Source organism: Paenibacillus plantarum (assembly GCF_013141695.1).
In the GTDB taxonomy this organism is placed as follows: Bacteria; Bacillota; Bacilli; order Paenibacillales; family NBRC-103111; genus Paenibacillus_E; species Paenibacillus_E plantarum.
Map to the genome: position 1 here is coordinate 115,344 of NZ_WHNY01000060.1, position 57,671 is coordinate 173,014.

The window sequence follows — 57,671 nt, forward strand, 5'->3', positions numbered from 1 at the left end:
GGAGATCATTGGGATGGACCAGCTGCGGAAGCACTGCCGAAAACAACGCCTATCTTGTGCCAACCAGGGGATGAAGGAGCGTTTACGGCTGCAGGGTTTACGTCGGTAACGGCCATTCAGGAGTCATTTACACTTCAGGGAGTAACCTTGTTCAGAACAAATGGGCAGCATGGGACAGGGGAGATTGGGAAGTTGATGGGGAAGGTTTCGGGCTTTGTGTTCAAAGCGGAGAACGAGCCGACACTATATCTCGCGGGAGATACGATTTGGTGTGACGATGTACAGCAAGCGTTGGAATCGCATCTGCCAGATTGGACGGTCGTTAATGCAGGCGGTGCACAATTCGAAGTGGGGGATCCCATCACCATGGATGCGAACGATGTGGTAAGCCTATGCCGCTACGCACCATTCACGAAAATCGTCGCCGTGCATATGGATGCGATCAATCACTGTCATGTGACGCGAGCGGACTTGCGGGGGAGATTGGTAGTGGAAGGGTTGTTGGAGCAGGTTGTGATTCCGGAGGATGGGGAGTGGGTGACCAAGTTCCGCAGCTAGAGAAATAAAGTAAAAAGCATACACATCCTAGGATGTGTATGCTTAACGGCGTTAACCAATATTATTTACCAAGTAAAATTTTCGTGTACGGAGAATCGATCGGCAGCATGATGACTGGCTCCCCTTTGAAGGAGACTAAGTAGCTATCCAGTGTACGATAGAAATTGTAGAAGGCAGGGTCCTGCCCGTAAGCGGAGTTGTAGATTTTAGCCGCTTCTTGCTCGCCTTCAGCCACGATCTTCTTCGCATCTGCTTGCGCTTGCGCGATCAACTCGCTTGCCTGTCTGTCGGCTTTGGAGGTGATTTTCTTGGACTCCTCATCGCCCTCGGACAAGTACTTCGCCGCAATCGATTGGCGGTCAGAGATCATCCGTTTGTACACGCTTTGCTTGTTGGAATCCGGCAGATCCGTGCGCTTAATGCGCACATCGACGATTTGGATCCCGTAGTTATCGCGCTCCATTAACTCGGAAACTTCCTTCGTAATCTCGTCGTTCAAGTTACCACGTTGGGTGTTTTCGCTAATGATATCGCTGTAATTGATCTCTGATAATTTTCGTCTAACGGTGTTGTACACTGCGGCATCAATACGCTCTTCCCCACCAGTGATCGATTGAATCGTGCGCAAGAATTGCTGAGCATCATCAATGCGCCATACCGTATAGTTATCAACTTCGATCGGTTTTTTATCTTTAGTCAAAATGGAAGTAGGCTTGCTATCATACACCATCTGATATTTGGGAAGCGTACGAACCGATTCAATGAATGGAATTTTAAAATGAATACCAGGTTCTGTTTGGATACGAACGGCTTCTCCGAATTTGAGAACGACGCGGTATTGGCCTTCTTTGACAATAAAGATGGAAATCAGGAACAAAATGACGACAACGACACCAAGGATGGATCTCATAATCCATTTGCTTTGTAAGGTCATTTCGCAGTCCCTCCAGTCGTACCAGTTGCAGCAGCAGGTGTGCGCAACAGCTCATTAATTGGTAAATATTTGACCGTTTCGCCCGTGCTGTCGCTGATGAAAATTTTGGCATTCGGCAATATTTTTTCTAACGTCTCGATGATAAGCCTGCTCTCTGTAACTGATTTATTATTGGCATACTCCGCATACAGGGCATTAAACTTCGCCACATCCCCCTGCGCATTCAAAATCCGTGATTTCTTCTGAGCTTCGGCATTCTCAAGCAGTGCTTGAGCGTTACCGCGCTCCCTTGGAAGGATATCATTTTCGTATTTCGTCGCTACGTTAATCTTCGTATTTTTCTCTTCACGCGCATTGGTGACATCTTTAAAAGCATTCTGTACATCACCAGCTGGCGGCTCGATATCTTGGAATTTCAAATCGACAATATGAATACCTGTCTGATATTTCGACTGCATCTCAATCAAACGTTCTTTGACCTTGCCTTGAACTTCGGTTTTTCCTTCTGTAATGGCAAAGTCTAACGCTGTAGCGCCAATAACGGAACGAATTGCTGCACTCGCGGAGTTACGTAGGAACAGTTCTGCATTATCAATATTGTACAAGTAGTTCCGCATGTCACTGATATTCCATTCCACCACGGCATCAGCGGATAAAATATTTTCATCCCCCGTAATCATCATCGATTCTTCTTCTACGGTTGTGATTTTACCACCCACTTCACGGAAGCCGATTTGGATCCGTTGTGTCTTTTTGGCAGGAAGTACAATCACCTGTTGAATGGGAAAAGGGAGTTTAAAGTGAAGCCCAGCTTCCTTCTCGGTCGTATATTTACCTAATGTTAAAATAGCCGCTTTCTCATGCTCCTGTACGGTGTAGAAGGTGGAAGAACCGAAAATAAGGGCGAGAACGATAACAAGGCCGATAATGATTTTGGTCATCAAGCCCGGCGGGAGAGAGGAGGGTCTTCGTCGATCTGGTTCTGGCAGTACAAATGGTTCCATGGCAAACACCCCTTAATATAAGATTTACTGATATTCTATACGGGAAGTTTTGGAAATGGTTTCAATAAGGAGACGTAATTCTCAGCAAGCTGAGAAAGACTAGGTCGATTGTAAGATGAATGGAAAATTGTTATTTCCAAGAGTTGGCTGTCATGCTATGATGATTAGTAATTGCATACGAATGAATCCCTAGGGGCGCCGAGAGGCTGAGACAGTGTAGACTGAACCCTTTGAACCTGATCTGGTTTATGCCAGCGGAGGAAAGTGGAACGAGCTTTGGAGCCGATTTTATATCTGCTTATGATGAGGCAACCTACAACCACTTTCCTGAGGAAAGTGGTTTTTTTGTGTTTATTTACTAAGTCCGGATGAGTGGCGCTGCTTAAAGAGAAGTGATATTTCGTGGAGAGGAGTCGAGCCTTGCGTGTTACAGAAAGAACTGCATGTCATATCGGGCGGGAAGCATACCTGGTCCGAGATCGCAAAGATTGCGGCGCAGATTCACCCGTATGTCACAGCGATTCATATTCGCGAGAAAACGAAGTCCTTGGACGAAGTGTTTATCGGCGTTCAGTACTTATTGGAGCAAGGGGTTCCTGCCAAAAGACTGTACGTCAACGGGTTTCCCTCTATCGCTCTAGCCTTGCAAACAGGGGGGCTTCAGCTTCCAGGCTCGACGCCTTCTCTAGTTATTCAGGATGAGTTTTGCCGTGGGATACAGCGCGTCGGAGTCTCTGTGCATCAGGCAGACGAGGCGATGTGGCGTGAAAAGGAAGGCGCCGATTATCTCATGTTCGGTCATATCTTTGCGACCAACTCTAAGCAAGGCGTGCCGCCTAGGGGCCTGGAGCAGTTAAGACAATTAGTTCATCACGTTAATATTCCGGTGATTGCGATAGGCGGGATGACACCTGCAAGGGTAAAGTCCGTTCTGGATGCAGGAGCATCCGGCATCGCAGTGATGAGTGGAATATGGGAAGCAGCGGATCCTCTCAGAGCCGTTCTGGCCTATCATGATGAGCTTCAATAAATAGAGGTGAGCGAAATGTCAGCAGCAAGATCCCATGTCATCATCGTTGGCGGTGGTGTTATCGGTACATCCATCGCGTATTACTTGGCCAAAAGAGGGCAGTCCGTAACGCTGCTAGAACGCAGCCAACTCAGCACCGAAGCCTCGGCTGCGGCAGCAGGCATGCTCGGCGCGCAGTCCGAGATGGAAGACACCGGCGCCCTGTTCCAGTGGGCGCGCCAAAGCCGTGCCATGTTCCCCGAGCTGAGCGGGGAACTGCGAGAACTCACGGGCATCGACATCGGTCTCGTCCGTGAGGGCTTGCTGAACGTCGCGCTCAGCGACGTTCAAGAGGCGGAGCTGCGCGCGCGGGAGAAGCTCCAACGCGCCGCGGGCGAGAAAGCCCAGTGGCTCAGCGCAGCTGAAGCCACGGCCATAGAGCCCGCGCTGAGCGCAGCGACGCGCGGAGCCCTGTACCTGCCCGATGATGGGCAGGTCGATGCTCCGCTGCTGGCGGCGGCATTCGCGCAGGCGGCGCAGGTGCTTGGGGCGAAGGTGCAACCGTTCGCCCAGGTGCAAGGGCTGCTGACCGCGCAGGAGCGCGTCATCGGCGTGCTGACGGCCGCTGGTTCGCTCTACAGCGACCACGTCGTCGTCGCCGCAGGCACGTGGAGCGGTCAGTTGCTTGGGAGCATCGGCATCGATTTGCCGATGTATCCCGTGAAAGGCGAGTGCTTCTCCGTTAGGACGCCGAAGCCGCTCCTGAAGAAGACCCTGTTCTCGCCAGGGTGCTATATCGTTCCAAAAGCCGGCGGACGGCTGGTGGTCGGCGCGACGGTCGTGCCGAACAGCTATGACCGCAAGGTGTCGCTCTCGGGTCTCGCCGAGCTGATGGAGCGAGCGAGGGGGCTGATGCCCACACTTGGCGATGCCGAGTGGGAGAAGGCTTGGTCGGGGCTGCGCCCGCAGACAGCCGACGGGCTGCCCTACATCGGCAAAATGCCGATGGTGGAGGGCTTGTATACAGCGTGTGGTCATTACCGCAACGGGATTCTGCTGAGCCCGATCACCGGGAAGGTGATGGCGGATTGGATTTTGGGCGGAGATGGCGCAGGAAAACAAGGGAATGATGCAAATAGTGCGATAGCCCCTTGGCTGGATGCCTTCAGCCCGGATTTTTCGCCAAAGACCACGCGAGTGAGTCAGCAGGATCAAGACACATTTTCAGCGACAGGAAAGGAATTGATAAGCATTGAAACTGCACATTAATGGTCAGCAGGTTGACGTACCCGATACGATTCGGACCGTTGTGGAGCTGCTTTCGCATTTCGACCTAAGCGACAAAATGCTCGTGGTTGAGCATAACGCAGCCATTTTACATAAAGAGGATCACGCCGGTGCTGAGCTTGCGGAAGGCCACAAAATCGAGATCGTTCATTTCGTTGGAGGAGGATAAAGATATGTTAAAAATCGGTCCATATGAGTTTCGTTCACGTTTGCTGCTAGGTACGGGGAAGTTTCCTGATTTTCAGATTCAAAAACAAGCGGTGGATATTAGTGAATCTCAAATTTTGACGTTTGCGGTTCGTCGGATGAACATTTTTGAGGCGAGTCAGCCGAATTTCTTGTCTATGCTGGACACGTCGAATTTTACGTTGCTGCCGAATACCGCTGGTGCCAAAACAGCCGAAGAAGCCGTCCGCATCGCACGTTTAGCTAAGGCTTCTGGCCTGTGCGACATGATCAAAGTCGAAGTTATTGGGGATGAAATGACGCTGCTGCCCGATCCCGTGGAAACGCTGAAAGCGTCGGAAATGCTGCTGGAGGAAGGTTTTATCGTACTTCCTTATACATCGGATGATGTGTTATTAGCGAAACGTCTGCAAGCACTAGGCGTGCATGCGATTATGCCTGGTGCATCACCGATTGGCACGGGGCAGGGGATCATTAACCCATTGAACTTGAGCTTCATCATCGAGCAAGCGACGGTTCCGGTCATCGTGGATGCAGGGATTGGTGCACCTTCAGATGCAGCTTTGGCGATGGAAATGGGAGCAGACGGTGTGCTGCTGAACACGGCGGTATCCGGGGCGAAGGATCCTGTCAAAATGGCTTATGCCATGAAACTCGCGATCGAAGCGGGACGCGCGGGCTTTGAAGCGGGGCGCATTCCGAAGAAGCGATATGCGTCGGCGAGCAGTCCGATGGATGGGTTGAGTCGGGTGTAGGTTTTGGGTTTTGGGTCTGGTCTGGTCTAAGTCTTGGTCTTGGTCTTGGTCTTGGTCTCCCCTTGGCTAACGGACACAGGGACCGTTATTTGGTGTATAGATGAAGTTTTAAAAAGCTAACGGACACAGAGGTCGCTATTCAGTCGAATTTCCTGCTCATTTGGAGAATTCAGCTGCAATAACGACTACCGTGTCCGTTAGATTATGGAGATAGCGATATAGGCGACGATAGCGTCTGCCATGTCCGTTAGGACGAATAGTTGCGAAAAGTAAGTAGGGGGGAGTACCGTGGCGATTTACAAAGCATTGACGATAGCCGGCTCGGACAGTGGCGGTGGCGCAGGCATTCAGGCAGATTTGAAGACATTCCAAGAAATAGGCGTATACGGAATGTCCGTGATTACGGCTGTAACCGCGCAGAATACACTAGGTGTGCAAGGGGTTTATCCAATGAGCGCAGAGGCTGTCGAACGCCAACTGGCCTCTATTGGTGAAGATTTACGACCAGATGCGCTCAAAACGGGGATGCTGTTCAGCGGAGAAATTATTCGCATTGTAGCCGCGGCGATTAAGAAATATACATGGGAGCAAATTGTTGTAGACCCGGTGATGATCGCCAAGGGTGGAGCTTCGCTGTTGCAGCAAGAGGCGATTGACGCGATGATTCATTCCTTGCTGCCCCTAGCTGATGTGGTGACGCCAAATATTCCTGAAGCGGAGGCGCTTAGCGGGATGTTGATTACGGACAGAGAATCTCGGCAGAAGGCGGCCTTGCGAATTCATGCATACGGCTGCAAGCATGTGATGATCAAAGGTGGCCATGAAGCAAATACGGAGCAGGCGACGGATTTGCTGTATGATGGAGCTTCCTTTACGGAGTTCACGTCCAAAAGATTAGTTACACAGCATACGCATGGAACAGGCTGCACATTTGCAGCTGCTTTGACTTCGGGGTTAGCTCAGGGACTTACGACTAAGACGTCTTTGCAGTTGGCGAAGAACTTCATCCAAGCTGCGATTTCGGAGCCATTACATATCGGAAGCGGTCATGGACCGACGAATCATTGGGCGTATCAGCAGGGTGTTCGAGCTGCTGAGTCCAAAGATACGACCACGCGAGGTGTGCGATGAGCGTCGTATTGAAGGCTGAGGAGCTGCGCAAAGCTCTTCGTTTGTATTTGGTGATGGGCAGCCCGAATTGTGGCGGGGCTGACCCGTATGAAGTGCTGGAAGCCGCCATCGATGGCGGCATCACGATGTTTCAACTGCGCGAGAAGGGCCCCGGCGCCCTGCAGGGGCCAGAGCTGCTCGCGCTAGGCGTGCGGCTGAGCCGCCTTTGCGCGCAGCGCGGGATCCCGTTCATCGTGAACGATGATGAACGGCTCGCTCTAGAGCTTGAGGCAGATGGTATCCACATCGGCCAAGAGGATGCCCCAGCCGCCGCGGTGCGCGAGCGGCTGCCGAATATGATCGTGGGCGTCTCGGCCCACGATCTGGGCGAAGCCCAGTCGGCGTTGGCCGAAGGCGCCGACTATCTCGGCGTAGGCCCCCAGTACGCCACGCGCACGAAGCTCGATGCGCGTGAGGTCCAGGGGCCTGCCGTACTGGCGCGGATGCGCGCAGGCGGCATCCAGCTGCCGCTCGTGGGCATCGGGGGGATCGATGCCACGAATGCAGGCGCCGTCATCCGCGCAGGGGCGGACGGCGTGGCAGTGGTGAGCGCCATCGCGGGTGCGCGCTCGCCGCGCGAAGCTGCAGCGGCGTTGCGCACGCTGCTTTTCCCGTAGCGTAGCGCTCCGGGTCCTCATTCGTATCTTCCGCCACCACAGCGCTATCAAATGACAAAAATCATTTTCTGTTAGCGGAAGAACTCGGTTTAAGTAATTGAAGTTGAAGAATGCATCCCCACCTTAGTTAATGAATAACAACTGACAAAAATAATTTTTTGTAATTCGAAAATGCTGGTTATGAGCATTTGATAGAGTAGCCCTTGAGGTCCTCATTCGCATCTTCCGCCACCACAGCGCTATCAAGTGACAAAAATCATTTTCTGTTAGTTGAAGATCTCGGTTTGAGTAAGTGATAGTGGAACAGCACATTCCCGCCTCAGGTTAATGAATAACAACTGACAAAAATCATTTTCTGTTAGTTGAAGAACTCGGTTTGAGTAAGTGATAGTGGAACAGCGCATTCCCGCCTTAGGTTAATGAATAACAACTGACAAAAATCATTTTTTGTAAGTCGAAATTGCTGGTTATGAACATTTGATAGAGTAGCCCTTCAGGTCCTCATTCGCATCTTCCGCCACCACAGCGCTATCAAATGACAAAAATCATTTTCTGTTAGCCGAAGAATTCGGTTTAAATAATTGAAAGTTGATCAATCCATCCCCACCTTAGGTTAAAGAATAACAACTGACAAAAATCATTTTTTGTAAGTCGAAATTGCTGGTTATGAGCATTTGATAGAGTAGCCCTCCAGGCCCTCATTCGTATCTTCCGCCAACACGACGCTATCAAATGACAAAAATCCTTTTCTGTCATCTGAAGTACTATTGAATTACTAGTTTTAAACAATCGTAGATGAGAGAGTTCCATTGAATGGAGCCATACAGCCTAGCTCGGTAATTTATTGGTGACGTTTCTACCTTTAATGGTGACAGAAACGTCCCTTTTTGCTACCATAGTAGAAAGCTTAATTTCGGTAATCCTTTAAAGCGGTGAAATGTCGCATGGAAAAAGGCCTCGTACTGAATCATTAGGTAGTCTGAAACCGCAATTGACATAGATTCTGTTTAGCATTATGATACGGTTAAAAAGATTTGACCGTCGTTTAATTAATCTCTTTAAGAGATTATAAGAAGACCAAGAGGCGCTTGTAGCAAGGCTTTTTCGGGGTAAAACTCGTTCTAGCATTGGGTACATTCGTTAATCTTGGTACTGGAGAGGGAGGTCGGATCCACGATGAAACTGCAGCCTGTTTATATCATTGAAGAACTCGAACAACTCAAAACAATTAGTGATCCACTTCGCGCTAGAGTACTGCTATATCTCATAGAGAAAGCTTATACGGGTCAGCAGTTGGCTAAACTGTTAGGGATGGCGCGTGCTAAGGTGCATTATCATTTGAATGAGCTTGAACGTCATAATTTGATTTGCGTTGTTCGTACGGAGCTTAAGAATGGCATTGTGCAAAAATTTTATCGTGCTGTAGCACGTGGTTTTGTGCCTGGAGAGAACTTGCTCCCGTATGTTTCGGAGGTAGAAAATTATTACCGAGAACGTACATTAAGTGTACTTGGACATGCTAGAAACAGAGCGATTAATGCCCCAGAAGAGGCGTTTCAAATTCCATCGCCAGACCGATCCCAGTGGCCGATTATCATGACGCAGGTTGAAGTCAAAATGAGTAAAGCGAAATATGCCGAATGGTTAAGGAAATTCCGTGCGCTTATTTATGAACTAGATGCCGAGCAAGAGGAGAATGGGGAATGGTTCTATTTGACGACGGTCGGCTTTCAGACACATGAAAGAGGCTTTGACCCCATCGAACCCGCCAATGAAGAGGAGAGATAACACATGCTGGATCCTAGATTAACTAAGCTTGCTGATGTATTGGTGAATTATTCAGTTAAGGCACAGCCAGGTGAAAATATTTTAATTGAAGCTTATGGGATTGATTCTGCCCTTGTGAAAGAAATCGTCAAAAAGGTTCATGCCGCGGGTGCACATCCTTTTGTTAACTTGCGCGATCATGCTGTGATTCGTGAGCTGGTTATGAACGGTACGGAAGCTCAAATGCAAACATGGGCAGATGCAGATGCCTTCCAAATGAAACAAATGAACGGTTACATCGGTGTACGCGGCGGCGCGAACATTTATGAACTGTCGGATATTCCGGCTGATCGGATGAAGTTGTACAATTCCGTGTACTATCAACAGGTACATTTCGATGTTCGCATCAAGGATACAAGATGGGTTGTTCTTCGTTACCCAACTTCTTCGATGGCTCAGCTTGCGAGTATGAGTACGGATGCGTTCGAGGATTTCTATTTCAATGTATGTACGATGGACTACGGCAAAATGTCCAAAGCGATGGATCCGTTGAAAGAGCTTATGGATCGCACAGATAAAGTACGTCTTGTCGGTCCAGGTACGGATTTGACGTTCTCGATCAAAGGCATCGGCGGCGTGAAATGCGACGGCGAGCTGAACATTCCAGATGGCGAAGTGTACTCCGCACCGGTCCGTGATTCGGTAAACGGTGTTATTTCATATAACACACCTTCACCGCATGATGGCTTTATTTTCGAGAACGTGGTGCTTCATTTCGAAAATGGTAAAATCGTTAAAGCGACTGCGAATGACACGGATCGTATCAATGAAATTTTCGACATGGATGAAGGTGCGCGCTATGTAGGTGAGTTCGCGATCGGCGTGAATCCTTATATTCAGCACCCGATGAAAGATATTCTGTTCGATGAGAAAATCGATGGCAGCTTCCACTTCACCCCTGGGAATTGTTATGATGATGCCTACAACGGTAACAAATCTTCGCTGCACTGGGATATGGTGAACATCCAACGTCCTGAGTATGGCGGCGGCGAAATTTGGTTTGACGATGTGTTGATCCGTAAAGACGGTATCTTCGTATTGCCTGAGCTTCTCGTATTAAATCCAGAGAACTTGAAATAGGTTCTTCATAGCTAAAAAGGTTGCCCAAGTCTTTGAGACCTGGGCAACCTTTTTTTGTAATAAACAACGGGGCTATGATATTGTGGCTTTCAACTGTTGGACAAGCTTCTTAGGTGCTGTTCGCGCGTATCCTTCTACGATCAAATCCTCGATCTCTGCCCACGGCACAAGATCAATATTCATAATGCTAACCCAGCCATGCTGGCCGATATAAGGCGTCTTCTTATAAGCTGTGCCGTCTTGGCCTAGGAGGAACTCTTGTGTAGTAAGGTTCGTTTTGAGCGAGGTTGAAACTTGCGTATCTCTCTCACCTATAAAAATAAAAGGTTTGTCTTTGACACGAAAGGTGGTGTGGCCAAAGCCATCAACCTTTTCTGCTACTTCCGGCAGTTTTGTGCAAAAATCGCGGATTCTGGCAACCAGCGCCAGTCCTTGCGGGGATGCAATTGGACTGTGGGACACAAAGGTCAACTCCTAAGTATGGATTGGATTTTCCAAGACAAGCAGCTGCTTATTACACTCGTCGTTGCTGCGATTGGTATTGACGAGGGGGGAGGCCGACGGCCTTTTTAAAAGTCCGAATGAAGTTCGAATAATCGTTGAAGCCAGCCAACTGGCACGTGTCGGTGACGGTGGAGCCTTCGCGCAGCAAATGTTTGGCCCTAGCGATACGCTTGAAGAGGATATGCTCGTGAATGGTGCTGCCTGTATGCTTTTTGAAAAGTCGGCAAAGGTAGGAGCGATTCATGAAGACGACTTGTTCGAGTATCTCGAGCGACAGGTCCTGATCTAAATTTTCATCAATGTAGGTGAAGAGAGAAGAAAGCTTGTCTGGCATCATGACCTGTTCTTCTTGTTTCCCTTGATTCTGGAAGATTCTATTAATAAAAACGAGCAGCTCAATAAAGGTTGCAAAATATAAGATCTCTGAACCTGGCAGTGCTTGCGGGCGGCGATGCATTTCCATACGATCATAAAGTTTCATGATGTCGTCAATTTGCGGCGGCGTCAGTCTCATCCGATTTTGCTCACCAAAAACACGATTATTGAAGCAGTTCAACAAGTCGAACTGATGAGAATTAACATGTTGCAGCAGCGCTGGATTGAAATGAATGACCACGTTCTCGTAGCGCTGTTTCTTCGATTGGAAATTAGGCCGATGAAGCTCATTGCTATGCATGATCAGCAGGTCGCCGTACTGTAGGGGATAGACTTGCTTTTCAATGAAATAATGGACATCGCCGGTAAGGAAGAAATAGATTTCATAATGGTCCTGATGCTGGTGAAAGTCCAACGGTAATGGATTATGGGTTACAGCGTGTCGGAAAGTCAACAGCCGATCCAGATTTTTGTACATTTCCTGCATGTGAAGATCTCCTCTGTGATTGGAGTCAATATTAGCAAACTTTTGCCCAATTAATGCAATGAATACGTTTTTATTATACTGCAAAATATAGGAGAGATAAACATTCAACCTGATCTTGCTAGTACCTAAGCTTATGCTTACGATGCTAGTTTTTCTAGCGAAAAACTTTTAGGAGGCTTATATATGAAATTATCCGTATTTACTGTCGCTACACCAGACTTTACACCTGAAGAGCTTGCTAAAGCTGCTGCCGCTGCTGGTATCACTGGCATTGAGTGGCGCTTCAAAGATATCCCTGCGGACGCAGTGGGAGAGACGCCATCGTTCTGGAGAAACAATCTGTGCTCCATCGACCCGGCTGCTTCAGATGCAGAACTAGACCGCTTCAAGCAAGCAGCTCTGAACGAGAACCTTGTGAACCTGAGCATTACACCTTATTTGAATGACTGTAATGTTGCTGAAACGGAGCATGTGTTTAAAGCAGCTCAAAAAATCGGCGTGCCATTCATCCGTGTTGGCGTACCTGGTTATGATAAAAGCAAAAACTACAATGATTTGTTTGCTAAAGCAGTGGACTACCTTCACCATGTCCAAGAACTTTCCCAGCAGTACGGCGTTAAAGGTTTAGTGGAGACGCACCACAATACAATCACTGCGAGTGCTGGTCTGGCTCATAGACTCGTATCAGGTTTCAAACCGGAGAACATTGGTGTGCTTCACGATGCGGGCAACATGGTGCATGAAGGCTTCGAGAACCACCGTATGGGTCTTGAATTGCTAGGGCCTTACCTTGCACATGTGCATGTTAAGAATGCGTCATGGACACTTTCAGGTGAAGAGCAAGATGGTATTAAGCTTTGGAAAAGCGGATGGACACCGATTGATGCAGGTATCGTGAACTGGAAGCAAGTGCTGGATGATTTGAAAGCAGTTGGCTACGATGGTTACCTTGGTATTGAAGATTTCAGCGGTCAATTCGGTTCACAAGAGATGCTGAATAACTTCTCAGCGAAAGTGAAGCAATTGTTAGCGTAAGCGAATAAAGATAGCGAAAAACCTTCAAATCCACTGAAAAGTGGGGGTGAAGGTTTTTTGGTCTTACAGATAGAAAGCCCGTCAGGAATTTCCTGACGGGCTTTTTAATATAGCGTTAGTTGTCTTCCGTATGCAACTTCACCATCGCACGAATCGCAGCATCAATTTCTCGCTCAATGGCGCCAGAAACGACATCGGTATGCGGGTTGTACACTTCCCGCAGATCGGCATCTGCATAGCCGTCCAAGGCAACGATGGCGCCAGCACGCGCACCACGCAGCGAAGCAATAACGTAGAGGGCGGCAATTTCCATCTCAACGGCCAAAGCGCCAGCTTGCTTGTATTTACGATGAGGAAATTCCTCGACCCCTTGGAAGAAAGCATCCAAGGTTACTGTAATGCCTTGCTTCACGAGTCCGTCCGTTTCAGAAGTGGCTTCATACAGCGCTCGAGTAACCGCGTGATCAGCTACAGCGGGGAAGCCGTGTGGAACTAACTGGCGAGTTAAGCCTTCTTCACGTACCGCGGCTGTACTTACAACGAGACTTCCTGGGGGGACGTCGGCGGAGTAAGATCCAGCGGTTCCAACGCGAATCAGCGTCGTTACGCCGCCTTTGATGAGCTCCTCGAAACAAACTGCCGCTCCTGGCGACCCGACACCATGACTTACGACGGTGATGGGAACGCCATCTTTTTCACCTACGAAAGTTCGATATTCTCGGCTGAAGGAAAGCTCACGTGCATTGTCCAACTTGCGGGAGATAGCCTCCGCTCGGAACGGATCACCGCACACGATAGCATAGGGAGATAAGTCTTCTGTATTAACTTGTAAGATGGATAAAAGCAACTTAATCAAACTCCTTTCTGACCCACTCATCTTCGGGGATTGGAATGGCTTCGCCGGAGAAGCGTTGTTCTTCGAACGGATCTGCGACGTTATGGAAGCCATTGCGTTCCCAGAAGCCTTCGCGATCTTCCGACATGAACTCGATGCCGCGAATCCATTTGGCACTTTTCCAGAAATACAAATGCGGAACAACAAGACGAAGCGGCCAACCATGCTTAAGCGTGAGTGGCTTGCCATCGAAAGTCGTTGCCAGCAAGATATCATCTCCCATGAGATCGGCGAGTGGCACATTCGTTTCATAGTCATTGTCCGCATGGATCATGACATATTTTCCTTCGGGTTTTACATCGATCAGTTGAAGGAAATCTCGGAAGCGCACACCTTCCCATACGGTATCCAGCTTGGACCAACGGGTCACACAGTGAATATCGCATTGGATTTGTGTGTGTGGTAATGCCAATATGTCGTCATAGCTGAATGTTTTCTCTTCGGCTACTTCTCCAAAAACGCGCAGCGACCACGCGGCGATATCGTATTTCGGAACTTCTCCTTCATGTAAAATAGGAAAACGGTCCGTCAGGACTTGACCAGGTGGAATCCGACCAGCAAGCTCTGGTGGAACGTCTACAGCGGGGATTTGCATGCGTTTGATGCGCTCCGCTTTGGTGTCTTTACTCATCTGCCATCCTCCTAAAAGTTTTCCTTTAGGAAAACTCACTTCGTAAGCGTTACTAAGCATATCTTGCTATTTTCTCAACGTGAACTGCCATTCGCTTTCTGTGCATCCGCCAAGTAGTTGCTTTTACGGAAGAACAGCATCGCAAGTAAGGTCACGATATAAGGCAGCATTTGTGTGAAATGGGTTGGTAATGAGAAACCCTGTAATCGGATACTGAACGCATCCATTAAGCCGAACAATAAGCTGGACGCCATAACGCCAATCGGATTGGCCTGCCCCAGCATGGTTGCAACGAGCGCGATGAAGCCGCGGCCAGCCGTCATGCCTTCGGTGAACATGGTCACTTGTCCGAGAGAGAGCTGCGCACCGGCAAGTCCGCAAAGGACTCCGCAGATAAGCACTGCGATATATTGCATCCGATTGACCTTAATGCCGATGCTCTTGGCGGCAACTGGGTTTTCACCGACAGCAATCATGCGGAAGCCAAGGACGGATTTGAAAAGCAAATACTGAAGGGCGAAGACAAGTACAAAAGCTAGATAGACAAGAGGGGAATGCCCCGAAATAATCCCGCCAAGGACAGGGATGTCTTGAATGAAGGGGATGTCCCACTTCGGCAGTCCGATCATATTTTTATCATAATAAGCGCCTTTTACGTTGAAAATAGCCTTCAAACAAAATGCCGTCAAGCCTAAGGCAAGGAAGTTGAATGAGATCCCGACAACGATGACATTCGCCTGTAAATGGATACTCATATAAGCAAAAATCAACGAAAACAGCATGGTCACGGCTATGGCGATGAGCACAGCTAGGAATACGTTGCCCGTGTAGTAATTTCCAACAATCGCGGAGAAGGCACCGACGAGGACGAACCCTTCCAAACCGACATTAAACAGGCCGACGCGAGAGCAGATGGCTCCGCCTAGTGCTGCAAGAAGAATCGGAGCGACCATGCGAATCATGGAGTTAAATAAAGATACATCAAGAAGATGCTGCATCGCCCTTGCCTCCTTTCCGGCGTTTCCATAGGGTAAAGCTGATTTTAGCTGTTACAAAGAGAATGAGCAACGATTGAATGACACTGGATATCTGCAGCGGAATATCTGTATTGCGTTCAACACCCATGCCTCCGGTTTGCAAGGCAGCTAGCAGAATGGACGCAAGTGCTGTGCCTAATGGATGCGCCCCTGAAAGCAAGGTCGCCATGATGCCTGACCAAGCATAGCCTGGATTCGAAATCATGCCATCGGTATACCGATACTGCATGCCGAGCACCTCAACGGCGCCAGCAAGTCCCGCGAAACCGCCGCTGGCAAACATACTCGTCAGCATGACTTTCCGTCTGTTTACCCCGCCATAGGCTGCAAACAGTGGATTATAGCCCAGCATGCGGACCTCATAACCAGCTACGGTATATTTAATGAATAGAAACAGAAGTATGGCGAGTGCAATGGCAATGATAAAGCCGCCATGGATGCTCATGCCTTGAAACAATTTGGGCAGCCATACACCTTTATCGATCATCATCGTTTGGGCTAGTGCAGCTGAGCCTGAATTATCTTTGAGCGGATACGCCACCAAATATCCTGCGAATAAAGCGGCTATATAGTTAAGCAACAGTGTTGTAATGATCAAATTCATTCGGAATTTAGCATCTAGCCAGCCAGCGAAGACTGACCAAATTCCGCCTGCCAAGATGCCGCTAAGCATCGCGGCGAGCAATTTAAATAACGGAGGCCCAGGCAGGTACAGAGCAACCATGGCGCTGGATAAAGCGCCAAGAATCATTTGGCCCTCTGACCCCATATTGAAAAATCCAGCACGAAACGCGATCGATACACCTAACCCAACAAGAATGAGTGGCGTGGCGCGTGTTAACGTATTTGTGAAATAGAAGAAGTTGCCGAAGGCACCTTTCCACATCTCTGTGTAAGTTTCAACGACGGAACCGCCAATCAGCATAATGGCAATGGCACCGCCGAGCAACCCAATGACGATGGCAATCAGCGGCTGAATCCAAGCGCTTAGGTTGAATAGTCTTTTAAGCATTGGAAGTTCCCCCTGCCATCCATAAGCTGATTTGCTCCTCGGTTGCATCTGACGCGGACAATTCGCCCACGATTCGTCCTTCGTACATAACCAGAATACGATCAGACAACTGCAGGATCTCTGTTAATTCCGAGGAGACTAGCAATATAGCACCTTGTTCGTCCCGTTTACGAAGCAGTTCTTCATGAATCAATTCCATGGCGCCAATATCTACACCACGAGTTGGCTCAGCGGCAATTAAGAAGGGCTGCTTCTGTGCAAGTTCCCTCGCTACGATAAGCTTCTGCAAGTTACCGCCGGATAGAAACTTCACTTTGGCATCTTGCGATCCCGCTTTAATCTGAAATTGCTGGATGAAGCCGCTAATCATGTTGCGGAGTTCTTTGCCTTGTAGGAGGCCAGAGCGGCTTTTGGTTTTATGATGACCCATGGTGCCATTCTCTAACACAGTTCCTTCTTTGGCTGCTCCCCATTGATACCGATCCTCTGGTACATGAGAAAGTCCAATTTCCCTAATTTCACGGACGGAACGTCCTCGAACAGGCTTGCCTAATAATTGAATGTCTCCCTGATCAATCGTCTGAAGGCCAGAGATAGCTTGAATCAATTCCGACTGGCCATTCCCTGAAATGCCAGCAATACCAACGATTTCCCCAGCATTCACCTGTAAATTGACACGATCGAGCACAGGCTTTCCTTTATCTCCAAGAATGGAAACATTTTGAACTTGAAGGACGGTTTGACCGACAGTTAGATCGCGTTTCTTAAGCTGCTTCAAATCTCTGCCAACCATGAGCTTGGAAAGCTCTTCAATGTTCGTGGCATTTGCATCCACGGTACCTGTCATTTTGCCATCGCGAAGCACGGTAACACGGTCAGCAACTTCCATGACTTCATGGAGCTTGTGCGTGATGATGATGAAGCTTTTGCCAAGATTGGCAAGGCTTTTCATAATGACAAGAAGTTCTTTGGCTTCCAGCGGCGTGAGCACACCCGTGGGCTCGTCCAAGATAATGATGTCTGCACCTTGATATAACACCTTCAAGATTTCAACGCGTTGCTGCAAACCTAGTGGGCAATCAGCGACTTTCCTACGCGGATCAATAGGGAGGCGATACTTGGCACACAGTTCTTCGATTTGTGTAATGGCTTTTTTACGGTCAAATGTCAGACCGGCTTTGGGCTCATTACCAATCACGATATTTTCAGCCACAGTAAACGAAGGGAATAGCATAAAGTGCTGGTGCACCATCCCAATACCATGTCGAATGGCATCTGTGGGATTGCTGAAAGTTACTTCGTTGCCGTTCAAAAGAATACTTCCAGCCGAAGGCTGCTCCATGCCGTACAAAATGCGCATTAAGGTGGTCTTGCCAGCGCCGTTTTCTCCGACTAATGCATGAATTTCACCTTGACGCAGCGAGAAATCAACGCTGGAATTCGCTGTTAAATTGCCATAAGTTTTCGTAATTTGACGCATTTGAAGCAGCATAACGGTTTTTCGCTCCTCTACCTAGACATGAGGAAACTGCTTACGTCTCCGTAAACAGTCTCCAAGTCAAACATATATGCGATTAGGATACCAATTATTTTACTGGATTTTCTACTTTTACTTTACCAGAAACGATATCATCACGGATAGCTTTAACCTTCGTTACAACATCTTGTCCAACAAATGGACTTAGTGCTGAAGTTGTTTCTCTCGTAACGAATGTAAGACCAACGCCATCTTCTTTCAAGCCGTAGTCAACAGCGCCGAATTTGAACGTGCCATTTACGAAATCTTTCACAGTTTGGTAAGCAACAGCATCTGTACCTTTCAATTGGGAAAGTACGATATGCTGTGGATCTGTTAACGTACGGTCAATGTCTTGTCCGGACGTATAGAAGCCTTTTTCTTTCGCTGCTTCAAATACACCAAGATCGCCTACTGCGGATGCGCCTGCGATGAAGTCTGCGCCTTGCGAGAATTGTGTTAGTGCCAATTCTTTCGCTTTCGCTGGATCCGTGAAGCTGCCTACATAGTTAACGATGAACTTGGCATTCGGATTCGTTGCTTTCAAGCCCTCTTGGAAACCAACTGTGTATTTCTTAATAAGTGGGATATCAACGGCTGCAACCATACCTACAATGTTTTTCTTCGTAGAAAGACCAGCTGCCGCTCCAAGCAAGTAAGCTGCTTCATGTTCACGGAAAACAACGCTGCGAACATTCGGAAGATCAACAACGGTATCAATAATCGCGAAGGATTTCTTCGGATTCTCAGTTGCTACTTTTTTAAGTGCATCCTCAGCTGTGAAGGAGCTTGTAATAATGAGATCATAATTATCAGCAACGGCTGCGCGCAGGTTTTGCTCGATCGCGCTCGCATCTGCGGATTCTACGGTTTTAACAGTAACACCAAATTCTTTGCTAGCTTTCTTAACACCCTCATCCATTTGTGTGAAGAACGGGTTAACGCCGATTTTCTCAGGCGTAATAAGGATAATTTTCTTATCGGACTTAGCTGCTGGTGCACCGGATGCTGCAGGTGATGCTGTATCTGTCTTTGCTGCCCCACAGCCCGTTAGTAAAACAGTTGCGGCAAGAACGGAAAATATGACTTTTTTCATGATATATCTCTCCCCTAATCTATTTATGTATGAATTAACCAATGACATAATTATATCCTACTAAAAAAGTCGGATATAGTCAAAGGGATTATTTTCCGATTCGACAAAATCATCCAAAATTCTACAAACTCGAAAGCCTAACGGTTATTATACTAAAATGTACGAGCACAATCCATCTCTTTCAATAAAATACCAGTACTAACAGGTGAAAGGCAGAAATCTGAATCATGGATAGTGTAGCTGAACATCGGTTTACTCGCCAAATGAAGAAATGTTTATCACCCTGTAGAACGAGATATAGGCAGGACAAGCGTGAGACATTAGTATAAGTGTAAGCGCTTAAACATGCGCTAAATTTGGAGAAGAGGGTGATTCATTGATGCGTGGAAAAAGGAGAGGGAGCTTGGCATTGCTCATGGTTATGTTAACCAGCTTATTGCTGCCTCCAGGTTTGGGAGCTGTAAGCCCGGCTGTGGGCCAGGCGGAAGAGGTGAACGTGATCCAGAATGGCTCGTTCGAGAATTTGACGCCGACCGTGCAGCCAGGGTGGACGACGAGAACAGCGGATAAATGGGGAATATGGGTGGATACGACGGTTACGACTGTCGCTCCAATCGTGACGGTAGATACGATTTATCATCCCGATGGCTTAAGATCATTGAAGATCAGCTCACCTGCTCCGAACAAAAGCCGACTGACGGTGAACCAAGGCAATATTCCTGTCATACCTAACCAAGAGTATCGGATGTCGGCCAAATTCAAAACACAAGTGTTGACAGGCGATAACAGCACATATGGTGTCAACATTCGTGCTGTGTATTTAAATTCGACAGGGGGAGTCATAAAAACGGACTACATTACACCTGTGAATACACCCGTTCGTGGGAACATCACGGATTTCAAAACCTATACATCGTCCACAATTGCACCGCCAGATGCTGTAACCTCACGAATGGATATTGAGTACAATCGCGTTACCGGCAATGTGTGGATCGACGATGTTCAATTTAAACCATACACCTCTCTCCAAGGTCTTTCTTTCCTTGATACCTCAGGAATGATACAGGTTGGTGGTGTTGTAACAGCGCCGCTCGTACGCACACCTATCAACACATCAGATCTTGTTCAGAAATGGACATCATCGGATCCGAGTGTAGCTACTGTGGATAGTACAGGTGTCATCACAGGGCTGACACCGGGGACTGTGAAGATTTCAGTTTCCTCCCAGGATGATAAGTTCAGTGCTTCCTACACCGTGATTGTTACCCAAGCCAGCTTGCTGAAAAATGGGGGATTTGAAACACTTGCAGCTGGTTCAGGAAACGGCTTCACAGACTGGCAAGCCACGGACTGGACAGCCTCGGCTGCGTACGGCAGCCCGACAGTTACTGTGGATGATGCCGTTTATGGTATGGGCTCTCATGCCTTAAGCATCCGTGCAACGGTCAATAGTAAAGCTTCTGCTGTGCAAAGGAACATTCCCGTTACGGCAGGTGGATGGTATCGACTCAGCGGCAAAATAAAAACCGAAGCCCTTACAGGTACAGGCGCCTCGCTTCGTTTGAATTGGAATGGATCGGGTGGATCCGTGCTGGGGACAGTTTATGGGCCCACGCCATCTGTCAAGGGCACATCTGCGAATTGGCAGAGCTATGAAGGCCTTTTTCAAGCCCCAACGGGGACTCTGAATGCCAGTCTTTATGCGTACTATGAGACGGGAACAGGCAAAGCTTGGTTCGATGATCTGCAGATCATCCCTTGGGTTCCACTTACAGGTCTCACCCCGGATGGCGAATTAACGCGCAGCTTAAGCATCGGGGGAGGCGTGTCCCTGAATGTATACGGGAGCCCCGCGAATGCGACGGATCAGCGTGTCACGTGGTCTTCCTCACGCCCCGACATTGCGGATGTGACTTACGATGGCCGTGTCACTGCGAAAGCACAAGGAAAGGCAGTCGTTACAGCAACCTCTATCGAACGTGGATGGACGAAATCTTATACTATTTATGTTATGGCGATTAGTAATGGTGGATTTGAAACCACCGTACCGATTACAGCCGGCTGGACCAGTGCTAAGCCATTCGGGTGGACGCTTTATTTTGCCTCGACAGATAAGCCTACGGTTTCATTAGATACATCGATAAAGAAGGAAGGTGATAATTCCTTAAAAATTGATGCGAATTTATCGGGTAAAGCAGTCGTGTATACCCCTATCGAGGGGGCCGTTTCAGGCCAAAGCTATAAAGTAAGTGGTTGGTTGAAGCAGCAAAACGGGGGAAGTAATGTCTACTTACGGATACTTTACCTCAAAGCGGATAACTCGCCAGTCCTGCCGTCGCCGAATTTCTTCGATGTGATCCCCTCTACGGGCGTGCAAGACAGTAATGGGTGGACTTACTACGAGAGCATTATTACGGTACCAGATCTTACAGTAAGTGCTCGCGTGGAAGTGGCTTTTGAGCTAGGGAAGGGAACACTCTGGGCGGATGACATTAAGGTTATTCCTTGGGTACCTGTCTCGAGCATCCAACTGGATCAGGGAAATGGTCAATTGGCTATCGGAGAGAGCAAGGTGGTAACCGCAACATTACAACCAAGTGAGGTCACCAATCCGTCACTCAGCTGGACGTCTGATCATGCGAACATCGCCACGGTTGTCGGCAGCAGCACGAATCCTTTGCAAGCCACAGTCACCGGCATGGCTCCAGGCATTGCAACGATTCGTGCCTCAGCAGAGAGTCACAAACCTGGTGAAACGGGACGCTTTGCAACCTATACCGTCATTGTTGGCACAGAAACAGATATCACCGCTTCGGACGATCATGTCAGTGTCAATGAAGATCAGGGAGTATCACGCAGTGTGCTCGCTACCGATGCGGCAGGGGATTCCCTAACCACCACGGTCATACTAAAGCCTTTGCACGGGTCAGCATCGATACGTGAAAATGGCTCATGGATCTATTATCCTGATGCCGAATATAACGGGGAAGATACCTTTACATTGTTGATTGCCGACGGGCATGATCACTTTGAGCTTTCCAAGATCACGTTAACGATCCTCCCCGTACAGGATGTTCCTGTCATGGATAGTGTTCAAACTAGTCTGGGAACCGTACGCGACTCGGCGATCTCAGGTGTTGTCAAGGCGAGGGATAAGGATAACGATGTCTTCACTTTCACTAAAAAGCCCGGTCAAGGACCGCAAAACGGTAATTTTACACTAGACCCTGCTAGTGGGGCATGGACCTACACGCCAAATGTAGGCTATACGGGCTATGATCGTTTTCAAATTGAGGTTAGTGACGGACACGGTGGTGTTGATACCACAACCTTCAGCATATATGCGGGGTTACCTGGTTCTGAGATGATCGCTTCGCTGATCGCCCGTCATCCGGCCACAGGAGCTGCTCACCCGCGGTTATATGCAACAACGGATGACTTTGATCGGATTCGTGGACTTATTCAGACCGATCCAATTATGCAGGAATGGTATGCGAAGGTCAAAGCTCTAGCTGATGATATGCTGGACGATCCGTTACTCACCTATACGATTACCGATCCAACAACCGCAGGCGCTACCGTTCTACCGCTCGCACAAGCACTAATGAAACGTATTCAGCCACTCGCCTTTATGTATCAAATAACGAATGATTCCAGCTATGCTACTGCGGCCATCGCTCAACTGAATTTGATGGCGGATACTCAAGCCTATCCGGATTGGAATGGCGGACTTATTAACTTCCTCAGTATTTCGGAAATGGGGAATGTGGCTTCCATTGGGTATGATTGGCTCTATGACGCCATGACACAGCAGGAGCGGGATAATCTTCGTACGCGCATCGTACAAGAAGTTTTGCTGAAGGCGAAGGATGCTTATAGCAGTAAAGTATGGTGGACGACTTCACCGAGCAACTGGAACTTAGTTGTGAATGGCGGTCTCACAGCTGCCTCGTTGACTATCGGCGATGAAACAGATGCAAGAGCGACTGCTGAAAGTGTTTTGCAAAGTGCACTGACCTCAGTTCAGGTTGGTCTTGGCGTTTTTGCACAGCAGGGGGATTGGCCCGAAGGCACGGGCTATTGGGATTATGCGACAGAATACTTAGCCTATATGATCTCGGCCTTGCGTACAAATCTGGGCACAGATTATGGTTTCTTCCATCAACCTGGCATTGCGGAGACATCGAGTTTCATGGCTAATTTGCACAGCTATAATGGGCCTTTTAATTACTCGGACTCACTGAACACACTCGTGGATACACCACAGCTGCTGTTTTTTGCTGACTTACTGAATTCTCCTGATGTGACTTGGTATCGGAACTTTACGTATAGTAAGAATAAATTGGCTGAACCACTCGATCTGATTTGGTATCGTCCAGGGACCTTCGGAAGTAGTGATCCTGCCTCCTTAGATGCCCTGTACAATCATCGTTTGAAAAACAATATCGCCACGTTTCGTGATTCATGGAAAGACCCGAATGGCAGCTTTGTTGGGATAAAAGGTGGCATAACGGATTACGCGATTACCAACTCGACACATGCCGATTTGGATATTGGAACGTTCGTGATGGATGCCCTTGGCGTCCGATGGGCAGTTGATCTCGGCAAGGATAATTATGGCTTATATAACTATTCCTATGTGTATCTAGATAAAAACCCGAACAGATGGGATTATTACCGCACGCGGGCTGAAGGATCTAATACACTCGTTATTAATCTTGATGAGGGTCCTGATCAGGCAATCGACGCCAAAGCGCCAATCATCGCTTACGATTCAAAGCCAGCAGGCGGTTATGCGGTTGTGGATATGACGTCAGCCTACAAGAAGGATGTCGTATTTGCTAAGCGCGGTATGATGCTAGGCCAGGATCGCGGCTCTTTCCTTGTACAGGATGAGGTGCAACTGAAGGCTCCTTCTAATCTCTATTGGTTCATGCATACCGAAGCCGAGATTACGTTGTTAGATGCGGGTAAATCAGCTATTTTGAAGCAAAATGGGAAACGATTATACGCTCAAATTGTATCCCCAGGCACAGGAAGCTTCGAAGTCATGGAAGCGAAAACGTTACAGACGAATAAGCCGGCAGGTGAAGCTGTCAATAGTGGGCAGAAAAAGTTAACGATTCATTTCCCAGTGGCCAATGATTTCGTGACCATCGCAGTACGCTTCACGCCACTACTGTCATCGGAAGATTTGCCTACGGACACACCGATCGTGACACCGTTGCAGTCGTGGAGCATTGACTCTGCACCATCAGCGCTGCTGTCCGAGCTGAAGCTGAATGGTGTACCCTTGGCGAACTTCGAGCCATTGAAGAAAAAGTATGCCGTAGAGCTTCCGTTCACCGTTCAAGGCACGCCGGTCGTCACGGCCGTGAGTGCGGATCCGAATGACACAGTTACGATTACACAAGCAACAGAAATACCAGGCATGGTTATTGTTGAAGTGACCGATGACCAGGGGATATCTAGATCAAGTAAGTATCTAATCGATTTAGCTCGTGGCGTCTATTCAGGGATTTTAGAGGATTTCCCCGTACTGCCTACCACCTATGTTGCAGATAGTGGACCACAAGGTAATGCATGGCCAGGGACGAATGCCATAGACAACAATCCGAATACGTACTGGTCCGTAAGCGGGCCGAATACGATTGATTTCGATCTTGGCTCTGAGACGAAAGCGACGTATGCCGGGATTTCCTGGGTACGCGGGAATGAACGCCGATTTAATTTCAATATATTATCATCGTTGGATGGGGTGAACTGGACTCAGATCTATCAGGGTCCGAGTTCTGGAAAAGTAACTGGAACATATGAAATATATGATATTCCAGACACAACAGCGCGGTATCTTCGCATAGCTGTGAATGGCAATAACAATAGCGCTGTTAGCTCCGTAACAGAAGTGATGGTTTACGGGGAGCAACCGCCTGTGGAATAGTAGCGGTTCATGTGATGAAGTAATAGGAAGAACCTTCGCTGCCCAGTAGGGTGGCGAAGGTTTTTTTGTGTCTACGCATGCCAGACAATTAAGCTTCCATCTTGAGATTAAGGGTAGCTACCAAATAACAGGAAAACATACAGGTAATTCAGTGCAAATCTTCGATTTTGAAGAAGTAAATGGAAAACATGCAGTTATTTCCATTCGATAACCTCAGAAACAGCAAAAACTCAAAAATTACCTACCTATTTTCCAGTTATTCTTCTAAATCCAGCTGAAATCGCAACAATAACGGGATGTTTTCCAGTTATTGTTGCGTGTGGTCGTTACTCTCTATCGTTCCTTCCTGCATTCGAAGCGTCATCCAGGCACTCCCTCCGTAAATGAACGCACTCACGTAAAACAACACATCAATTGTAAGCCAATCAATAATATAACCGCCAATAAGAACAGCAAATCCAGATGCTACGGATGTCCAAAAGTGGTAATTCCCAAGCGTACCGCCGCGGTTCCCGGGCCTAGTCCCATCAGCTAGCAATCCTCGCTCGCTCATTTTCTACATGGAATTGCATACACCCATGAAAGCTTTGAGAAGCAAGACGAAGCCGTAAGAAGGAATCCAAGGGAAGATGAGAATCGTTGCCATCATGCCTAGTGAGCTGCTTGCCATGAGCTTTTTTGACGAGCGATCTACGAGCTTCCCCAGCCAAATGGCGGATGCTGCCGAGCTTATTGTGAAAATGGCAAAAGCGAGGCCATGTGCGGAATACGTACTGCCGAGATTTTTCAGAAACAACAAGTAGTAGGGATATATTATAGCACGGCATTGTTCAAATACAATTGCCGCAACCCCCAAATACGGCACAGCCTGCGCCACATCGAACCGAATGCACAAAATCGAACCCGGTTTCAAACCGGATTCGATTTTTGCGTCCTTCCCCCCAAAGCCCGGCAGCCTTATCGTAAAACGTGCTAGGCATGATGGGACGAACGCCGGCCGAGCCTGCTCGGAACGGCGGACGTCGCATACGATGGGAGGCTTAGGAGTGAAGGTCAACTGGCTCAATCTGATGAAACGCAACGGCGCATTGCTGATACTCGCGCTGCAGATGAAATCACGACTTTAAATTCCTTGCGCCCATTAAAATCAAAAAACAATGGAAACGGGGGGATTCGGAGCTTTCCGTCAAGCCGTTTACGAAAGCGGTGGCTGTTGGCCAGCTCTACTCGACGCTGAAAGCGATCTGCAAATCGTTGGAAAATCCGGAGCGGGCGCTTATGTTGCTCGAGCTGATGAATACGGACAAAGAGCTGTACAACGTGATGAAGTTCGGCCTGGAAAATTAGTACTACAAGAAGGCTGGAGCGAACCGGATTGAAAAAATGCCGGACACGTACCAGTTCGACGGCTGGCAGCTTGACAACAAGTTTAACGCCTATTTGCTGCCCGGTCAGCCGTTCGTGCGGTTTAACCGCTGAGCCGACGGCTTTGCGCTGAATAAAGGCGGATGCGGGAGGAGGGGAGTTAACGTTCGATTCCCCGGAAGTCGGAAGATAGCAGACGGTAAGGAACGAAAATTCGATCGGTATCTTAAAGGAGGTTATCTACCATGCTACGTAAAGTACTCGCTTCGCTGTGCGCCGTTGCCATAACAATCGCTTCGATCGGCTGGGCGCCTGCGCCTGCGGCGGCAACCGCCCGCACGATCGTGCTGAACGACGATCTGCACGACCAGTCCAAATTATATAAGACGAGCAAGGCCGTCGAGACGGTTACGGCATCCGATGCAGAAGTGCCGCAGTACGCGGGCGACCGCAAGCTGCTGAAGCGGACCGAAACCGGAACGACTTACGTGTACTACAAAGTAAATGGCAAACTGAAGTCGGTATCCGTAGATATGTATTTCCGCACCGGGCTGTATGTTCCCGTGGAGTTTTATGTGAGCAGCGACGACAGCACATACGTATGGGCGCAAAAATACGATCCGCCGCTGGAGGACACGGCGAATGGCTGGAAGAAAAAGTCGTACACGCTGAACACGACATATTTGAACCAATTGAACGCCAGCTATTTGCGCATCCCGATCCCGCAAAACAACAGCAATGTGACGTACGAGCCGCTTCTCGGCAACGTGACGATTACGTATGATACGTCGGCGGGTTATCTTCACGACGATGCTTCGCTGCAGCAGCTGGCAATCGGCTCGCAGGCGCTGCCGGGCTTCGATCCAGCGGCTACGTCATACGAGCTGGCGCTGCCCGCCGGCACGGAAATCGGCGCAGCGACGCAAGTATACGCAACGGCAACCGATGCCGGATACGCAACCGTGAGCGTGACGCAGGCAGTCTACCTCCCCGGATACGCAACCGTGATGGTAACGGCGGAGGACGGGACGACGACCCGCACGTACAGCGTTCACCTGACGAAGCTTCCGCCGAGCGGGGACGCCACACTCAGCGCGCTGACAGTCGGTGGTAGCGGTGTTGACGGTTTCGCTCCCGGACAGACCGAATACGGTCTAATGTTCCCCCACGGCACGCAGGCGGGAGTAGCGACGGCAGTGTATGCAACCGCTTCAGATTTGCATGCCGGCGTCGTTATCGGACAGGTGTCGGCATTGCCCGGAACGGCGACGGTGCGCGTAACTGCGGAGGATGGGACAACGGTCCGCGAGTACCTCGTTCACATGGTCGCCTCCTCGGGAGTGCCGGGCATGAACAACACGTATTACGTGTCCAAGTCCGGCAGCGACATGCTAGGCGACGGCTCGGTCAGCAGCCCGTGGCGGACGATCCAACAGGCCGCCGATGCGGTGGTTGCCGGCGATACGGTGCTTATCCGCGAGGGAACTTACCATGAGCAGGTCGTCGTAAACAGCTCTGGTACCGAGGAGCATCCGATCTTGTTCGCCTCGTATCCCGGCGAAACGGTGACCGTCAGCGGTGCAGATCCGATTGTCGGCTGGCAGGCCGATGCGGGATCGGTCTATAAGGCGGACATGAGCTGGAATTTGCAAGCGGGCAACCAGTTGTTTTTCAGTGGCGAAGCGATTGCCGAAGCTAGATGGCCTAACGCACAGCCGAATGCCGACTTGCTCCATCCGGACTGGGCGACGGCGGACGCGGGTACGGCGACGACGATCAAGGACAGCGCACTGACCGAGCCCGACGGATATTGGAACGGTGCCAAGCTGATGGTGAAGAGCGGAGACGGCTGGGTGCTGCAATCGTCAACGGTGACCGACTACAAGCAGGCGACGGGCTTGACTTTTGCCCCACTGTACTACAACGAATCGACGTTCTACACGCCGAGAGCCGGTAACCTGTACTACTTGTACGGAACGCGGAAGGCGCTCGACGCAGATAAGGAATGGTACTACGACAGTGTTACATCGACGGTTTATATGATGGCTTCCGGCTTCATCCCGGACGATAGCATGGTCGAAGCGAAAGTGCGGGATTACTCGTTTGTGCTGCGTGGCCGCAGCAACATCGCGATTACCGGCATTCGTACGTATGCCGCCGGGCTCGACCTGAAGGACGCAAGCAGCGTCAAGCTGGACGGCATGAGCATAAAATATTTGTCCTCACCCCTTACGCTATCTGGCAATGACAACGAGATCTCGAACAGCACGATCGCTTATGCCCCGGGAAGTGTGATCGAGGTTACCGGCGAGGGTAACCGGATCGTCAACAACGACATAAGCGACGGCAATTATCTGGGCACGTGGCAAGGAGCCGTGCGTATGGGCGGCAACCATAATCTGCTCAGCTATAACACAATTCACGACGCAGGCAGAGCATGCGTCGAAATCACTGGCAAAGCGAATATCATCGAGTTTAACGATATTTATAATGGCGGGCTGCTGACCAACGACACAGGGCTTCTATACGGTGGATTTATCGATGCCGACAATACGGAAATCCGCTATAACTGGATTCACGACAACCGGGCGGAGATACTGGCCGAGGGCATCTATCCCGACAACAGCAGCTTCAATTATATCATTCATCACAATGTGGTGTGGAATGCCGGCGCTGCGCTGCGGCTGAATACGCCGAACAATTACATGCTCGTTTATAACAACACGCTCATCGGCAGCACCGGCATGTACGGCTTTATTTATCGCGAGGATATGTACGGAGGGCAGTTCGTCAACAACATCCTTACCGGCGCGTACAATTTCAGCGCAGATGCGGTACGCGAGAACAATATCGAAGGAAGTGTCGATCCCTTGTTCGTCGATCGCACCAGCCACGATTTCCGGCTGCAAGCTGGCTCGCCTGCCCGCGATACGGGCATCGCGCTTCCCGGTATCACCGACGGTTTCGCAGGCACGGCTCCCGATATCGGTGCTTACGAATACGGCGCCGAGTGGGTACCGGGGCACAACTTTGCCGATCCGCCGGCATCCTTATACGCGCCTTCCGACGCCGACTATCGAAACCGGGTGCAGAAAGGCGGCTTCGAATCGGTTGCGACGCTGGAGTCGCCATGGATCAAAACCGGTGCGCAGAAAGCGTCGATCGTATTCGAGTACGCAACGAAGGCGGACAAAAAATCACGCGGCGGGAACCAGTCGGTACAACTCGGCACCACGCCAGCGATGACGTATGCACCAGTGGCAGTGGAGGCGCTCGAGGCAAGCATTATTGCGGCGCAAACGGTGGAGAGCAGCACGTATGCGGCGCCTGCCGACATCACAGCGGCGATCGTGGGGATGAACGACGCTCGCTCGGAGCTGGAGAAGACGGCGCCCGACCTGCTGGCCAACTCCGGCTTCGAGAGCGGACTGACCATCTGGTCGTCGATCGCGGCGAAGACAGAGGCATCGAGCACACAAGCGTACGGCGGCAGCCAGTCGCTGCGCAGCTTCGAGCGCACCGCCTTCTGGGCGGGACCGTACATCAACCTGCCGCTAGTGAACGGCCATACTTACAATGTGTCGGCGCGGGTCAAGCTGGGCGCGGGAACGAATGTCGTGCATTTCGTCTCCATGCCTAACGGTGTCAATACGCCCCGCGAAATGGCGAACGGGAGCATCACAAGCACGGCTTGGACGCAAATTAGCGGTCGGTATACGATGAATGAAGCGCCGGACTTTGCCTACGGGCGCATCAGTTTCTACACTCAGACGTCACTCGCCGATCTTTATCTCGACGACGTCGTGATCGTCGACGTCACCGATTTGATTGCCGTCATTGCCGAAGCGAACGCGCGGCTTGGTTCGTTCGCCGGGCAGGTGCAGACGAACGTGGCGCAGGCGATTACGGATGCGCAGAACGTGCTAGCGAACCGTGAATCCAACGAAGAAACGGTTGCCGAAGCGATTCGACTGGTGAGCAATGCGCTCGCCGACGAGAGCACGGCGACGAAGCAAACGCTGCAGCAGGCGATCGAGGCAATGCAGGGAACGGTGGGCCGCGCGGTGAGCGCGGAGGACGGCATTGAGCAGACGATCGGCGGGCTCAAGCCGAATACCGTCTACCGACTATCGGGCTGGGCCCGAACGCCAGGCACGGGCGATACGGCCGAGCTGGGCGTGCGCGATTACGGCGGCAGCGCAGCATCGGTTTCATTCGACGGTGCAACCGTGTGGACGCGGAAGTCGCTCGATTTTACAACCGGTCCGGAGACGGTTTCGGCGGTCGTCTATTTCGACAAGCCACGAGGTGCGAAAGGCATTTACGTAGACGATGTCGCCGTAGCGGAACTATGGCCACTTGCGCCTGCGGCCAATAAGATCGGGTTGATCGTCAATTCCGGCATTGAATCAGGAGATGTGCGGCCGTGGTTTTCGTTCGGTGCCGACATCGCCGCTTCGACGTCGCTCCGGCACACCGGCGCTTATGCGCTGCGAGCGGAGAACCGCCAGTCGCCGGATAGCGGCGTGCGCCAGTATATCGCCGCCGGCAACGGCAAAACGTATGACGTCTCGGCGTGGGTGCGTCTCGGCAGCGGCACGGATACCGCTCAATTGTCGATTGGAACAACCGTCAATGCAAGCGTCTATGGCGCCGTATCCGACCGAGTCGTGGCCACTGCGGCCGTCAGCAATACAGGCTGGACGGAGTTGACCGGGCAGGTAACGTTCAGTGAACTGTCCGCACTGTTGTCGGCGTCACTTCTGATTAACACGGAGTCGGCTGATGCGGATTTGTATGTGGACGACGTCGTCGTGAAGGAGCATCCGCTGCCTACCAGTCCGGGCACCGGGGACAGCGACACTGACCTGAACACCGCCCTTGGCGATACTGACGGCTGGGTGTTTAGCAAAGGCGGCGGAGCAGCGCAATTCGGTTCCGGCAGCCTCACGCTGACGGACGGCAATGCACGCTTCACGGGGCAAACGTATCGCGATGCGACGCTGTCCGTGAATATGCGGGTGAACGGTACGGTCGGAAGTTGGCCGATCATCAATATCCGCAACAAGGGGATCGAGGGATACAACAGCGGCTACGTATTCGTATTGAAGATGAGCGAAATCGAGCTGCAAAAATACGAGGACGGCAAAACGACGATGATTCTGTTCGGCGACCAGTACGATCACGGAACAGCCGGTCCGTCGGTGCCGAACGCTTACTTTGAGTATGGTGCCGACAATTTGCTTGAGGTCGGTTCGACGAATACGGACGACGGCGTCAGGGTGACGTTGACGATCAACGGACACCCCGTCATCGATTATGAAGACACGACCGATGCCATTCGTACGGCCGGCTACTTCAGCATCAACACCGGCACGGCCCAAAGCATCCGGCTGAGCGAAGTCGAGTAGTTGGCGGGAGCGGAAGGCTAACTTCCGGGAATGGGAATGTAACGGTTCGCGCAAGCGGCGTCTGAACGCCGCTTGCAGGCGTTTGAAAGGCAGTATCGATATTGAACTAATGGCATGCTCGAATAGACGAACACAACAAGAACACATCAAGAACACAACAAGAACACAACAAGAACACAACAAGTATTCATCGATAGGAGGTTAACCATGCATCACGACAGACCTAGCGGATTGGCCGAACGGATCGAAAGGAAGCTCGCGGTGATGAGCCTGCGCGAGAAGATCGGACAGATGATCGTTCAGCATGTGGAACATGCGTTCGAAGACGGCTTGCGCGAAGGGGTGACGCCAGAGCAGGTGGAAGCGTTTCTGCACCGGTATCCAGTCGGCGGCCTGTTTATTGGCGGTGAGGTCATCCGGCAATCTTACGGTACGCATGAATCCTACGGGGATCTCGTCCGACTCTTTCAACAGCGGAGCAGCATTCCTCTGCTCGTGGCCGGCGATATGGAGAGCGGTGCCGGAGCGGCAGTTGCCTCGTTGACCCAGTTGCCGTCAATGATGGCAGTCGGCGCGTGCGCCGACCGTGAGCTTGCTTACCAAGTTGGCAAATATACCGCACTGGAAGGGCGATTAGCAGGGTTCAACTGGAATTTCGCTCCCGTAGCCGATCTTGCGCTGAACGGTGTCAATGCGATCGTCGGCATCCGAGCGGCAGGTGATGAGCCCGCGCATGTCTGTCCGATAGTGGCGGCTGTCATCGCCGGAATGCAGGAACACGGCATGGCGGCAAGTGCAAAGCATTTTCCCGGCGACGGCGTGGATATGATCGACCAGCATGTAGGCACATCGGTGAATTCGTTGTCCAGAGAGGCGTGGTGGGAGCAATTCGGTGTGGTGTATCAAACTGCAATCGACGAGGGCGTGCACACAATCATGCTTGGCCATATCGCCCTGCCGTGGATCGAGCCGTTCGACCGTATCCGCGGAAGGCACCGCCCCGCCACCGTGTCGAGAACGATCATTACCGATCTCCTGCGCGGTCAGCTTGGATTTACGGGTGCGATCGTCTCCGACGCGTTAAATATGGGCGGGTTTACCGGATGGGGGCGCTATGACGCCCGTTTGATCGAATGCGTCAATAGCGGCGTCGATCTCATGTTGTGGCCGGGGCCGGCCTATATCGATACGATCGAAAAAGCGGTGCAGGATGGTGTGGTGGCGGAAACGACGATCGATGAGAGCGTTAGGCGTATTTTGCAGCTGAAAAGCAAGCTTGGCCTGCTTGACGAAACGGGTTATCGGTCGGAGCGACGCAACGAGGCAGAGGAGCAACTGGCGGAGTCGGTCATCGCAAAAGCCCGGCAGATCGGCGCCGAAGTGGCAAGACGCAGCGTCACTCTCGTCCGCAACCGAAAGAGCATCGTTCCCTTCAAACGCGAAACGACCAAGAAGATGCTCGTCGTTAAGGTCCGGACATCCGTTGCTCATCCGATCAATGCGGAAATGGATGAAGTCATCGCACTGCTTCGCGCAAGGGGAATAGATGTTACCGTCGTCGAACGATTCGATTCGTGGGACTGTCTGAGCGGAATTACCGATAAAGAAGCGGCCGGCGAGCGCTGGGATGCGTGTATTGTGCTGGCCTGCCTGCGTTCGTCCCAATTCCCATATGCCGTAAGGCCGGAGGGAGAAAGCGCGCGGGCGCTATGGGCGATTCAAAATGCGGACACCGTCGAACCGGTATTCGTGTCGGTGACGACGCCGTTCCTGCTGCACGACGTTCCGTATGCCGACACGGCCATCGACTGTTATTCCCTGGAGACGTTCACGTGCGATATGCTGGTCAAGTCACTTTTCGGCGAAATCGCATTCAACCTGCATGCGCCGGTGCGAAGCTCCGAATGGAGCGTCGAGACGCCAACTGGATGGAACGAAGAGTAAGCGAGCCCAAGTGGCTAAAACCAAGCTTATCTTACGCGCTATACCCAGGCTGCAAATGGATGAAAAAAGCACAGTCGTACTGCAGGATCACAATGCCCGGAATGTACGGGTAAAGAATTCATACGCCAAATAGTTACGGAGAGCGCTCCTGTCTGCTTAGGATAATTGGGAATGCCAGGCAGATGAGCCGAGCTGCTCATCTGCGTTTATAAATTAATAGTAGAGGAGAACGATGAACTTAATGGAAACGAAAGATTTGGCACTCGTACCTGCCGAGGTTCGGGCTGTTGACCCTAATACGAAGGAACTGCGATTATGGCAAGGGATTCCTGGAATTGAACGTGCTCTAAACGGTCGTCTATGGGCAACCTTCTATTCAGGTGGAAAAGATGAGGGGGCAGAGAACTTTATTGTTCTAATCACAAGCGACGATGATGGAGCAACCTGGTCTGATCCCTTGTATGAAGTCTCTCCGCCAGGTGAGATTCGTGCTTATGATCCTTGTTTATGGCATGATCCGATGGGGCGATTGTGGCTATTCTGGGCACAAAGCGATAAATGGTACGATGGGCGCTGCGGCGTATGGGCTTCTATGTGTGAGAATTCCCAAATTTCCAATCCAATTTGGTCTAAACCACAGAGGATTGCAAATGGGATTATGATGAACAAGCCTACGGTCCTCAGTAATGGCGAATGGTTGCTGCCGGCAACTGTGTGGTCGTCCAGGACTTCATCTGAACACGATCTAGCCAATGAAAGATTTTCAAATGTATATGTATCAGCGGATCAGGGAGAAACTTTCTATTTAAGAGGCTCAGCAGATGTGCCGAATCGAAGTATTGATGAGCATATGATCATTGAACGTAAGGACGGAAGCTTATGGATGCTTGTCCGGACCAGCTATGGGATCGGGGAAAGCTTCTCTTATGACAATGGAAGAAATTGGACCACGGGGAAAACCTCTTGGCTTGGAGGCCCGGATTCCCGCTTCTTTATTCGAAGATTGCTTTCAGGAAATCTCTTATTAATCAATCATCACGAATATGCAAACAGAAGCCATTTGACCGCCATGATTTCTAAGGATGATGGAAAGTCGTGGCATGGCTTTTTGTTGCTCGATGAACGCAGTGATGTATCGTATCCGGACGGCGTGCAAGCAGCGGATGGAACGATCTATATCATTTATGACCGTGAGCGGTTTAAAGCAAAAGAAATATTGATGGCTCGTTTTCAGGAATCGGATGTAATGCAAGGTGAGTGTATGGCATCGGGCTCAAAACTGAAGCTGCTGGTGAACCAAGCAATCAGCCTATCATGACCAGTTTTTTCCTTATATTATACATCATCTTATTTTTAAGGCTGTAGCTATAAAAAAATACTTATATAGCATTTCCAAGAATTTCTCTTGATGCCAATTCGGATTTCGCCGTCAAGTAAGTTGTGTACACCATGGTGTATAGGCTATTAGAAGCTTTCGAGATGCTTCCGAGTTGTGCAATTGTCATAAATATTTTAAGTAGTTCCAAACACTTTACTTCTTAATACAACCAAACAGATGTTAATTGAAAGGATGTCAATATGAACAGCAAGGATGCAATACTGAAGGAGAACAAGCAGCTGATGGGTACTTTGCTTTCCGAACTTTAAAGTCCTAATATTCCCGTATTATTTAAATCCTGTGGTTTTGATTATTTCATTGTTGATTGTGAGCATGGTTATTATGATTATGGAGCAGTAGCTACACTTGCCGTTGTTTCCAAGAAATCTGGAATTCAAATGTTTGTAAGGATACCTTCAATTTCAAGAGAATGCATTTTAAAATACATGGATATGGGAGTCGTTGGGCTACTTGTCCCGATGGTATCTACTTCAGAGGAGATTAAGCGAGTGGTTGAATACTCGAAATATGAGCCGTTGGGTAAACGGGGCATCTCAACAAAAAGGGCTCACAATGACTATTTGTGCAAGGATATGAAAGTATATATGGATACAGCTAATGAAGAGACGATGATATTTGCACAAATTGAAACTAGAGAAGGATTGCGAAATATAAAGCGGATCGCAGAAACGAAGAGCTTGGATGGATTGATCGTGGGACCGAATGAGCTTAGCTCTGATTTAGGAATTCCGATGCAATATAAGAATGAGCTATTCAAGGATGCGGTAGATCTGCCGAAATCGGCTTACGAGAATTGCGTTCATGATTGAAAAGAGAGGGTTCGACTATGAGATACCTTGGAATTGATGTGGGAAGCAGCTTCATTAAAGCAGCATTACTTGATACAAGCAATCAGCAGGTCATGGATATAACAAAGCAACCAACACCTAAACGTATTCCTAATGATAACATGAACATATATGAAGTGAATGTACGGAGCATTGTTGACTGTGTGAAATCAATGATTATTGAACATATCAGTAAGAGAGGGCCGGTGGCGGGCATCCTATTTTCTACTCAAATGCATGGCTTTGTGTTGTGCGATGAAGCTGGAGAACCGGTAACCAACTATATTTCTTGGCAAGATACTCGGGGAATGAACCCCTAGGGGAATGAAGCACAAAGTTCCCTCGAGTGGCTCTCCAAGGAAATTGCCCCTGAACAGATGGCGAAAGGTGGTACAAGGCTAAAGCCTGGGCTTGCTGCATGCAATCTCCACCATTGGATGTTGAATCACCAGGAGATTATAGAGAACAACAAACTTTATTTTTGTACATTGGGAGGATTTTTGATTTACAAGTTGACCGGCAGGCATGCCTGTCATATCACCAATGCTGCGCCAACTGGATTTGTTGATCTTACCAAGCTTGCCTGGAATCCAGACATCATTTGTGCCGTTGGCTGCGCAGATTTTATCTTTCCGGACATCCTTCATGAACATGAAGTTTGTGGTTATTTTAGCAGCTCCTACGGAAATATTCCTGTTTTCCCTGACATTGGAGACCATCAGGCATCGGTCTATGGTGCACTTGGAGGGCTCGAAGAGATGGCAGTTATTTCTGGAGGAACTGCAGGAATTGTCAGTGTAGTTTCCAAAGAATCAACTCCTGGTGATCATGAGAATAGACCGTATTTTAATCATTGTTACTTAAAGACAGTTACACAGCTTCCTGGCGGGAGAAATCTGGATGTTCTGATTGATTTTATTGAAGACATTGGAAAGTCTATTTATGATGTTTCGCGGAATCGGGAGGATATTTGGCGCTCGGTTACCAGTACCATCTTAAACACAACAAATAACGATAACATCTCAGATGTCTTGCAAGTAGAACTCGGATTTTTCCAGGGACAGCAGGGGGTCAAGCATGGCAGAATTGACGATATTCGACCCGGGAATTTCACAGTCGGCTCCCTGTTTATGGCTGCATACGAAAATATGGCTGATATCTATATAACAGCGCTGCACAAGTTGACAGGCTCGACTGTACCCATTAAGAAAATCATCTTAACGGGTGGATCTATTCATGACAACCTATTTATGAAAGAGACTATTCAGAAACGATCAGGAATTGAAACGATCCCATCCATCGTTCAAAACCAAGAGTTGGCAGGGCTTCTTCAACTTGCATCAAAGATAAATTCGGAGCATGGATGATTTGAATAAGGCAATGATCGCTTTGAAGGAAGAGACAGGGGAATACTATATCATTCATAGGAGGATGTAAACTCATGGAAATATTATACAACGGGATTCAATTGCCAGATCAATGGCCACCTCAGAATATGGATCCGGGTTCTCGCAATCCAATGCCAATACCTTATTTGGAGCATCCGCCTGAGGTAATATCTATCGATGTAGGGAGGCAATTATTTGTCGATGATTTTCTGATAGATCATACTACCTTGACCCGTACTTTTCATACTGTTGAAAAGTATGCCGGAAATCCTGTGTTGAAGGCAGAAACAGAGGAGGAGCTTGGAAAGGGAGGTACCTGTTATTTAGGTCATGGCGGTGTGTTTTATGATCCCCAAGATCAATTGTTCAAAATGTTCTATACAGCTGGTTGGCGCGGTGGGTTGGCATTGGCCACAAGTAAAGATGCGATCCATTGGGAGCGTCCCAACATTGGCGAATCTCGTCGTAATCTCCTGATACCCCCTGGAGAAAACGAAGCAGGTCTTGATAACTCGGTCTGGCTAGATATAGATGCTGAAACTCCTGCAGAACGTTTAAAATTTTTGACTCAACGTGGGAAAGTCCATACCCTGCACACGTCATCTGATGGATTAACATGGAGCGATGGTGTTGAAACCGGGGAGTCGGCTGATTACTGTTCCTTCTTTTACAATCCATTTCGCAAAGTTTGGGTGTATAGTATCAAACGAGACAATGCTCATGGGCGTTGTCGGTATTATGCAGAGAGTAAAGACTTTCTAGAAGGTGCTGCCAAATGGGATGATGCTGTGTATTGGACAGGTGCGGATAATCTGGATAAGCCAGATCCACATGTGGGGGACCAAACTCAGCTATATAGTCTCAATGCAGTCGCATATGAAAGTCTCTTTATTGGGATGTTCTATATCCATCGAGGACCGGATAATTCCGTTTGTGACACGGGGAAGTTCCCCAAGTTAACGGATCTGACGCTTGGTTATAGTCGTGACGGGTTTCATTGGGATCGTCCAGACCGGAATGCATTTCTCGCGGCATCCCGCGAAGAAGGAAACTGGGAAAGAGGCTACTTACATAGCACTACGGGCGTTTTTATGACTGTTGGCGATAAATTAATTTTTCCTTATTGTGGATATTCCGGTATTGCGCCAGATGGATCGCGAGGTGCGTATCAGGGTGGGAGTATTGGACTGGCTTTTCTGAGACGCGACGGTTTTGCATCAATGAATGCTGAGGAAGAAGTAGGAACGCTAACCACCAGACCGGTGTGTTTTCAAGGCAAGCAACTCAAAGTAAATGTCGATTGCCCACTTGGGGTACTGCGGGTTGAAGTGCTGGACGAAGATGGAAAGCCAATTGAACCGTTTACTACCGCAAATTGTATACCAGTATCGGTCGATTCCACTTTACAGGAGATATTCTGGTCAGGTGTCGAGGATTTATCAGTCTTGAATGGTAAATCAGTGAAAATTCGTTTTCATTTAACGTTTGGCAAGCTTTATTCATTCGGTATAAGTTCTTAACACCAGAACAAATGTATAGAAGAGATTATAGAATGACACTATTATTATTTTTTGATGATAAAAACCTACTCGTTCGCGACAATCTACAGCGAGTGTATGAAAAGCCGGAGCCGGCAGAGGATCTGATATATCGTGACCCCTTGGTCTCCACCTCCAATAGTTTTCCGTCTGTCTGGCAATACCCCGAAACGGGGTAATATACTTACTCACATCAAATTATTTATGAGAGGAAAAAAATATGATTCAAAATGAGAAAAGGTTTGAAGCTTTAACTGGTGAAGAAATACATAAGTACGAGATGGAGGTTTTAAAAAAAGTTGCAGATTTAGCACTCATCCCACCTGTCCTTAACACATCTCCGTTACCAGACTATGATTATGACAGGCTGGACTATGGTATGAATGTTAGCATTGAGCGAACAGCTCAAGGAAGACTTTGGTCTCTATGGGTAGCTGGTGGGGATAGTCCTAAAGCTTTTATGGTTATGGCAAAGAGTGATGATAATGGGGAAAGCTGGTCGAAGCCATGTCTTGTGATTGACAGCCACTCTAATAATTTACCACTGGATCGCACTGTAATTGTGGGTTGTTTGTGGACTGACCCGCTGGGAAGACTTTGGCTCTTCTTTGATCAAGTGATGCATCATTTTGATGGACGAGGTGGTTTGTGGTTTGCGAGATGTGATAATCCGGAAGATCAGGATCCGTTATGGTCTAAGCCCCAACGTATATGGGATGGTTCAATGATTAATAAACCTGTTGTACTTTCTTCAGGCGAATGGCTCCTACCCATTCAATTGTTACAACACTCAAAAGGCTTCGGACCATTTGCCCACTCAGATATCTTCGATGAGCTTGATCCCTATCGGGGTGCAAATATATTTATAACAAGGGATCAGGGAGTAACCTTTGAACGTTTGGGGAATGTAACGCTGCCATCTCCAGACTGGAGCGAGCATATGATAATAGAGCGAAATGATCGAAGTCTATGGATGCTTGCCCGCACACAAATCGGAATATTAGAAAGCTTTTCATTGGATCGTGGAGTCACATGGTCAGTTCCTGCTCTGCCCAATGAAATTCGTCAACCTGCTGCCAGATTTCATATACGCAGACTGCTTTCTGGTCGCCTCTTAATGGTTAAACACGGTGACACAATTAATGATCCAACACAAATTCGGCATAAGCTCAAAGCATTTCTCTCAGAAGATGAGGGCAATACTTGGAAAGGTGGTCTGATGCTTGATTCGCGCGAAGGTGTCTCTTATCCTGATGTTGGACTAGCACCTGATGGAACCATTTATATTTCTTATGATTTTAAACGGGATACACATGGTCATATTCTCATGGCACGAATCAAGGAGGATGATATTCTTGCAGGGGAACTTATTTGTCCCGGATCAAGACTAAGCATGCTGATTTGTAAACCAATGAAAGAGAGGAGTGAACAAATTAATTGAAAACAATGTTGAGCGGAAAAAAGAAATTAATAGGGACATTTCTATCAGAGTTATATAGTCCGAATATTCCAGTCTTATTTAAATCTTGCGGGTTTGATTACTTTGTTGTCGATTGTGAGCATGGATGCTTCGATTATGGGGAAGTTGCTGCACTTTCAGCTGTTTCTAAACAAGTGAGAATTCCAATGTTGGTCAGAATATCATCTAACTCTAGAGACCACATTTTAAAATATATGGATATGGGTGTTGCAGGACTCCTTGTACCCATGGTATCTACTTCGGATGAAATCAGACAAGTTGTTGAATATGCCAAGTATGAACCTTGGGGAAAAAGAGGAATAACGACGAAGAGAGCCCACAGCAATTATAAGTGTGATGATATTCTGGCGTATATGGAGCAAGCCAATCAAGAAACCGTCGTATTAGCACAAATTGAAACTGCTGAAGGATTAAAGAATATTAAGCAGATTGCAGAAACAGTAGGGCTGGATGGATTAATTGTAGGACCAACCGATCTGACTTCAGATTTGGGAATCGCCATGCAATTTGAGAGTAAGATTTTCAGGGATGCAGTCCATCGCATATATCAGCATGCTAGCGATGCCGGGAAATTATCTGGAATGATTATATCCAATACGAATGTGCTGCGTGATTGCGAGAGATTAGGGATGCAGATACTCTGTTGGAACAGCGAGCTTGGTATGTTGATGAAAGGTGCAGAGCTTGGATTGAAAGAGCTTCGTTCATAAATTTAGTGTGAGAGGGGTGTCAGATGAGCTACCTAGGGATCGACATCGGAAGCAGTTTTATTAAATCAGCCTTGCTTGACACTACACGTCTTCAGATATCAGGCACAGTCAAGATTCCAACACCGGGACCACTGCCAAATGATAAAAACTACATATTTGAATTGGATCCGCATATCATCGTTAAAATGATTACAACCATGATTGAGGAAAGGGTAAAGTTGGAGGGGCCAATTGAAGGAATCCTGCTCTCAACACAGATGCATGGATTTGTGCTTGCCGACCAATCAGGTGAGCCTCTCACAAATTATATCTCCTGGCGTGACACCCGAGGAACGTATAGTAATGGAAATGAGACACAAAGCTCTCTCGAATTCCTCTCACAATTCCTTACCCCAGAAAAAATGTCAAGATGTGGTACCAGATTAAAATCCGGACTTGCAGCTTGCAATCTCCATCATTGGATCATGAATAATCCAGATCAAATTAAGAGAAAAGATATATCTTTTTGTACATTAGGTTCTTTCTTGATTTATAAGCTGACCGGTCGGAATGCTTGTCATCTGACCAATGCTGCTGCAACTGGATTTGCTGATCCTGCTAAAAGGGCTTGGAATCAAGATATTATTTATGAAGTTGGATGTGACAGCTTCACCTTTCCAGATCTGTTATCTGAGCATGAAGTTTGCGGATATTTCGGAAGTACAAAGGGAAGCATTCCTGTATTTCCTGATATCGGAGATCATCAGGCAACCGTCTATGGAGCATTAAAGGAGAACACTTCCATAGCTGTGATTTCTGGTGGTACAGCGGGAATTGTCAGTGTTGTAACCAATGAAGCGACAGCTGGTGACTATGAGAACAGACCTTACTTCAATAACCAATACCTTAGAACGGTCACTCAGCTTCCTGGCGGTAGAAATCTGGATGTTCTGGTAGATTTTATAGAGGAAATCGGATCGTCCATCTATCAAGCTTCAATTACTAAGGAGGACATTTGGCAAAAGATTCTCCAATCCCTCTCAGTCGCCAATCAAGCAAGCTCCTTGGAATCTATCAAAGTAGAACTCGGATTTTTCAAAGAGCAAAAGATGGTTAAACACGGCAGGATTGACAATATACGTGAAGGAAACCTTACTTCAGGCTCTCTATTCAGGGCTGCTTTTGAAAATTTGGCCGATAACTTCATAACAGCTTTGAATAAACTTGCCGATTCTACTGTACAAATTCAGAGAATTTACTTAACAGGTGGTTTACTACATAATAATTCATTAATCCAATCAACCATTCAAGACCTTACTGGAATTGAAACGATCCCATCAAACATTCAAGAAGAAGCGTTAACAGGGCTGCTGCATATTGCTGTAAAAATAGCTAATGGTTGATTAAATGTACGATTATTTAGCGGCCTGATGGCGGTGTTCGCAGAATATGTATTGCGGAGACGACGGATTGGGTTCCTTTCACAGACCCTGAACTTATCATGTAGGCTGATTCCTTAGATCTGCCGTTGGCTGAGCACAATGGAATGCCTGTTTTCCTTATGAAGGCTGGTGCAATAGTTGGTAAATTCACAAAAAAGTTGGTAAATGGAAAATTCCAAAGTCGTTTGGTAAACGCTTTGGAATTTTTTGTGGTATTCGGTTTTTTTGCCCGATTTTCAGATTCCATCGGATCTACTGCCCGCTATAAAAATTTCCATTGACCTTTGGATATGGTCATCAACAAAGTCCAATCCCTCGATTGAGGCAATAGTTTTGAAATTACACAAGCTTGTAAAACTTACATTTTGTCCTGAGAAGATTTAAATCTATATTCCATTGGAGTTACACCAAAATTTTGTTTAAATATAGTGGAAAAATACTTCTTGTTGCCCCAGCCAATTTCCTCAATAATTTCGTCGATGGAGTAATTAGTGTCTCGCAAGTATTCCTTAGCTTTGCTTAACCGAACGTCTTTAATATAGTCCACCAATGTTTCTCCTGTGATCTCGCGAAACGCTTTCCCAAGCGTAACTGGCGAGATTTTCAGCATGTCTGCAATTGCATTCTGGAATAGATTTTTGTCCATATAGTGGTTTTGGATGTACAAGGTGACAGTTCCGATCATTTCGTGATACCGTTTGTCTTTGTCTTTGTGTGTATTCAAGGTTGTAACGATATAATCGAAAAAGGTGAAGAAGGCTTCGCGAATTTGCTCCAAGGTTTCAAGTTTCATTATAGTTTCATGAAATGATTTATAGTCGATTTCGAATTTCACGGTACTATTTCGTTCGATATGATTTAGTGTGATGAATATAGAGGACGTGACGTGAGACAACGTAAACATGATGTTATTGTAATCGTAAAGAAACAACTTTTGGATAATATCGGCAAAGATTTTCTCCACTTGATCTTTCCTTACGTTTTTTAAAGCCTCCAACAACTCGGAAATGCGATGGTCGGAGATATCAACCTTCTCGGTTTCATTTGATAGTAAATCTCGATGAGAGATGATGCAAGAATGGCCGAAACGGATGCGGGACAATGAATAGCTTTGTGCCTTTTTATACCGATCATGGATTTCGGTTAAGGAATCGCAATGCTCGCTGATAAACGAGGAAACACTTATATTAAAATAGCTTTGATTCACATCCATAATTTTTCGAATAAGAATCTTTAATTCAGCATGCAGTGCGTTAGGATCACGATCTGTACTGATGATGCTAATAGTATGATCTGCCCCTGAATCCAATGACTCGCAATGGAAATGCTCCGCAAATATTTCGTTGGATATATTCGTAAGTGCAAACCGGAGCAGAGCTCGCTCCTCTTCAGAGCGATTTATTTGGAAATCCTCAAAGAAGTCTATCTTGAATAAAACAACAATGAATTGACTTTGCGGCGCAAACCGTACATTTAACTCTTTCAACCTGTTCACAACGGGTGTTTTACCATTTAGTATACTTTGCAATAATTCTTGCTTCAAAAGGTTGAGGTTGCTGTTTTTAAATTTACTCAAAGAGAGGAGTAGATCCATAACATTGGATATGTTGTTCTCAATATATTGAAATTCATTCGTGAGCTCCACCGGAGAGCTGTGTTTATTTAGCAAGCTCTCAACTTTCTGGCGCAATATACCGACAGGTAAATACAATCTGCGAGAAATCACATAACTCAATGCCAATCCGGCAGCGAAAATGAGGAGGCAGATGGTAAGCGTGATGCTTTTTACTTTGTCTATGGATTGGGCAATCGTGCGGTAAGGGATCACATTGATAATTTTCCAGTTCAAATTAGCTATTGTCGAATATACGACAACACTTTTTTCCCCATCAAGAACGTCTACAAAGTAACCAGATGCTTGGGAATATGACATTATTTTTTTAACATATGACTGTTCGGATAGATTGTTTAAAAATAGCTTGCTCTTTGAATGCCCCACCACGACTCCTTCCGGATTCAAGAGCATGACCGTGCTTGCTGTATCATTTTGGTTCTTAATCAGTTTATTGAATATCCAATCAATGTTTACATTCAGCACCAAGCCGTTTTTTACAGAATGGTTGGATCGAGCTTCGCTAATGAAATAAGTATAAACGTCCATATAGGCTGACGAGCTAGTATGAGGAAGCTGCAGACGCCTCGCAATAGGCAAATTTGAAGATTCATCACCGTGTGATTCAAATAGTTTAATCATTTCCTTATCATAAAAGGTATCGCTATCCAAAATATTATTTTCAGAGCCTGCGACATAGAAGCGATTTAAATTCCCATTATAAGCGTAAACGGAGTAAATAAAAGGTGTGCTTTTAACAAAGTTATTAAGAGAATTGATGTTTCGCAGCGTATCGTAAATATTAATATTATCATCGTACATGAGTTGGGTTGCGTTCAGATTGCTGAATAGTGCGGCATTGTTATTTTTAACGTAGCTGTCGATAAAGTCCACGTTATTGCTGATTTGGGACAGCAACTTCTGGCTTGAACGGTTGATGAGGTCAATGCCGAACGATTTAAAACTAAAATAAAGGAAAAGCGAAAGCAAAATGCTAACAACAACAAAAAATGTGCTTATTGTGTAGAGCAAACTTAAAAAATACTTTTTCGATCGTAAAGACATGATAATGTTCATAATCGACTCTCCCCTTGTCCTGGAATTATATCATGAATAGTAGGACAAATATATTTGAAACGGGTTCATTCCGTACACTTTGAACCGAATTCATTTAATTGAACCACAGGCTTAACCTATTTCATTTATTAAGGACTTCACGTTTCGGCAACTTGCCGCTACGATTCTCTTAGTGGCGCTGTTCTTTTTACAGCCAAGCCAATATAAAGAATTTCATAAAGGAGGCAAGAGGTATGCTTGCAAGTAAATTCATTAAAACCTTCAAAAGGAACGGCGCATTATTATTCCTGACTTTACCAATGGTTGTTTATGTATTCATATTCAATTACCTTCCTATGGGTGGGATCATCGTTGCATTCAAAAATTATCGGTATGATCTTGGTATAATCCACAGCCACTGGGCAGGGCTCAATAATTTCAAATTTTTCTTTACTTCGCCTGATGCTTGGAGAATCACCATAAACACGCTTGGGTATAATGCCATGTTTATTATATTAGGGCTAATTATACCCGTAGCATTGGCTTTGGTGTTGTTTGAAATCCGCAACAGAACCATGCTTAAGGTTTATCAAACCATGATGTTTTTCCCTCATTTCTTATCATGGGTGGTCGTTGCTTTTATGGTCTATGCATTTTTAAACCCGCTATCAGGGCTGCTGAATCAATGGTTTCAAATGGCAGGCTTTAATCCAATCGACTGGTACGTAAAATCCAATCCATGGGTAATAATACTTCCGCTCGCTCAAATCTGGAAAACAGTCGGCATGTCGACGCTGATTTACTACGCATCATTAATGGGGATTGACAATGAATACTTTGAGGCTGCTGCCATTGAGGGTGCGAGCAAAGGGTATATTGCCTTGAAAATCACGTTGCCGTTTTTGTATCCCTTGATGATCATGCTGACAATCCTTGCAATTGGGCATATCTTTTATGCGGATTTCGGGCTTTTCTATCAATTGACAATGAACTCAACCATGCTATATTCGACGACAGACGTTATCGATACGTATGTATTTAGAGCACTACGGGAAACGGGTAATATTGGAATGGCGAGTGCAGCAGACTTTTACAAGTCGTTCGTTGGTTTGTTCCTTGTTCTGACAACGAATTATATCGTTAGAAAACGCAGTCCGGAAAATGCTTTATTTTAAATCTAATCAAGAAAGGAGAGTGGACCCATGCGTTCGAGTAAGCGCAATATATCCATTTATACAATAGCTATTCATACATTCCTTCTTGTGTTGTCTGCCCTGTTCGTTATACCACTCGGGGCAATTGTATCAATATCCATATCAAGTGAAACTGACATTATTGCTAATGGCTTCAAACTGATTCCAAGCGTTATCGACTTCACAGCATATGCCTATATTTTTGAAAATCCCAAAACGATATTGATGGCATACAAAGTGACGATCATTACTTCAGTCGCAGGTTTGGTTTTGTATCTGATCATGGCATCCATGATTGCCTTCGCTTTATCGAGAACCGATTTCTATTTCCGCAAGGTGATCAGCTTTTATCTATTTTTCACGATGCTCTTCAATGGCGGGCTTGTTCCGTTCTATATTCTGATCAATCAGTATCTTCACCTACGTGATACATATGCAGCCTTGATCATTCCATTACTGGGAAACATTTGGTACATCTTTATTATTCGTACGTCATTTCAACAAATCCCGAGTGCGATTATTGATTCAGCTAAAATAGACGGTGCAGGGGAATTCCAAATTTTTGTCAGAATGATATTACCTTTATCCAAACCGGTATTGGCGACGATCGGGTTGCTACAACTGTTATCAAATTGGAATTCCTGGTTCCCGGCGCTGCTATTTGTTGATAATTCAGATTTATATCCGTTGCAATATATGCTGCAAACAATCTTGCGAAATGTGCAAGAGTTAACACAAAATATGGATAATAAACCAGCCTATCTGTTTGTGTCCCAACAGATCCCAACGGAATCCATGCGAATGGCTATGGCAATAGTCGCAATCGGTCCGATGATGTTTGTATTCCCATTCTTTCAAAAGTATTTTGTCAAGGGATTGACGGTAGGTTCAGTGAAAGGGTAGTTGTAGTTAATGACCTTATGGTTCTAATTGAAATATGCCTTATGGCAATTTCCTGTAGAATAGAGAACAAGAATTAAGAGGAGGCAGCGTAAACAATGAGAATGGGGAAAAAGATGATGGCCGGTGCATTTGCAGGATTGATGATCATTTCGATCATGCTTGCAGGCTGTACGAAGGAGAACACAAAAAGCGGGCAGAAGGAAACAGAAAAGCCGATCGAAACCGATCAGGCCGCAGTAAGTGCAACACCAACGTCATTACCAGAGGTCAAGCTGACATGGTACTTACGGGGTTCGAAGCCGAAAAATGCGGATTCCGTCATTGCCAAGGCAAATGAACTCACTAAAGCAAAAATCAATGCAACAGTGGATTACAAGTTCGTGGAGCCGGGGGACTATGACCAGAAAATGCAGCTCATTATGGCCTCGGGAGAGTCGTACGATATTGCTTTTACATCCAACTGGTCGAACAATTATGTCGGCAACGTCGATAAAGGCGCTTATCTGGCACTTGATGATTATCTGGCCAAGTACCCTAAATTTAAGCAATCCATTCCGGTTAAAGTCTGGAACGGGGTCAAAGTGAACGGAAAAATCTACGGTATCTTCAACTATCAAATCTTGTCGTTGCCTACAGGCTTCGAGTTCCGAAAGGACTTGATCCAAAAGTATAATATCAATTTGGACAATGTGAAAAAAGTAAGCGATCTTACCCCTATATTCGAACAAATCAAAGCGAAAGAGCCAGGAATCGTACCTCTAAAATATGGGACTCCTAATACTTCATACTACACGGAATCAGGGTTCCCAGCCCTCGTAGAAACGTTTCAGATCGATACACAAACTTGGAAGGTCGGGGATTATCTGTGGACTTCAGACAACATGATGAAACATTATCAATTGATGCGGGAATGGTATCAGAAAGGTTTCTTCCCAGCCAACGTCGCGACGGCGTCGGAAGGAGACCAGGCACTAGAAAAATCCGGAAAATTATTCAGCCAATTTACAGGCTACAAGCCTGGAGTAGAAGCGGAGCTATCAGAGAAGCGGGGATACGGCGTCGTGACGAAATCCTTAACCAAAGCGCCGTACGTAGGCAAGATGTACTCGACTGTGAGTGCAATCAGCAAGTCCTCGAAAAATCCCGAACGGGCATTTATGCTGCTTGAAATGATCAATACGGACAAAGACTTGTACAACCTCATGACCTTCGGTATCGAGAATCAAGACTATAAGAAAACGGGTCCCTCCAGTATTGAAAAAACACCTGATACCTATCAGTTCGACGCGTGGATGCTCGGCAACCAATTCAACGCATACTTGCTTCCTGGACAACCCAACGATGCATGGGCGCAAACGATGAAGCTGAATGAATCTGCCGAGGTTGATCCGCTAGCCGAATTCGCTTTCGATCGTACACCGGTACAAAACGAGATCGTGCAGATTAATGCGATCTATAAGGAATTCAACGTTATTCTTAAAAACGGGCTCGACGATCCGGACAAAATAGTGAAGTTGTTCAAGGAGAAGCTGAAACAAGCCGGGGAAGAAAAAGTTCGAAGCGAAATTCAAAAGCAACTCGACCAGTGGCTTAAAGGAAAATAATTAAACGTAAAGCTGCGGCTTCCTTCAATGACAGGCTTATCCGATAGCCGGTATCATGAAGGAAGCCGATTTTCATTGATTAAACAAACGATATGTAGGAGGAAGCTCATCATCAAATCGTTACTCTCTCATTGTTTGAAGCCTGAGCAAATAAAGCTGGCTTATGATGGGTTGCTGCATCAGCCGGAATTGTATACTGGTGTTGTTCTCGATTGGCGTTAAATCTATGCATTTTAATCATATGTAGATCATAAATAGGGTATGGATTAGACGGGAGAGATAATAATGCAGCGGAAGATTAGCCCATTCTCCGATTATGCCATTCGTGGAGGGTTGGAAGGATTCGTTAACAAACTTAAGTCAGGCTTAGAAATAACAATCGCCTTCATTGGGGGCTCAGTTACAGTTGGAGCCGGTGCCTCCGGTGAGGATCACACAAGCTACCGTTCACTGATTTGCGAATATCTAAAGCGTAAATTCCCTCAAATTGCGTTTAACTTTATCAATGCGGGTATTGGCGGAACGGATTCTACCTTTGGAGCATACAGACTTAAATCACAAATTTTTCAGGAGCTGGAAATTGACTTGCTGTTTGTAGAATTTGCTGTAAATGACAGCGGTAATCGAACAGAATCTATCCGCGCTATGGAAGGAATTGTTCGGCATTCAAGACGCCTTCATCCGATGATTGACATCATCTACCTTTACACACCTATTAAAACAGCAATAGAACTATTCAAAGTAAATGGAATAACGCAGGAAAATATTTATAACCATGAAGAGGTAGCGGTCTATTATCAGCTGCCATCAGTTAATATTGCCAAGCAGATTTATCGGTTGATTGAAGCTGATGAGTTAGTTTGGCATGACCTAAGCAGTGACGATGTGCATCCGAATGATGTCGGGCATGTGCTTTATGCGCATTACGTGGAAGCTTTTCTGGAAAAAGCTCTTTCCACTAGGTCATCAGTCATTCCTCATAGACCTGCACTCCCGTCACCAATGGATATACATTGCTATGAGTATGCGGATTTAGTTTCTCCTCGGGCTGTAATACATGCTGAGGGTTGGGAGATTGTCGAAGGCTGGATGGTTGAAGCAACTTGTAACTGGACTCCGCCAGCAGATGTATATGTGGGAAACGAGGCTGGAGCCAGCTTTCATTTTGAATTTCATGGAACAGCATTTGGTCTCTCGATGCTGGCAGGCATGGATACCGGCTCCATTGATTTTTCGCTGGATGGTGGTGAGTATCAATCCATACAGCTGTTTGACGAGTATTGTCTTGCCTTTTATCGGCCCAAAATTGTGCTGCTAGCTGATAGTCTAAGCCGGAACCATCATACAGTGGATATTAGAATTTCCCGTGAAAAAGATGAAGCTAGCACGGGCTATGCTGTTCGTATCTTAAATCTATTAATCAATCAATAACACCCAGAAAAAATAAATATAAGAGGAGAAGTGCCATATGGAGTGCAAGTGGAAAATGGGAATTGTTGGTGCTGGGGGGATTGCCACATGAGAGCATGCACCTGCATGGTCAGCCCATAAAGAAGTAAAGCTGACATCTGTCTGCGATAGACCTGGAGAAGGCGAAGCAATTCGCTATTCTTTGCTTACCTCGGACAAGAAGGTTACGGTGTCAACGTAAATCTGCGCGAGGGCAGCACGCACGTGCAAAAAGAGGCCGCCTTCTCCTACATAGCATTGAGTATAGTCGCCAACTGACAGACAAACCACTACTTGTTCGGATGGATGCTGGCAATGATGCCATCGGGAATTTGAATGTCTGCTTAAACGAACAGGTAAACTTCATCATTAAACGTAACCTGCGGCGTGAGTCACCGGAAGAGTGGCTAGCTATTGCTCAGCAGGACGGCATGTGCTGCGAAGAACGGGAAGGCAAGCGCGTCTATCTGGGCGCAATGACCTGGAATGACAAAAAGTTGGTACAGCCCATTCGAGCGGTTTACCATGTGACGGAGCGAACCATCGAAGCGGATGGGCAAATCCTGCTTACACCAACCGTAGATGCAGAGGTTTACTGGACTACGCTTGTTTGCGAGTACGAACAGTGATCGAAAGCCTGATTTGGCTAGCCTCGCGGTTGGTTCAACATGCGATGGAAACCAAACTACATTTTAGTCGGTATAGTCCCTGGTTCCCCACATTCCACAGGATTTACACGGCACTTTCCGTATGATTAGGCACCCCGTATTCAAGGTAAGGCGAGACTTCTCAAGATGGGGAGGTCTGTTTGCAATTGCGCATAAGGTTTCTTTTAGAACTGACCTTCTGTCATTTCTTGATAACGGCTGAGGAACGACCTTGGGAAGCCTACATTCCAAAAAGTTTCACGGATTCAGGTTTAGAAATGTACACCAATATATTCCTATAGTGTAAATTCATACCTTTCTACATGTCGATTGAAATAAGATCAGGCAAGTGTTGGACTGCTATGTTTGAGTCGTGAAATACACAAAAAAAGAGCGGGAAACCGCTCCTTTTCATATTGTATAAACACCAATCAACCTTTGATCGCACCGATCATAACGCCTTTCACGAAATACTTTTGCAGGAAAGGGTAAAGGAATAGAATAGGCGCTGTGGCCACGATGATTGTCGCGTATTTGATCGTTTCTCCGATAGGCATCTTATCGTTCCCACCAACACCTGTCATCATCGATTCGGTACTGTTCGTGATCAAAATTTCTCGCAAAATGAGCTGTAGCGGGTAAAGGTCACGTGTTCGTAAATAAATCAAAGCGCTGAACCAAGCGTTCCAATGGGCAACTCCGTAGAAGAGAACCATCACTGCAACTACAGGCATCGAGAGCGGCAGAATGACGCGGAAAAGAATAGTGAAATCATTAGCACCGTCAAGCTTGGCGGACTCTTCCAAACTAATAGGCACACCTTGGAAGGCCGTACGCATAATAATCAAGTTGTAGGCACTCATGGCAGTTGGAATGAGGAGCGCCCAGCGGGTATCCACCATGCCTAAATCATTAATGAGCAGGTAGGTTGGAATTAAGCCGCCACTGAAAAACATGGTAAACACAATCATAAACATAACCGGGTTCTTCCACATGACGTCTTGCCTAGATAAGGCATAAGCACCAAAGGATGTCATGAGAATGTTCAACGAGGTACCGAGTATGACATACAGGATGGTATTCAGATAGCCGGTCATGATGGCGGGATTTTTAAACACCATGCTATAGGCTTCGAAATTTAAGCCCTTCGGGTACCAGAGCAGCCCGCGCACCTGCACGACCCAAGCGGGATCACTTAATGAGGCGATAAGTACATATAGAAACGGATACAGGGTAACGAGTGATAGTAGGATCAATAACAAGGAATTTGAGATGTCAAAAATGCGTTCTCCCCAGCTTCTACTCATGATGATTGGAGCCTCCTTTTACCAAAGCTTATTATCACTGGTGCGTCGGCTTAATGTATTGGCCAGAACGAGCAGCGTGAAGTTAATGAGAGAGTTGAAGAGCCCAACAGCGGAGCTGTAACTGAAGTTGGATTCGAGAATCCCTTTGCGATAGACGAAGGTACCGATAACATCGGCCGTTTCGTAGGTAGTTGGGTTGTAGAGAAGCAAGATTTTGTCGGCGCCGATAGTCATAAAATTTCCAATTTGCAAAATGAGCAGAATCACGATGGTAGACATGATACCCGGCAGGGTAATGTTGAACGTTTGCTGCCAGCGATTGGCACCATCGACTTTGGAAGCTTCATACAACGATGGATCAATGCCGGACATGGCAGACAGATAAATAATGGAGCCCCAGCCGATATTCTGCCAAATATTCGAGGATACATAGATGGAACGGAACCAGCCAGATTCTTGCAAGAAAGTAAGCGGCGTAAAGCCGAACCAAGAGCTAAGGATATTGTTAATTAATCCGTCACGTGCTAAGAAATCAACAAGCATTCCTGAGATCACGACGATGGATATAAAATGCGGCATATACGTAATCGTTTGGACGGCTCTTTTCAAAAATTTGCTGCGCAGCTCATTCAATAAAAGTGCCAGAATAATCGAAGCAGGGAACGAAAACAGCAAATCATACGTGCTGATCAGCAATGTATTGCGTAAAATACGCCAGAAATAATAGCTGGAGAAGAAGTCTTGGAAATGCTTAAACCCAACCCATGGACTATGAAAGATACCCAGTCCTGGCGCGTAGTCCTTGAAGGCAATTTGCAATCCATACATAGGCACGTAATAAAAAAGAATATAATAAGCAACGACTGGCAGCAGCATGATGTACACATATTTATTCATTTTGGCATCGCGTATGAAGCGGTAAGAGAACTTGCTTTTGTCGACTGCCGGTTTCACGGAGCCTGTTTGTTCATTGAGTGCTGCGGGCATCACGGGCCCCTCCTTCAGGTATTGAGTCGGTAAAAATGGGTGCAAGAAGACGCCACACGGCGGGGGAGTCCTGCTCCCTCACCGTGAGTTAAGCGTCTAACGTCTCGGTTATTTGCGAGTATTGAAACGATCCAAGGCAGCTTGACGAGCTTTTACAGCTTCTTCAATGCCCATACTCTTCATGGTTTGCACATATTTATCGAAATTCTCAATCGGCTCGGCACCCATGACGAATTTATTGAACATTTCATCGCGGTACGTTTTCACGTCATTCATGATGGAAGCTGTTTTGGAACTCTCATCTGCGGTCAAGCTGACACCTGGCATTTGTTTGGAGTGATCTGCGTTTGCCCATGTTTTTTGAGCATCGCGTTGCGCTGGGATTGTGTAGTATTGCTCGATGTAGCGTTTATCTTGCACGAACGGTCCGTTCCAGCTAGCTTGGAAATATTTGGCCATCGCTTGAGGGACTGGCAATTTATCTGGATTGTTCATAATGAGATCGGTATATTTCGGATAACCATTGTCCATCTTGTAACTTTGGCCTTCAATACCGAAGTTCATCAACATAGCGCCTTCTTGACTATATTTGTAGTCGAGCCATTTGATGATTTCCTCAGGGTTCTTAGCTTTAGCCGAAACCGCAGCGCCATAGCCTGTGAAAGGCATTGTGTATTGGCCTAGGGAGGCTGGAGCGCCTTCCTTCAGCTTCGGATAAGGCACGCCCGATAAGGCGAAGGTTGGGGTCGTCGGTTGAACTAAGGATAAGTAACGGCCTAGACCGGAACCAGCATAGCCGGAGTAAGCACCCACTTGGCTATTCGTAATTTTGGCATCTTTCAACTTGGCATCCGTGATGCTCGCATAATCTTTATCAATTAAGCCGTCTTTGTACCAACGTGCCAATGTAGCAAGGAACTCTTTGTATTCCGGTTGGATCGGGCCGTATTTGGCTTTGCCTTTATCATTGTAGAAATCGGTCGTGATCCCCCAAGCCCCAACAAGCAGGTTGTTAGCATCAAAGTCGCCGCCTAAATTCATGTAGAAAGGGATTTCATCCTTCTTGCCATTCCCGTTTGGATCTTTATCCCGGAAAGCCGTTAATACGGTTTCCCATTCAGGAATCGTTGTCGGCGCTTTCAAACCTAATTTATCAAGCCAGTCTTGGCGGAAAATAGGTCCATTTACAACGCTGAGCAGCTCATCGCCAAGTAAGAATGGCATGACATAGATATTACCTTCATCGGTTGTAATCATTTTGCGGAACTCAGGGTGTTGCGCCAAAACTTTCGTTAAATTCGGTGCGTTTTTCTCGATAAGTTCATTTAAACGAAGGATTTGTTTCCCTTTAATAAGAGAATCAGGGCTTTGCGGTAACGTAGCAAAATTATATTCGACAACGTCAGGCAAGCTGTTAGACGCTAGCATAATATTAAACTGATCTTTCTCCTGGCCTGTTGGCGGATGTTGGAAGTCAACCTTCGTACCAGTTCCCTTCTCGATTTCTTTATAAGCGGCCATTTCGTTATAGTTCTTCATGACAGCTGCGGCATTACCATTCATGGATACCCAGTATGTGAGGGAAGTAGGATACTTCACTCCTGGGTTTGCTGACGCCTTAGCGGATGTAGAAGCGCTTGAAGCGGCTGGAGAAGGTTTCGCTGTTTCACTGCTGCATCCAGCGATGAGGACTGAGAGTGCTGCTGCTGAGATCACGGTCAATTGCATTGTTCTTTTCTTTCTGTTCATACGTGTGTGACCCTCCTGTACATATTGTTTTTGCGGTATCGTCGTCCGCAATTTCAATATAAAAGAACAGACTTTTGGTGCCTACAATACGTTCTAACGAAGGATAAACACCGCTTCAGATCAAGGGTAAACCGTATTTCAGGGGGATTAACTGTCTTTCAGATTACCTTCTCTAAGCTGCATTTCACGGTACTTTCCGGGTGTAATCCCTTCCATTTTCTTGAAAACGCGGATAAAACCAATATCGGTTGAATAGCCCACTTGCTCGGCAACCTGCAGGATGGTCATACCGGGAATCTCCAAATAACGCTTTGCTTCCTTCATCCGAACCTCAATCATATAGTCAGTAAGATTAATGCCGTACTGTTTTTTAAATAATCCGGACATATATTGCGGTGTCATCCCAAAATGATCCGCGATAGAGGTTAAACTAAGCGAATGATCACCATAATGTGCATCGATATATAATTTCATGCGTTCTTGCCAACGGTCGCTTTGTTCCGATCGGGCTTCTTGCACGCTATTGCAAATAAATAAGCAGAGCTCTTTCACCTTTTTTAACATATCCTCTGCTGATGTACTATTAATGATAAGCTTTACAGGATCAGAGCCGTCCTCATGCCATTGTTTTTCGTCGATTTTCAAAGCATTCGTTACCTTAAGCACCGTACCGAGCAGATTCAGAAAGAGCAGCTTACCTAATTCAGGCGTTGTGTCCCGAGCACCCATATTGTGCTGATACAGCTCGTTTAGGAGTCGATCGACTCCTTCATACTCACCACTCTTGAGACAATTCATGATCTGTGCTTCCATTTCCATCGGGTAGTGATAGTAAGCGCGTTCCAAGAATCGAATTTCATCGTAATGAATGACAGAATTAATGCCGTGAATAATCCGGTAATCGAGCGCATTTAAGGCCTCATTGTAGCAGCGCGAAGCTTCGGATCGGCCATGTCGCAGCGAACTGGTTGCAACCGTGATTTTCATTCGGAAACGTTCCTCGATGACACCTTTGAGCTCGGCAATCAACCGATCACGGACAAGGAGAGTCTCCTCAGAGGCGTCAGGTACATTAAGTATCAACGCTAAACGATTGTTATCTGTCTCCGTAACATAGCCAGAATTACCGACAAACTCATTACTTAAATTGAATAAAATAAATCGAACAAGGGCGCGGTCCCGATCGTTATCAGCAATACGATAATCCCGGCTTTCATCGACCTCAAGGATGATGACATGGAGAAAAGGATGGGGGAGCCGAACACCGATGAAGGCTAGGGCGTCATCCGTTAATTCCGCCTGATCGACTTCACCTTTTAACAAACGGGTCAAAAAGTTCGCACGCACAACAGGAAGATGGCCAGCTAGCTGTTGTTCAAGCGCCTTGCTCTCCGCTACGGAAGTAGCAATGGAATGACGGATAAATTCGTATTCGTTGGATAAACCGCCACGTGGCACATTTTTTCCTTTGTTAATGGAATAGACGAGATCTCGAATAGGACTGTAGCTGCGGTACGCCATCCAATAAGCGGCTGCACTCCCGGCTGCAACAACGAGGATAAGTAAATAGATGGCCCATGTTTTTATTTCGTTCACGCGCTCTAATACAACACTTTTGGGGACGAGGGAAATATATTTCCAGCCGCTTTTGCCCGTTGTAAAGGAGAGCATTTGAGTGGTGCCATCAGCGTTATATGTTTCGTAACCATTGGAGTTTTGGGTTTCAGCGAGTAGGCTAGGAGAAAGCTTGTACGTATTCGAGGTGGAGACAATCACTTGTCCCTTCTCATCCAGAATGAACATAGAACCGTTATTGACCCACTGAATACCTTTCAAAAGATCCAGGATTTGCTGCTCATTAATGAGCATGACAATCGTGCCTTTCACGTTGCTAGTCTCGCCAAGAGGTAAAGAGATTGCACTGGCAATGACGTTTTTCGTGGCAGGTTCGGCAGTTGATGAAGATGAAGTAGGCAAGTATGTTAAATAATGATAGCCGGTTAACAGCTCCGTGCGTACTTGTTCTAAACTTTTGCCAGGGAGCGGGTATAACTTGGTGAAAAAGGTAGGGGCATCCGTTTTCAAATTGGGGGAAATGACCGTGTCACCGTCACGTAAATAAATGTAGAAATCTTCAATGAAGGGGGAGCTATTGCGAATCGTTTTTAACGCGCGTACGGCTTCCTCGTATTGAATATATTTATCACTATCTATAATGGTCCACAAGGTTTGAAGCTTAGGCTGTGTGGCGATCTGAATACCAAGTTGTTCGATTTCTTGCAAATTGTTGTCTACGACCTGGCGAGCTTGTTCAAGCATAGCCAAATTAGATCGATTGGCATTATCGACCATGTTTTTTTCCATATTGGTATACAAGATGAATGTACCGGTTACGGGAATGAGTAGAATGAGGATATAAGAGAGCCATAGCGTCAAGAAAATACTTTTGCGTCGTAGCAGCATAGGTGAGCCCCTCCAGTGGGTGCGGGATATAGGTGGCAAGGCGTAAAAATATGGGATGAGTTTGGAGAGAAGATGGGAGCAGTTTATCATATCTAACTGTCAGCATCAATAATTTCCTTCTGGCTAGAGGTAAGTGTGGCGTGTCTTAAAACTGTCTTAAAAACTGACGTGTACATATGACCACTAGGCAAGTTGATATCGACCAGCATATTTGTGTAAGATGGAGGAAAGTTCCGCCTGCAAGTTTTGGGAATCAGGAGTA

Annotated in this window: 44 protein-coding genes, 1 pseudogene and 1 riboswitch (1 of these 46 only partly in view); of the genes and pseudogenes, 28 read left to right on the plus strand and 17 right to left on the minus strand. The window is 47.2% G+C overall.

What is annotated here, in order from left to right; all coding sequences use genetic code 11:
• A protein-coding gene (locus tag GC096_RS18700; protein WP_171632279.1) for an MBL fold metallo-hydrolase crosses the window boundary here: on the plus strand, positions 1–558 show its 3' portion. 204 nt of this gene lie to the left of the window's left edge; the window shows 558 of its 762 coding nt (coding positions 205–762); its start codon lies beyond the left edge, outside the window; its stop codon occupies positions 556–558.
• Between the two features lie 61 nt (positions 559–619).
• On the opposite strand, the gene hflC is transcribed toward GC096_RS18700, so the two are convergent.
• On the minus strand, positions 620–1,492 hold the full coding sequence (hflC, locus tag GC096_RS18705; protein WP_246302832.1) for a protease modulator HflC: 873 nt from the start codon (positions 1,490–1,492) through the stop codon (positions 620–622).
• A complete protein-coding gene (gene hflK / locus GC096_RS18710) occupies positions 1,489–2,496 on the minus strand; it encodes an FtsH protease activity modulator HflK (protein WP_171632281.1) in 1,008 nt (335 codons plus the stop codon). The genes hflC and hflK overlap by 4 nt, the downstream gene beginning before the upstream one ends.
• 181 nt (positions 2,497–2,677) lie before the next feature.
• A riboswitch (TPP riboswitch) is annotated at positions 2,678–2,776 on the plus strand.
• Positions 2,777–2,920: 144 nt separating this feature from the next.
• Between hflK and GC096_RS18715 the strand changes: the two genes are divergently transcribed.
• The 8 genes from GC096_RS18715 (at position 2,921) to GC096_RS18750 (ending at position 10,427) form a co-directional block, all read left to right on the plus strand.
• On the plus strand, positions 2,921–3,526 hold the full coding sequence (locus tag GC096_RS18715) for a thiamine phosphate synthase (protein WP_171632283.1): 606 nt from the start codon (positions 2,921–2,923) through the stop codon (positions 3,524–3,526).
• Between the two features lie 15 nt (positions 3,527–3,541).
• On the plus strand, positions 3,542–4,774 hold the full coding sequence (gene thiO, locus GC096_RS18720) for a glycine oxidase ThiO (protein ID WP_171632285.1): 1,233 nt from the start codon (positions 3,542–3,544) through the stop codon (positions 4,772–4,774).
• Positions 4,758–4,961: a sulfur carrier protein ThiS gene (gene thiS, locus GC096_RS18725; protein ID WP_171632286.1), complete on the plus strand. Its 204-nt coding sequence runs from the start codon at positions 4,758–4,760 to the stop codon at positions 4,959–4,961. The genes thiO and thiS overlap by 17 nt, the downstream gene beginning before the upstream one ends.
• Before the next feature lie 4 nt (positions 4,962–4,965).
• Positions 4,966–5,733, plus strand: coding sequence for a thiazole synthase (locus GC096_RS18730; protein ID WP_171632287.1), 768 nt, complete (start codon positions 4,966–4,968; stop codon positions 5,731–5,733).
• Between the two features lie 288 nt (positions 5,734–6,021).
• Positions 6,022–6,864 carry a bifunctional hydroxymethylpyrimidine kinase/phosphomethylpyrimidine kinase gene (thiD, locus tag GC096_RS18735; protein WP_171632289.1) on the plus strand — a complete coding sequence of 281 codons (843 nt, stop codon included), beginning with the start codon at positions 6,022–6,024 and terminating at the stop codon, positions 6,862–6,864.
• Positions 6,861–7,520, plus strand: a complete 660-nt coding sequence (gene thiE / locus GC096_RS18740) for a thiamine phosphate synthase (RefSeq protein WP_171632291.1) — start codon at positions 6,861–6,863, stop codon at positions 7,518–7,520. The genes thiD and thiE overlap by 4 nt, the downstream gene beginning before the upstream one ends.
• A 1,176-nt stretch (positions 7,521–8,696) precedes the next feature.
• Positions 8,697–9,308 carry an ArsR/SmtB family transcription factor gene (locus GC096_RS18745; protein ID WP_056608195.1) on the plus strand — a complete coding sequence of 204 codons (612 nt, stop codon included), beginning with the start codon at positions 8,697–8,699 and terminating at the stop codon, positions 9,306–9,308.
• A gap of 3 nt (positions 9,309–9,311) precedes the next feature.
• Positions 9,312–10,427, plus strand: a complete 1,116-nt coding sequence (locus tag GC096_RS18750; protein ID WP_171632293.1) for an aminopeptidase — start codon at positions 9,312–9,314, stop codon at positions 10,425–10,427.
• Between the two features lie 72 nt (positions 10,428–10,499).
• Here the strand turns inward: GC096_RS18750 and GC096_RS18755 are convergent, their stop codons facing one another.
• Both GC096_RS18755 and GC096_RS18760 read right to left on the minus strand, forming a co-directional pair.
• Entirely contained in the window at positions 10,500–10,889 is a 390-nt protein-coding gene (locus GC096_RS18755) for an MmcQ/YjbR family DNA-binding protein (RefSeq protein WP_171632295.1), read from the minus strand.
• A gap of 52 nt (positions 10,890–10,941) precedes the next feature.
• Entirely contained in the window at positions 10,942–11,793 is an 852-nt protein-coding gene (locus GC096_RS18760; protein ID WP_171632297.1) for an AraC family transcriptional regulator, read from the minus strand.
• A 183-nt stretch (positions 11,794–11,976) separates the two neighbouring features.
• Between GC096_RS18760 and GC096_RS18765 the strand changes: the two genes are divergently transcribed.
• The gene (locus GC096_RS18765; RefSeq protein WP_171632298.1) at positions 11,977–12,828 is read left to right on the plus strand and encodes a sugar phosphate isomerase/epimerase family protein; all 852 of its coding nucleotides are present in this window, start codon (positions 11,977–11,979) and stop codon (positions 12,826–12,828) included.
• A 115-nt stretch (positions 12,829–12,943) separates the two neighbouring features.
• On the opposite strand, the gene GC096_RS18770 is transcribed toward GC096_RS18765, so the two are convergent.
• The 6 genes from GC096_RS18770 to GC096_RS18795 all read right to left on the minus strand — a co-directional run bounded on the left by GC096_RS18770 (position 12,944) and on the right by GC096_RS18795 (position 19,015).
• Positions 12,944–13,675 (minus strand): nucleoside phosphorylase, encoded by a 732-nt coding sequence (locus GC096_RS18770; RefSeq protein ID WP_171632300.1) that lies wholly within the window; start codon positions 13,673–13,675, stop codon positions 12,944–12,946.
• Position 13,676: 1 nt separating this feature from the next.
• Positions 13,677–14,354 (minus strand): sulfite oxidase-like oxidoreductase, encoded by a 678-nt coding sequence (locus tag GC096_RS18775; protein ID WP_171632302.1) that lies wholly within the window; start codon positions 14,352–14,354, stop codon positions 13,677–13,679.
• 74 nt (positions 14,355–14,428) lie between these two features.
• Complete coding sequence (locus GC096_RS18780) at positions 14,429–15,352, minus strand: ABC transporter permease (protein WP_171632303.1); 924 nt, start codon at positions 15,350–15,352, stop codon at positions 14,429–14,431.
• Positions 15,336–16,403, minus strand: coding sequence for an ABC transporter permease (locus GC096_RS18785; RefSeq protein ID WP_171632304.1), 1,068 nt, complete (start codon positions 16,401–16,403; stop codon positions 15,336–15,338). Before GC096_RS18785 ends, GC096_RS18780 begins: the two co-directional genes overlap by 17 nt.
• Positions 16,396–17,895 (minus strand): ABC transporter ATP-binding protein, encoded by a 1,500-nt coding sequence (locus GC096_RS18790; RefSeq protein ID WP_171632306.1) that lies wholly within the window; start codon positions 17,893–17,895, stop codon positions 16,396–16,398. Before GC096_RS18790 ends, GC096_RS18785 begins: the two co-directional genes overlap by 8 nt.
• Positions 17,896–17,989: 94 nt before the next feature.
• On the minus strand, positions 17,990–19,015 hold the full coding sequence (locus GC096_RS18795; RefSeq protein WP_171632307.1) for a BMP family lipoprotein: 1,026 nt from the start codon (positions 19,013–19,015) through the stop codon (positions 17,990–17,992).
• A 403-nt stretch (positions 19,016–19,418) separates the two neighbouring features.
• On the opposite strand from GC096_RS18795, the gene GC096_RS18800 reads away from it, so the two are divergent.
• Positions 19,419–24,956 carry an Ig-like domain-containing protein gene (locus GC096_RS18800; RefSeq protein WP_171632309.1) on the plus strand — a complete coding sequence of 1,846 codons (5,538 nt, stop codon included), beginning with the start codon at positions 19,419–19,421 and terminating at the stop codon, positions 24,954–24,956.
• Between the two features lie 307 nt (positions 24,957–25,263).
• Here the strand turns inward: GC096_RS18800 and GC096_RS38760 are convergent, their stop codons facing one another.
• Together GC096_RS38760 and GC096_RS38765 are read right to left on the minus strand one after the other, a co-directional pair.
• Positions 25,264–25,494: a hypothetical protein gene (locus GC096_RS38760; protein ID WP_246302833.1), complete on the minus strand. Its 231-nt coding sequence runs from the start codon at positions 25,492–25,494 to the stop codon at positions 25,264–25,266.
• Positions 25,495–25,512: 18 nt separating this feature from the next.
• Positions 25,513–26,037 (minus strand): MFS transporter, encoded by a 525-nt coding sequence (locus GC096_RS38765; RefSeq protein ID WP_246302834.1) that lies wholly within the window; start codon positions 26,035–26,037, stop codon positions 25,513–25,515.
• 76 nt (positions 26,038–26,113) lie between these two features.
• On the opposite strand from GC096_RS38765, the gene GC096_RS18810 reads away from it, so the two are divergent.
• The 11 genes and pseudogenes from GC096_RS18810 to GC096_RS18865 all read left to right on the plus strand — a co-directional run bounded on the left by GC096_RS18810 (position 26,114) and on the right by GC096_RS18865 (position 42,400).
• Positions 26,114–26,335 (plus strand): hypothetical protein, encoded by a 222-nt coding sequence (locus GC096_RS18810; RefSeq protein WP_171632311.1) that lies wholly within the window; start codon positions 26,114–26,116, stop codon positions 26,333–26,335.
• 231 nt (positions 26,336–26,566) lie between these two features.
• A complete protein-coding gene (locus GC096_RS18815; protein ID WP_171632312.1) occupies positions 26,567–31,732 on the plus strand; it encodes a carbohydrate binding domain-containing protein in 5,166 nt (1,721 codons plus the stop codon).
• A gap of 207 nt (positions 31,733–31,939) precedes the next feature.
• Entirely contained in the window at positions 31,940–33,676 is a 1,737-nt protein-coding gene (locus GC096_RS18820; protein ID WP_171632314.1) for a glycoside hydrolase family 3 protein, read from the plus strand.
• Between the two features lie 241 nt (positions 33,677–33,917).
• Positions 33,918–34,994, plus strand: coding sequence for a sialidase family protein (locus GC096_RS18825; RefSeq protein WP_171632316.1), 1,077 nt, complete (start codon positions 33,918–33,920; stop codon positions 34,992–34,994).
• 338 nt (positions 34,995–35,332) lie between these two features.
• On the plus strand, positions 35,333–35,884 hold the full coding sequence (locus GC096_RS18830; RefSeq protein ID WP_171632667.1) for an HpcH/HpaI aldolase family protein: 552 nt from the start codon (positions 35,333–35,335) through the stop codon (positions 35,882–35,884).
• Between the two features lie 17 nt (positions 35,885–35,901).
• Positions 35,902–37,269 (plus strand): annotated as a pseudogene (locus tag GC096_RS18840) (sedoheptulokinase).
• Between the two features lie 74 nt (positions 37,270–37,343).
• Positions 37,344–38,810 carry a glycosyl hydrolase family 32 gene (locus tag GC096_RS18845; protein ID WP_171632319.1) on the plus strand — a complete coding sequence of 489 codons (1,467 nt, stop codon included), beginning with the start codon at positions 37,344–37,346 and terminating at the stop codon, positions 38,808–38,810.
• A gap of 32 nt (positions 38,811–38,842) precedes the next feature.
• Positions 38,843–39,007, plus strand: a complete 165-nt coding sequence (locus GC096_RS18850; RefSeq protein WP_171632321.1) for a hypothetical protein — start codon at positions 38,843–38,845, stop codon at positions 39,005–39,007.
• Between the two features lie 41 nt (positions 39,008–39,048).
• Complete coding sequence (locus GC096_RS18855) at positions 39,049–40,269, plus strand: sialidase family protein (RefSeq protein ID WP_171632323.1); 1,221 nt, start codon at positions 39,049–39,051, stop codon at positions 40,267–40,269.
• Positions 40,270–40,274: 5 nt separating this feature from the next.
• Positions 40,275–41,018, plus strand: coding sequence for an HpcH/HpaI aldolase family protein (locus GC096_RS18860; protein ID WP_246302848.1), 744 nt, complete (start codon positions 40,275–40,277; stop codon positions 41,016–41,018).
• A gap of 23 nt (positions 41,019–41,041) precedes the next feature.
• Positions 41,042–42,400 (plus strand): sedoheptulokinase, encoded by a 1,359-nt coding sequence (locus GC096_RS18865; RefSeq protein ID WP_171632326.1) that lies wholly within the window; start codon positions 41,042–41,044, stop codon positions 42,398–42,400.
• Positions 42,401–42,797: 397 nt separating this feature from the next.
• Here the strand turns inward: GC096_RS18865 and GC096_RS18870 are convergent, their stop codons facing one another.
• Complete coding sequence (locus GC096_RS18870; RefSeq protein ID WP_171632327.1) at positions 42,798–45,128, minus strand: helix-turn-helix domain-containing protein; 2,331 nt, start codon at positions 45,126–45,128, stop codon at positions 42,798–42,800.
• Between the two features lie 233 nt (positions 45,129–45,361).
• On the opposite strand from GC096_RS18870, the gene GC096_RS18875 reads away from it, so the two are divergent.
• The 6 genes from GC096_RS18875 to GC096_RS18900 all read left to right on the plus strand — a co-directional run bounded on the left by GC096_RS18875 (position 45,362) and on the right by GC096_RS18900 (position 50,885).
• Positions 45,362–46,282 carry an ABC transporter permease gene (locus GC096_RS18875; RefSeq protein ID WP_171632329.1) on the plus strand — a complete coding sequence of 307 codons (921 nt, stop codon included), beginning with the start codon at positions 45,362–45,364 and terminating at the stop codon, positions 46,280–46,282.
• Positions 46,283–46,309: 27 nt separating this feature from the next.
• Positions 46,310–47,203 carry a carbohydrate ABC transporter permease gene (locus GC096_RS18880; RefSeq protein WP_171632331.1) on the plus strand — a complete coding sequence of 298 codons (894 nt, stop codon included), beginning with the start codon at positions 46,310–46,312 and terminating at the stop codon, positions 47,201–47,203.
• 95 nt (positions 47,204–47,298) lie between these two features.
• On the plus strand, positions 47,299–48,807 hold the full coding sequence (locus tag GC096_RS18885; protein WP_171632333.1) for an ABC transporter substrate-binding protein: 1,509 nt from the start codon (positions 47,299–47,301) through the stop codon (positions 48,805–48,807).
• 75 nt (positions 48,808–48,882) lie between these two features.
• Positions 48,883–49,029, plus strand: a complete 147-nt coding sequence (locus tag GC096_RS18890) for a hypothetical protein (protein WP_171632334.1) — start codon at positions 48,883–48,885, stop codon at positions 49,027–49,029.
• A gap of 63 nt (positions 49,030–49,092) precedes the next feature.
• Positions 49,093–50,238: an SGNH/GDSL hydrolase family protein gene (locus GC096_RS18895; RefSeq protein WP_171632336.1), complete on the plus strand. Its 1,146-nt coding sequence runs from the start codon at positions 49,093–49,095 to the stop codon at positions 50,236–50,238.
• Between the two features lie 350 nt (positions 50,239–50,588).
• Positions 50,589–50,885 (plus strand): hypothetical protein, encoded by a 297-nt coding sequence (locus tag GC096_RS18900; RefSeq protein WP_171632338.1) that lies wholly within the window; start codon positions 50,589–50,591, stop codon positions 50,883–50,885.
• Positions 50,886–51,334: 449 nt separating this feature from the next.
• Here the strand turns inward: GC096_RS18900 and GC096_RS18905 are convergent, their stop codons facing one another.
• The 4 genes from GC096_RS18905 to GC096_RS18920 form a co-directional block, all read right to left on the minus strand.
• On the minus strand, positions 51,335–52,210 hold the full coding sequence (locus GC096_RS18905) for a carbohydrate ABC transporter permease (RefSeq protein ID WP_216626177.1): 876 nt from the start codon (positions 52,208–52,210) through the stop codon (positions 51,335–51,337).
• 18 nt (positions 52,211–52,228) lie between these two features.
• Complete coding sequence (locus GC096_RS18910; RefSeq protein WP_171632339.1) at positions 52,229–53,197, minus strand: ABC transporter permease; 969 nt, start codon at positions 53,195–53,197, stop codon at positions 52,229–52,231.
• A 108-nt stretch (positions 53,198–53,305) separates the two neighbouring features.
• Complete coding sequence (locus GC096_RS18915; RefSeq protein WP_171632340.1) at positions 53,306–54,946, minus strand: extracellular solute-binding protein; 1,641 nt, start codon at positions 54,944–54,946, stop codon at positions 53,306–53,308.
• 147 nt (positions 54,947–55,093) lie between these two features.
• Positions 55,094–57,409, minus strand: a complete 2,316-nt coding sequence (locus tag GC096_RS18920; protein ID WP_171632342.1) for a helix-turn-helix domain-containing protein — start codon at positions 57,407–57,409, stop codon at positions 55,094–55,096.
• Positions 57,410–57,671 lie beyond the last annotated feature (262 nt).

Excerpts from the sequence above, each read along its gene's own strand:
- GC096_RS18915 (WP_171632340.1), bottom strand. The coding sequence starts at position 54,946 with ATGAACAGAAAGAAAAGAACAATGCAATTGACCGTGATCTCAGCAGCA.
- GC096_RS18880 (WP_171632331.1), top strand. The coding sequence starts at position 46,310 with ATGCGTTCGAGTAAGCGCAATATATCCATTTATACAATAGCTATTCAT.
- GC096_RS18795 (WP_171632307.1), bottom strand. The coding sequence starts at position 19,015 with ATGAAAAAAGTCATATTTTCCGTTCTTGCCGCAACTGTTTTACTAACG.
- GC096_RS18885 (WP_171632333.1), top strand. The coding sequence starts at position 47,299 with ATGAGAATGGGGAAAAAGATGATGGCCGGTGCATTTGCAGGATTGATG.
- GC096_RS18860 (WP_246302848.1), top strand. The coding sequence starts at position 40,275 with ATGTTGAGCGGAAAAAAGAAATTAATAGGGACATTTCTATCAGAGTTA.
- GC096_RS18825 (WP_171632316.1), top strand. The coding sequence starts at position 33,918 with ATGGAAACGAAAGATTTGGCACTCGTACCTGCCGAGGTTCGGGCTGTT.
- GC096_RS18910 (WP_171632339.1), bottom strand. The coding sequence starts at position 53,197 with ATGCCCGCAGCACTCAATGAACAAACAGGCTCCGTGAAACCGGCAGTC.
- GC096_RS18875 (WP_171632329.1), top strand. The coding sequence starts at position 45,362 with ATGCTTGCAAGTAAATTCATTAAAACCTTCAAAAGGAACGGCGCATTA.
- thiO (WP_171632285.1), top strand. The coding sequence starts at position 3,542 with ATGTCAGCAGCAAGATCCCATGTCATCATCGTTGGCGGTGGTGTTATC.
- GC096_RS18920 (WP_171632342.1), bottom strand. The coding sequence starts at position 57,409 with ATGCTGCTACGACGCAAAAGTATTTTCTTGACGCTATGGCTCTCTTAT.
- GC096_RS18765 (WP_171632298.1), top strand. The coding sequence starts at position 11,977 with ATGAAATTATCCGTATTTACTGTCGCTACACCAGACTTTACACCTGAA.
- GC096_RS18760 (WP_171632297.1), bottom strand. The coding sequence starts at position 11,793 with ATGCAGGAAATGTACAAAAATCTGGATCGGCTGTTGACTTTCCGACAC.
- GC096_RS18845 (WP_171632319.1), top strand. The coding sequence starts at position 37,344 with ATGGAAATATTATACAACGGGATTCAATTGCCAGATCAATGGCCACCT.
- GC096_RS18820 (WP_171632314.1), top strand. The coding sequence starts at position 31,940 with ATGCATCACGACAGACCTAGCGGATTGGCCGAACGGATCGAAAGGAAG.
- GC096_RS18790 (WP_171632306.1), bottom strand. The coding sequence starts at position 17,895 with ATGCTGCTTCAAATGCGTCAAATTACGAAAACTTATGGCAATTTAACA.
- GC096_RS18895 (WP_171632336.1), top strand. The coding sequence starts at position 49,093 with ATGCAGCGGAAGATTAGCCCATTCTCCGATTATGCCATTCGTGGAGGG.
- hflC (WP_246302832.1), bottom strand. The coding sequence starts at position 1,492 with ATGACCTTACAAAGCAAATGGATTATGAGATCCATCCTTGGTGTCGTT.
- GC096_RS18745 (WP_056608195.1), top strand. The coding sequence starts at position 8,697 with ATGAAACTGCAGCCTGTTTATATCATTGAAGAACTCGAACAACTCAAA.
- GC096_RS18780 (WP_171632303.1), bottom strand. The coding sequence starts at position 15,352 with ATGCAGCATCTTCTTGATGTATCTTTATTTAACTCCATGATTCGCATG.
- GC096_RS18865 (WP_171632326.1), top strand. The coding sequence starts at position 41,042 with ATGAGCTACCTAGGGATCGACATCGGAAGCAGTTTTATTAAATCAGCC.
- GC096_RS18785 (WP_171632304.1), bottom strand. The coding sequence starts at position 16,403 with ATGCTTAAAAGACTATTCAACCTAAGCGCTTGGATTCAGCCGCTGATT.
- GC096_RS18775 (WP_171632302.1), bottom strand. The coding sequence starts at position 14,354 with ATGAGTAAAGACACCAAAGCGGAGCGCATCAAACGCATGCAAATCCCC.
- GC096_RS18750 (WP_171632293.1), top strand. The coding sequence starts at position 9,312 with ATGCTGGATCCTAGATTAACTAAGCTTGCTGATGTATTGGTGAATTAT.
- GC096_RS18855 (WP_171632323.1), top strand. The coding sequence starts at position 39,049 with ATGATTCAAAATGAGAAAAGGTTTGAAGCTTTAACTGGTGAAGAAATA.
- GC096_RS18905 (WP_216626177.1), bottom strand. The coding sequence starts at position 52,210 with ATGAGTAGAAGCTGGGGAGAACGCATTTTTGACATCTCAAATTCCTTG.
- thiE (WP_171632291.1), top strand. The coding sequence starts at position 6,861 with ATGAGCGTCGTATTGAAGGCTGAGGAGCTGCGCAAAGCTCTTCGTTTG.
- hflK (WP_171632281.1), bottom strand. The coding sequence starts at position 2,496 with ATGGAACCATTTGTACTGCCAGAACCAGATCGACGAAGACCCTCCTCT.
- GC096_RS18810 (WP_171632311.1), top strand. The coding sequence starts at position 26,114 with ATGGAAACGGGGGGATTCGGAGCTTTCCGTCAAGCCGTTTACGAAAGC.
- GC096_RS18870 (WP_171632327.1), bottom strand. The coding sequence starts at position 45,128 with ATGAACATTATCATGTCTTTACGATCGAAAAAGTATTTTTTAAGTTTG.
- GC096_RS18815 (WP_171632312.1), top strand. The coding sequence starts at position 26,567 with ATGCTACGTAAAGTACTCGCTTCGCTGTGCGCCGTTGCCATAACAATC.
- GC096_RS18730 (WP_171632287.1), top strand. The coding sequence starts at position 4,966 with ATGTTAAAAATCGGTCCATATGAGTTTCGTTCACGTTTGCTGCTAGGT.
- GC096_RS18850 (WP_171632321.1), top strand. The coding sequence starts at position 38,843 with ATGACACTATTATTATTTTTTGATGATAAAAACCTACTCGTTCGCGAC.